At 63.9% G+C, this 55940-nt stretch carries 56 protein-coding genes and 1 tRNA gene (2 of these 57 only partly in view); 27 read left to right on the plus strand and 30 right to left on the minus strand.

Annotated features, from left to right (window positions below; translation table 11 throughout):
• A protein-coding gene (locus tag BMI86_RS09415; RefSeq protein ID WP_078540974.1) for a peroxidase family protein crosses the window boundary here: on the minus strand, positions 1–1652 show its 5' portion. It extends 5191 nt beyond the left edge of the window; only the first 1652 of its 6843 coding nucleotides appear in the window; its start codon is at positions 1650–1652; its stop codon lies off the left edge, out of view.
• A gap of 254 nt (positions 1653–1906) precedes the next feature.
• Between BMI86_RS09415 and BMI86_RS09420 the strand changes: the two genes are divergently transcribed.
• Both BMI86_RS09420 and BMI86_RS09425 read left to right on the plus strand, forming a co-directional pair.
• Positions 1907–3397 carry an ATP-binding protein gene (locus tag BMI86_RS09420; RefSeq protein ID WP_168173823.1) on the plus strand — a complete coding sequence of 497 codons (1491 nt, stop codon included), beginning with the start codon at positions 1907–1909 and terminating at the stop codon, positions 3395–3397.
• A gap of 191 nt (positions 3398–3588) precedes the next feature.
• A complete protein-coding gene (locus BMI86_RS09425; protein ID WP_078520657.1) occupies positions 3589–4251 on the plus strand; it encodes a response regulator transcription factor in 663 nt (220 codons plus the stop codon).
• A gap of 39 nt (positions 4252–4290) precedes the next feature.
• Here the strand turns inward: BMI86_RS09425 and BMI86_RS09430 are convergent, their stop codons facing one another.
• The gene (locus tag BMI86_RS09430) at positions 4291–5064 is read right to left on the minus strand and encodes a 3-hydroxybutyrate dehydrogenase (RefSeq protein ID WP_078540977.1); all 774 of its coding nucleotides are present in this window, start codon (positions 5062–5064) and stop codon (positions 4291–4293) included.
• Between the two features lie 318 nt (positions 5065–5382).
• Here BMI86_RS09430 and BMI86_RS09435 point away from each other — a divergent pair, with 318 nt between their 5' ends.
• The 7 genes from BMI86_RS09435 to BMI86_RS09460 all read left to right on the plus strand — a co-directional run bounded on the left by BMI86_RS09435 (position 5383) and on the right by BMI86_RS09460 (position 12262).
• The gene (locus tag BMI86_RS09435; protein ID WP_078540979.1) at positions 5383–7209 is read left to right on the plus strand and encodes an extracellular solute-binding protein; all 1827 of its coding nucleotides are present in this window, start codon (positions 5383–5385) and stop codon (positions 7207–7209) included.
• The gene (locus BMI86_RS21590; RefSeq protein ID WP_338113616.1) at positions 7206–7325 is read left to right on the plus strand and encodes a lipoprotein; all 120 of its coding nucleotides are present in this window, start codon (positions 7206–7208) and stop codon (positions 7323–7325) included. Before BMI86_RS09435 ends, BMI86_RS21590 begins: the two co-directional genes overlap by 4 nt.
• Before the next feature lie 133 nt (positions 7326–7458).
• Positions 7459–7785, plus strand: a complete 327-nt coding sequence (locus BMI86_RS09440) for a hypothetical protein (protein WP_078540981.1) — start codon at positions 7459–7461, stop codon at positions 7783–7785.
• 209 nt (positions 7786–7994) lie between these two features.
• Positions 7995–9515, plus strand: coding sequence for a class I adenylate-forming enzyme family protein (locus tag BMI86_RS09445; RefSeq protein WP_078540983.1), 1521 nt, complete (start codon positions 7995–7997; stop codon positions 9513–9515).
• A complete protein-coding gene (locus BMI86_RS09450; RefSeq protein WP_078540985.1) occupies positions 9512–10159 on the plus strand; it encodes a DsbA family oxidoreductase in 648 nt (215 codons plus the stop codon). Before BMI86_RS09445 ends, BMI86_RS09450 begins: the two co-directional genes overlap by 4 nt.
• A 139-nt stretch (positions 10160–10298) precedes the next feature.
• Positions 10299–11519 carry a multidrug effflux MFS transporter gene (locus tag BMI86_RS09455; protein WP_232621594.1) on the plus strand — a complete coding sequence of 407 codons (1221 nt, stop codon included), beginning with the start codon at positions 10299–10301 and terminating at the stop codon, positions 11517–11519.
• A 68-nt stretch (positions 11520–11587) separates the two neighbouring features.
• Positions 11588–12262: a class I SAM-dependent methyltransferase gene (locus tag BMI86_RS09460; RefSeq protein ID WP_078540987.1), complete on the plus strand. Its 675-nt coding sequence runs from the start codon at positions 11588–11590 to the stop codon at positions 12260–12262.
• Here the strand turns inward: BMI86_RS09460 and mfd are convergent.
• Both mfd and BMI86_RS09470 read right to left on the minus strand, forming a co-directional pair.
• Complete coding sequence (gene mfd, locus BMI86_RS09465; RefSeq protein ID WP_078540989.1) at positions 12234–15677, minus strand: transcription-repair coupling factor; 3444 nt, start codon at positions 15675–15677, stop codon at positions 12234–12236. The two genes, BMI86_RS09460 and mfd, sit on opposite strands and share 29 nt — an antisense overlap.
• A 49-nt stretch (positions 15678–15726) precedes the next feature.
• The gene (locus tag BMI86_RS09470; RefSeq protein ID WP_078540990.1) at positions 15727–16260 is read right to left on the minus strand and encodes a hypothetical protein; all 534 of its coding nucleotides are present in this window, start codon (positions 16258–16260) and stop codon (positions 15727–15729) included.
• Positions 16261–16416: 156 nt separating this feature from the next.
• On the opposite strand from BMI86_RS09470, the gene hemB reads away from it, so the two are divergent.
• Both hemB and BMI86_RS09480 read left to right on the plus strand, forming a co-directional pair.
• Positions 16417–17418: a porphobilinogen synthase gene (hemB, locus tag BMI86_RS09475; protein ID WP_078540992.1), complete on the plus strand. Its 1002-nt coding sequence runs from the start codon at positions 16417–16419 to the stop codon at positions 17416–17418.
• A gap of 141 nt (positions 17419–17559) precedes the next feature.
• Positions 17560–18117, plus strand: a complete 558-nt coding sequence (locus tag BMI86_RS09480; RefSeq protein WP_078520647.1) for a YSC84-related protein — start codon at positions 17560–17562, stop codon at positions 18115–18117.
• Between the two features lie 99 nt (positions 18118–18216).
• Here BMI86_RS09480 and BMI86_RS09485 read toward each other — a convergent pair whose 3' ends face one another.
• The 4 genes from BMI86_RS09485 to BMI86_RS09500 form a co-directional block, all read right to left on the minus strand.
• On the minus strand, positions 18217–18840 hold the full coding sequence (locus BMI86_RS09485) for a lytic transglycosylase domain-containing protein (RefSeq protein WP_078540994.1): 624 nt from the start codon (positions 18838–18840) through the stop codon (positions 18217–18219).
• Positions 18841–18956: 116 nt separating this feature from the next.
• The gene (locus BMI86_RS09490) at positions 18957–19448 is read right to left on the minus strand and encodes a helix-turn-helix transcriptional regulator (RefSeq protein WP_232621768.1); all 492 of its coding nucleotides are present in this window, start codon (positions 19446–19448) and stop codon (positions 18957–18959) included.
• A gap of 54 nt (positions 19449–19502) precedes the next feature.
• Positions 19503–20102, minus strand: a complete 600-nt coding sequence (locus BMI86_RS09495; RefSeq protein WP_078540998.1) for a cytochrome b/b6 domain-containing protein — start codon at positions 20100–20102, stop codon at positions 19503–19505.
• An 83-nt stretch (positions 20103–20185) separates the two neighbouring features.
• Positions 20186–20449, minus strand: coding sequence for a PepSY domain-containing protein (locus BMI86_RS09500; protein ID WP_168173824.1), 264 nt, complete (start codon positions 20447–20449; stop codon positions 20186–20188).
• 276 nt (positions 20450–20725) lie between these two features.
• On the opposite strand from BMI86_RS09500, the gene ssb reads away from it, so the two are divergent.
• Positions 20726–21241, plus strand: coding sequence for a single-stranded DNA-binding protein (ssb, locus tag BMI86_RS09505; RefSeq protein WP_078520642.1), 516 nt, complete (start codon positions 20726–20728; stop codon positions 21239–21241).
• Between the two features lie 88 nt (positions 21242–21329).
• On the opposite strand, the gene BMI86_RS09510 is transcribed toward ssb, so the two are convergent.
• From BMI86_RS09510 to BMI86_RS09555, 10 genes are all read right to left on the minus strand, one after another.
• Positions 21330–21866: a DsbE family thiol:disulfide interchange protein gene (locus tag BMI86_RS09510; protein WP_143594747.1), complete on the minus strand. Its 537-nt coding sequence runs from the start codon at positions 21864–21866 to the stop codon at positions 21330–21332.
• On the minus strand, positions 21859–22077 hold the full coding sequence (gene ccmD / locus BMI86_RS09515; protein ID WP_078520640.1) for a heme exporter protein CcmD: 219 nt from the start codon (positions 22075–22077) through the stop codon (positions 21859–21861). Before ccmD ends, BMI86_RS09510 begins: the two co-directional genes overlap by 8 nt.
• Positions 22074–22802 (minus strand): heme ABC transporter permease, encoded by a 729-nt coding sequence (locus tag BMI86_RS09520; protein ID WP_078520639.1) that lies wholly within the window; start codon positions 22800–22802, stop codon positions 22074–22076. The genes ccmD and BMI86_RS09520 overlap by 4 nt, the downstream gene beginning before the upstream one ends.
• Before the next feature lie 80 nt (positions 22803–22882).
• Complete coding sequence (gene ccmB, locus BMI86_RS09525; protein WP_078541001.1) at positions 22883–23539, minus strand: heme exporter protein CcmB; 657 nt, start codon at positions 23537–23539, stop codon at positions 22883–22885.
• A gap of 163 nt (positions 23540–23702) precedes the next feature.
• Positions 23703–24335: a heme ABC exporter ATP-binding protein CcmA gene (gene ccmA, locus BMI86_RS09530; protein WP_078541008.1), complete on the minus strand. Its 633-nt coding sequence runs from the start codon at positions 24333–24335 to the stop codon at positions 23703–23705.
• The gene (locus BMI86_RS09535) at positions 24332–24721 is read right to left on the minus strand and encodes an Mth938-like domain-containing protein (RefSeq protein WP_078541009.1); all 390 of its coding nucleotides are present in this window, start codon (positions 24719–24721) and stop codon (positions 24332–24334) included. Before BMI86_RS09535 ends, ccmA begins: the two co-directional genes overlap by 4 nt.
• Positions 24705–25691: a protein translocase subunit SecF gene (secF, locus tag BMI86_RS09540; protein ID WP_078541011.1), complete on the minus strand. Its 987-nt coding sequence runs from the start codon at positions 25689–25691 to the stop codon at positions 24705–24707. The genes BMI86_RS09535 and secF overlap by 17 nt, the downstream gene beginning before the upstream one ends.
• Positions 25692–25704: 13 nt before the next feature.
• Positions 25705–27375: a protein translocase subunit SecD gene (secD, locus tag BMI86_RS09545; protein ID WP_078541013.1), complete on the minus strand. Its 1671-nt coding sequence runs from the start codon at positions 27373–27375 to the stop codon at positions 25705–25707.
• A 21-nt stretch (positions 27376–27396) separates the two neighbouring features.
• Positions 27397–27735, minus strand: a complete 339-nt coding sequence (gene yajC, locus BMI86_RS09550; protein WP_078520633.1) for a preprotein translocase subunit YajC — start codon at positions 27733–27735, stop codon at positions 27397–27399.
• Between the two features lie 256 nt (positions 27736–27991).
• Positions 27992–29155, minus strand: a complete 1164-nt coding sequence (locus BMI86_RS09555) for a M20 aminoacylase family protein (protein ID WP_078541015.1) — start codon at positions 29153–29155, stop codon at positions 27992–27994.
• Between the two features lie 63 nt (positions 29156–29218).
• On the opposite strand from BMI86_RS09555, the gene mazG reads away from it, so the two are divergent.
• Complete coding sequence (gene mazG, locus BMI86_RS09560; protein ID WP_078541016.1) at positions 29219–30061, plus strand: nucleoside triphosphate pyrophosphohydrolase; 843 nt, start codon at positions 29219–29221, stop codon at positions 30059–30061.
• A gap of 108 nt (positions 30062–30169) precedes the next feature.
• Here the strand turns inward: mazG and BMI86_RS09565 are convergent, their stop codons facing one another.
• The 5 genes from BMI86_RS09565 to BMI86_RS09585 all read right to left on the minus strand — a co-directional run bounded on the left by BMI86_RS09565 (position 30170) and on the right by BMI86_RS09585 (position 33898).
• On the minus strand, positions 30170–30985 hold the full coding sequence (locus tag BMI86_RS09565) for a sulfite exporter TauE/SafE family protein (protein ID WP_078541018.1): 816 nt from the start codon (positions 30983–30985) through the stop codon (positions 30170–30172).
• Between the two features lie 25 nt (positions 30986–31010).
• Positions 31011–32009 (minus strand): tRNA dihydrouridine(20/20a) synthase DusA, encoded by a 999-nt coding sequence (gene dusA / locus BMI86_RS09570; RefSeq protein WP_078541381.1) that lies wholly within the window; start codon positions 32007–32009, stop codon positions 31011–31013.
• An 89-nt stretch (positions 32010–32098) separates the two neighbouring features.
• Positions 32099–32175: transfer RNA gene (locus BMI86_RS09575), tRNA-Arg, on the minus strand.
• Positions 32176–32226: 51 nt separating this feature from the next.
• Complete coding sequence (gene aroB / locus BMI86_RS09580) at positions 32227–33333, minus strand: 3-dehydroquinate synthase (protein ID WP_078541020.1); 1107 nt, start codon at positions 33331–33333, stop codon at positions 32227–32229.
• Complete coding sequence (locus tag BMI86_RS09585) at positions 33326–33898, minus strand: shikimate kinase (protein WP_078541022.1); 573 nt, start codon at positions 33896–33898, stop codon at positions 33326–33328. Before BMI86_RS09585 ends, aroB begins: the two co-directional genes overlap by 8 nt.
• Before the next feature lie 234 nt (positions 33899–34132).
• On the opposite strand from BMI86_RS09585, the gene BMI86_RS09590 reads away from it, so the two are divergent.
• The 4 genes from BMI86_RS09590 to BMI86_RS09605 are packed head-to-tail and all read left to right on the plus strand — an operon-like array spanning position 34133 to position 38266.
• Positions 34133–34342, plus strand: a complete 210-nt coding sequence (locus tag BMI86_RS09590) for a hypothetical protein (RefSeq protein ID WP_078541024.1) — start codon at positions 34133–34135, stop codon at positions 34340–34342.
• Positions 34332–35936, plus strand: coding sequence for a hypothetical protein (locus tag BMI86_RS09595; protein ID WP_078541027.1), 1605 nt, complete (start codon positions 34332–34334; stop codon positions 35934–35936). Before BMI86_RS09590 ends, BMI86_RS09595 begins: the two co-directional genes overlap by 11 nt.
• Positions 35933–36910 carry a site-specific tyrosine recombinase XerD gene (locus tag BMI86_RS09600; protein WP_078541029.1) on the plus strand — a complete coding sequence of 326 codons (978 nt, stop codon included), beginning with the start codon at positions 35933–35935 and terminating at the stop codon, positions 36908–36910. The genes BMI86_RS09595 and BMI86_RS09600 overlap by 4 nt, the downstream gene beginning before the upstream one ends.
• A 33-nt stretch (positions 36911–36943) precedes the next feature.
• Positions 36944–38266: an HlyC/CorC family transporter gene (locus BMI86_RS09605; RefSeq protein ID WP_078541031.1), complete on the plus strand. Its 1323-nt coding sequence runs from the start codon at positions 36944–36946 to the stop codon at positions 38264–38266.
• A 140-nt stretch (positions 38267–38406) separates the two neighbouring features.
• Here the strand turns inward: BMI86_RS09605 and BMI86_RS09610 are convergent, their stop codons facing one another.
• Positions 38407–38652 (minus strand): hypothetical protein, encoded by a 246-nt coding sequence (locus BMI86_RS09610; RefSeq protein WP_078541033.1) that lies wholly within the window; start codon positions 38650–38652, stop codon positions 38407–38409.
• A 123-nt stretch (positions 38653–38775) separates the two neighbouring features.
• Between BMI86_RS09610 and guaA the strand changes: the two genes are divergently transcribed.
• Together guaA and BMI86_RS09620 are read left to right on the plus strand one after the other, a co-directional pair.
• Complete coding sequence (gene guaA / locus BMI86_RS09615) at positions 38776–40338, plus strand: glutamine-hydrolyzing GMP synthase (protein ID WP_078541035.1); 1563 nt, start codon at positions 38776–38778, stop codon at positions 40336–40338.
• A 52-nt stretch (positions 40339–40390) separates the two neighbouring features.
• Positions 40391–40666, plus strand: a complete 276-nt coding sequence (locus BMI86_RS09620; protein ID WP_078520621.1) for an antibiotic biosynthesis monooxygenase — start codon at positions 40391–40393, stop codon at positions 40664–40666.
• 4 nt (positions 40667–40670) lie between these two features.
• Here BMI86_RS09620 and BMI86_RS09625 read toward each other — a convergent pair whose 3' ends face one another.
• The 6 genes from BMI86_RS09625 to BMI86_RS09650 all read right to left on the minus strand — a co-directional run bounded on the left by BMI86_RS09625 (position 40671) and on the right by BMI86_RS09650 (position 48606).
• Positions 40671–42227 carry a trimethylamine methyltransferase family protein gene (locus BMI86_RS09625; protein ID WP_078541037.1) on the minus strand — a complete coding sequence of 519 codons (1557 nt, stop codon included), beginning with the start codon at positions 42225–42227 and terminating at the stop codon, positions 40671–40673.
• Between the two features lie 71 nt (positions 42228–42298).
• Positions 42299–43384 carry an ABC transporter ATP-binding protein gene (locus BMI86_RS09630; protein WP_078541039.1) on the minus strand — a complete coding sequence of 362 codons (1086 nt, stop codon included), beginning with the start codon at positions 43382–43384 and terminating at the stop codon, positions 42299–42301.
• 10 nt (positions 43385–43394) lie between these two features.
• On the minus strand, positions 43395–45035 hold the full coding sequence (locus BMI86_RS09635; protein ID WP_078541041.1) for an alpha-glucosidase: 1641 nt from the start codon (positions 45033–45035) through the stop codon (positions 43395–43397).
• Positions 45035–46192: a carbohydrate ABC transporter permease gene (locus BMI86_RS09640; RefSeq protein WP_078541043.1), complete on the minus strand. Its 1158-nt coding sequence runs from the start codon at positions 46190–46192 to the stop codon at positions 45035–45037. The genes BMI86_RS09635 and BMI86_RS09640 overlap by 1 nt, the downstream gene beginning before the upstream one ends.
• Positions 46192–47169 carry a sugar ABC transporter permease gene (locus BMI86_RS09645; RefSeq protein ID WP_078541045.1) on the minus strand — a complete coding sequence of 326 codons (978 nt, stop codon included), beginning with the start codon at positions 47167–47169 and terminating at the stop codon, positions 46192–46194. Before BMI86_RS09645 ends, BMI86_RS09640 begins: the two co-directional genes overlap by 1 nt.
• Positions 47170–47241: 72 nt before the next feature.
• Positions 47242–48606, minus strand: a complete 1365-nt coding sequence (locus BMI86_RS09650) for an ABC transporter substrate-binding protein (protein ID WP_078520615.1) — start codon at positions 48604–48606, stop codon at positions 47242–47244.
• A 257-nt stretch (positions 48607–48863) separates the two neighbouring features.
• On the opposite strand from BMI86_RS09650, the gene BMI86_RS09655 reads away from it, so the two are divergent.
• The 8 genes from BMI86_RS09655 to BMI86_RS09690 form a co-directional block, all read left to right on the plus strand.
• A complete protein-coding gene (locus BMI86_RS09655; RefSeq protein ID WP_078541046.1) occupies positions 48864–49895 on the plus strand; it encodes a substrate-binding domain-containing protein in 1032 nt (343 codons plus the stop codon).
• A 46-nt stretch (positions 49896–49941) separates the two neighbouring features.
• Positions 49942–51270: a GH1 family beta-glucosidase gene (locus BMI86_RS09660; protein WP_078541047.1), complete on the plus strand. Its 1329-nt coding sequence runs from the start codon at positions 49942–49944 to the stop codon at positions 51268–51270.
• A complete protein-coding gene (locus BMI86_RS09665) occupies positions 51267–52223 on the plus strand; it encodes an ROK family protein (protein WP_078541049.1) in 957 nt (318 codons plus the stop codon). Before BMI86_RS09660 ends, BMI86_RS09665 begins: the two co-directional genes overlap by 4 nt.
• Positions 52224–52336: 113 nt before the next feature.
• A complete protein-coding gene (locus BMI86_RS09670) occupies positions 52337–52627 on the plus strand; it encodes an STAS domain-containing protein (protein ID WP_078541051.1) in 291 nt (96 codons plus the stop codon).
• Positions 52618–52983 (plus strand): response regulator, encoded by a 366-nt coding sequence (locus BMI86_RS09675; protein WP_078520611.1) that lies wholly within the window; start codon positions 52618–52620, stop codon positions 52981–52983. The genes BMI86_RS09670 and BMI86_RS09675 overlap by 10 nt, the downstream gene beginning before the upstream one ends.
• 10 nt (positions 52984–52993) lie before the next feature.
• A complete protein-coding gene (locus tag BMI86_RS09680; protein ID WP_078541053.1) occupies positions 52994–55231 on the plus strand; it encodes a chemotaxis protein CheA in 2238 nt (745 codons plus the stop codon).
• A 3-nt stretch (positions 55232–55234) separates the two neighbouring features.
• Positions 55235–55705 carry a chemotaxis protein CheW gene (locus BMI86_RS09685; protein ID WP_078541055.1) on the plus strand — a complete coding sequence of 157 codons (471 nt, stop codon included), beginning with the start codon at positions 55235–55237 and terminating at the stop codon, positions 55703–55705.
• Positions 55702–55940, plus strand: the 5' portion of a protein-coding gene (locus BMI86_RS09690) for a protein-glutamate O-methyltransferase (protein WP_078541057.1). It continues 601 nt past the right edge of the window; 239 of the gene's 840 nt are visible here — the first part of the coding sequence; it begins with the start codon at positions 55702–55704; its stop codon lies beyond the right edge, outside the window. The genes BMI86_RS09685 and BMI86_RS09690 overlap by 4 nt, the downstream gene beginning before the upstream one ends.

A 55940-nucleotide genomic window follows, 5' to 3' on the forward strand; every position in this document is an offset into this window, starting at 1 on the left:
AGAAGGATCGCCTGATTGGTGTTGCGCACCTCGCCGATATCGGCCGCGGCGCATTTGCCCTCCATCGCGTCCTGCAGGGTCCAGCGCACGAAGGGGTCATAGCCCGCAGCCGCCACAGCGGCGAAGGAGGTGTAGGTCATGCCCCCGATCTCGATCCCGGTCGTGGAAGCGATCGCTTCGAGATCGGCGATGCTCTGATCCGAGCGGAACAGGAAATCGCTCTGCGGCGTGAAGTTCATCCGGCCGATCGCATCTGCGTTGATCCACGGGCAATCGAGCACATCCGTGTCGACCAGTTCGATCCCGATCCGAGCCGCATTGACCTTCATGTCGGCCCAGGTCGCCAATTCGTCCTTGCCCGTGACCTCCGTGCCATCGGGTGCGACTGCCGCCCCCGTCGAGACGTCGAGTTCCACCAGATTGCCATTCGCATCCGGACGATGGACGATCCCGTCCTCGGCCCCGGTGATCAGCTTGCCGGTGAGGACGCCATTGGCATCGTATTGGCGCAGCAGCACGTTGACCGCCTCATGCGAGCCGTAGGTCTGGCTCTGGTCGATCATCAGGCCGGTATTGTTGTTGTAGAGCGGCGTGACACCCGGCAGCAGGTTGCCTTGATCGTCGAAATCCGTATCGGGGTTCGACAGTTTCGCGCGGCTCAACATCATCATGTTCGAGACGCCGGGGATGTAGGCCGGGTTCGTCGCGATCATCTCGGGAACGTTCGGCGTGGTCGCCGCATCCACGTAATCCGGGTTCGGCGCATACATCGGATCAATGTAGAGCGGATCGTTCGGGCTCAGCGGGATCATCACCACGCCGCCGGTCTTCTGGATGAAGTCCAGCCCGTGATCGAAGAACTGACCGAAGGCCACGAACCATTCGTTATAGGTGACACCCCCGAGGATGCCGGGGTTCGGCATGAAGGCGGTGGTGATGTCGCCCACGACGGAGTTCGACACGTCCACGGCCGAGCCGCCCAGATTGTTCATCGCGGCCACGGCGGCCGGGTTGTAGTTCGGATCGGTCATGTCGACATTCGAGCTGGTGATCAGCTGCGAGATCAGGCGCGGGGTGGAATCCACCACGACCGAGCTGTTGAGAATGTCGAGCGTCGAGCCATCGGTGCCGAACTGGTATTCCGCCTGCGCATCCGACATCGCCACCATCATCGACATCGCGTCGACAGTGGGCGTGTAATCGGGATCGCCGGGCATGTTCCCTACCCCATCCGCCACGAACATCGAGGGCGACATCGACATCGGGTTGTCGACCAGCACCTGCTTGGAGGTCGCGACATAATCGGGATCGTCGGGAAGACGGCCCTCGCTGTCGGGCAGCACCAGCGTCACCCACATCTTCTGCACGGTCGCATAAGAGGTGCCGTATTCCGGCTCGGTCGGGTGATTGGTGGTGAACATGCGCAGGAACTCGGTATCGGCCTGCCCCCAATCGGGATGCACATTGCCGCCGGTCCAGACGATGGTGCCATCCGCACCGACGGTATAGCCGCCCGCGAGGTTGTTGTTATAGCCCGACACTTCGCGCACCCCGTTCGGGTCGAGCGCGCTCGTCAGTCGCGAATAATCGTTCAGGATATTTGCCTGTTGCAGCAGATAGTCGAGATCGGCTCCGGCCAGTTTGATCGTCATGTCAGCCCCCTAAGACCAAATCGGGCCGCATCGCGGTCCCGTGTCACACCCATCGCCGGTGCTTGGCTCATTAGGAGGCTGTACGAGACGGCACTTACCCCTGTGTCACGTCTCGCGCCGTCACCCCCCACAAGCACGGCGCTTTTTCCTGCCTTCCATCAGGCCAGCAAATCGAGGGGGCGAAAATTGTCTTAGGTCGAACGAGATTCTCCCCTATGGTCGGGGACGCTCCTCGCCAAAGGACGCAAGGGACTATGGGACAAAGGTCTAAGAGCGATGCGACCAAGGTCGGGGGTTTGGGGGCCCCGGACCCGGTGCAGACGGTGCGAAACCCGTTGCGCTGGTTTCTGGGGTTTTCGCTGTCGCTACAGTTTCTCGTGGGGCTTGGGCTGGTGCTGAGCCTCGTGCTCGCCTCCCTCGCGTACTGGATCAACAACCGTGCGACGACGCGGCTGCTCGATGCCTCTGCCGACACCGCCGCCTTCTACATGCAAAACCTCTTGCAGCCGCATGTGCAGGCGCTGGGCCAATCGGAGGCCCTGCTCCCCGAGGATTTCGCAGCCTTGGATGCGCTCGCGGAGGGGTTTCGCAAACAGGGCAATTTCCTCGCCATCAAGATCTGGAGCCGCGAAGGCAAGCTGGTCTTCGCGCCCGAGACCGGGCATGGCCACGTCCTGCCCGACGATGAGATTTTCGAGGCGCTCAAGGGGAAGGTCTTCGGGCGCTTTCCCGATCTGGAGGACGCAGCCCATGATGCCGAACGCGCGCTGGGCGTGCAGCTCTATGAGATCTACGCCCCGCTGCGCGATATCGAGACGGGCGCTATTCTGGCGGTGGGCGAATTCTATCAGAATGCCGATGTGGTCCGCGGCGCGCTGCTGACCTCCGCCAAGACGACGTGGCTCTTTGTCGGGCCGGTGGCGATCATCGTCTTCACCATGCTGTTCCTGATCGTGCGGCGCGGCAGCCTGACGATCGAGCGCCAGACCGTCGAGCTCCGCCGTCAGTTCGCCGAGCGCGAGCGTCTGCTGCTGGGCAATTCGCAATTGCACCGCTCGATTGCCGAGGCAGCCCAGAACGCCGCCAATATCGACGAGCGCGCGAAGCGGCGTATCGGCGCGGACCTGCATGACGGGGCGTGCCAGCTTCTGTCCTATCTGGTGCTGGAGATCGACCGGCTGGAGCATATGATTCGTTCCCCCGGTGCGACCGATGAGCCGAAAGCGGCCGGGATTGTCGCGGAAATCAAGAAAGTCGCGCGCAAGACGATGGAGGAAATCCGTGCCATCTCGGGCGGATTGGTCGCGCCGCAATTCGACGCCGCGCCGACGCTTTCCGCGCTGATCGAAACGCTCGCCACGGACCATGGCCGACGCACCGGGGCGCAGGTCACGCTCGCGCTTGCGCCGGACGCGCCGGAGCTGACCGAGACGACGCGGCGCACCTTGGGGCGGATCGTGCAGGAAGCCCTCGCAAACGCCGCGCGTCACGCGCCCGGATCGAGCCAGAAAATTGAAACCTATCAAGAAGATGGCTCATTCGTCCTGCGTATCTCCGACAGTGGCCCGGCCCCCGGCTACACCATCGAGCAAGAGCGCGAATACCGCGAGGGCGGGCTTGGCTTGCCGGGGATGCAATTCCGGGCGCAATCGCTTGGCGGCACGCTCGAATTCCGACGTCTTGAGCCGCAGGGCGCGGAGGTGGTTTGCCGCATTCCGCTCGCTCCAGACGCCCCCTGCAGGTGACGCGCACGTAATCCTAACGGTCTATAGCCATAGCCAGATGGGACTATTCTGTAAGCGTCTTTCTTTATTGTGTTTATTCAGGACACCTTCATTCTGTTGGTCAGGGGGAAGAAGGATTTCGCGGCATTCCGGACGGCACGGCCGTCGCGCGTTGGGGAACGCGGTCGCGGGATCGTTTAAGGGGTATTTCCATGTCTGATTTCGTGCCGACGACGGCTTGTATTATCGATGATCATCCAATTTTCCGGCAGGGGCTGTGTGCCGTTCTGCAAGACGCGCTCGGGATCGACGTGATCGATCAGGGCAGTTCTGCCATCGACGCGATCGAGCTTGCCCGAACGCGCAGGCCGGACGTCATGATCCTCGATCTCAGCATGCCCGGCGGCGGGCTGAACGCGCTGCGCAAAATCATTGATCATGACCCGTCCATGCAATGCATCCTGCTGACGGCCTGCGACGAGCCCGCAACCGCGATCGAGGCGATGAGCGCGGGCGCGAAGGGTTACATTCTCAAGGGCGTGGGCGTCTCGGAGTTGCAGGCCGCAATCGACGCGATCCTGCATGGCGGCACCTTTGTCTCGCCCAGCTTCGCGGCGGCGCTGCTGCAGGCGGCGCTCTCTGGGCAGGAGAAATCCGAGAGCGAGAACCTCACCCATCGCGAAATGCAGGTGCTGCGGGAGTTGGAACGCGGCAAGACCAACCGCGAAATCGCCACGCGCCTCGCAATCAGCGAGAAGACGGTGAAGTTCTACATGACGAATATCATGCAGAAATACGGGGTGAAGAACCGCCTGGAGGCCGTGATCGCCCATCGACAGGCGCATGAGCGCGCGCTCTCGTCGCGCCCCTATTGATCCGGCGGAGCGCTGCCGCTCCGCCAGAGGTTCTTCCGATTACAGCGCGGTCCAGCCGCCATCGACCGAGATCGTCGTCCCGGTGATCTGCGCCGCCGCATCCGAGCACAGGAACACGGCGGTGCCGCCGATCTGCTCCACCGTCGCGAATTCCTTCGAGGGCTGACGCGCGAGGATGACCTTCTCGATAACCTCTTCCTCGGTCATGTCGTATTCCTTCGCCGTATCGGGGATCTGTGCCTCGACCAGCGGGGTCTTCACATAACCCGGGCAGATCGCGTTGACGGTGATGTCTTCCTTCGCTGTCTCGAGTGCTGTGACCTTGGTCAGGCCCACGACGCCGTGCTTGGCCGAGACATAGGCCGATTTATAGGGCGAGGCGGTCAGACCATGCGCGGAGGCGATGTTGACCACCCGGCCCCAGCCCGCCTTGCGCATCATCGGAAGCGCGACGGCGGTGGTGTGGAAAGCCGAGGTCAGCATGATCGCGATGATCGCGTCCCATTTCTCGACCGGGAAGTCCTCGATCGGCGAGACGTGCTGGATACCTGCGTTGTTCACGAGGATATCGCATTTGCCCGCCTGCTCGATCAGCGCGCGCGCCTCGGCGCCTTTCGACAGGTCGGCCTTGATGTAGCGTGCGGTGACGCCGAATTCCTTTGCGATATCGGCGGCGAGCTGGTGGTCCTCATCGCGATCGGTGAAGGAGTTGATGACGACATCGGCACCGGCCCGCGCCAGTTCGCGCGCGACCCCGAGACCGATCCCGGAATTCGACCCGGTAATGACGGCGGTTTTTCCCTGAAGCGACATGTTCTCTCCTTCGGTGGCGATAAGTTACGGATTCGCCGGGATCATGCCGTGCCGCGCCTGCGAACGCCATGCTGCAAGCGCAATACCGCGTGATATCGCGGTGAGGACCTTGTTTTCTTGGGGAATGACGTAAAAAAAGACGCCCGCGCTAGGGCGGGCGTCAAGTCATGAGGCAGGTTTCATACAGGCAAGAAACCTATCGAGCAGTGCATCCCTTATAAGCAATCCTGCGCCGCTCTCCAAGGGAAAAGTTTGCGCAGTTTCAAACCTCTCGCTAGCTTGGCGACAATAAATGCAGGCAAGGCAGGGATTGTTAACATGACGAGATCGGTGTTTTTCCATTTACTCGGCGGGGCGCTTTTCGGGCTCGCCCCTGTATTTACAGGGATCGCTGCTGCGGAGCCACAACCTGCGATTGCAATGTATGGAGAGCCTGCACTTCCGGCCGGCTTTACCCACCTGCCCTATGCCAATCCCGACGCGCCCAAGGGTGGCGAGATCAGATTTGGCGTGGCCGGCATGTTCGATTCGCTTAACCCGTGGATTTTGAACGGGCGCCCGGCGGAGGGAATCGGCCGCTATGTCGCCGAATCGCTGATGGGCCGGTCGATGGACGAGCCTTTCACGCTTTACGGGCTTCTCGCCGAATCGGTCGAGACCGATCCTGATCGGACTTGGGTGGAATTCACCCTGCGCCCCGAGGCCAAGTTCTCCGACGGCAATCCGGTGACGGTCGCGGATGTCATCTGGTCCTATGAAACGCTCGGGACAGAAGGTCATCCGCGCTACCAGAACGCCTGGTCGAAGGTCGAGAAGATCGAGAAGACCGGCGAGCGCAAGGTCCGCATCACCTTCAAACCCGAGGTGAAGGACCGCGAAATGGCGCTGATCATGGGGATGCGCCCGGTTCTGGAGAAAGCGCAGTGGGAGGGACATAACTTCGCCTCCACCACCAACATGGCGCCGATCGGCTCCGGCCCTTACGTCGTGGGCCGCGTCGATCCCGGCAAATTCATCGAGCTCAAGCGCAACCCCGATTACTGGGGCAAGGATTTGGGCTTCAACAAGGGCCGGAACAATTTCGACACGATCCGCTACGACTATTTCGGCGATGGCGGGGTCGTGTTCGAGGCCTTCAAAGGCGGCGAGACCGACAGCTATACCGAATGGAACGCTGCCGACTGGGGCCGCAATTACAACTTCCCCGCCGTGCAATCGGGCGACGTGATCAAATCCGAGATCCCGAACGGGCGCCCCTCGGGGATCAAAGGGCTGGTGATGAACACCCGCAACCCGGTCTTCGCCGACTGGCGAGTGCGTCAGGCGATGATCGACGCCTTCAATTTCGAATTCATCAACAAGACCATCAATGGCGGCGCGGAGCCGCGGATCTCCTCCTATTTCTCGAATTCCGAACTGGGAATGAAGCACGGCCCCGCTGAGGGTAAGGTCAAAGCCCTGCTGGAGCCTTTCGCCGATCAACTGCCGCCCGGTACGATCGACGGCTACAGCCTGCCCACGTCCGACGGCGGCGTGCGCAATCGCAAGAACATGCGCGCTGCGGCGAAGCTGCTGGAAGACGCGGGCTGGCAGGTCGATAGCGATGGTGTTCTCAAGAAGGATGGCAAACCCTTCACCTTCGAGATCGTGCTGCAGCAGGGCGCGGCCGAGACCCAGAGCATCGTCGATATCTACACCGAGGCGCTCAAGAAGCTGGGCATCTTCCCTAAAGTGACCGTGATCGATGACGCGCAATATACGCAGCGCACCAACGCCTATGATTTCGACATGGCGTGGTACTGGCGCGCGCTGTCGCTGTCGCCCGGCAACGAGCAGAACCTTTATTGGGGCTCGAAAGGCGTGAAAGAGCCCGGCTCGCGCAACTGGATGGGCATGAACTCCCCCGCTGCCGAGGCGATGGTCAAGGCCATGCTCGACGCCAAAAGCCACGAGGATTTCGTCGCCGCGACCCATGCGCTCGACCGAGTGTTGACTGCAGGTCGCTATGTCATCCCGATCTGGTATGCCCCGGTTGACCGCATCGCCCATATCAAGCAGCTTCACTACCCTGAGAAGACCCCGCTATACGGGGCATGGCCGGGTTTCCAACCCGATGTCTGGTGGTATCAAGAGGCAGGACAATGAAAAAACTCATCCTTCTGGCAGCAGTCGCTGCGGCATTGGCAGGCTGCAACACGGTGGCCGGTGTGGGCGACGACATCTCTGGCGGTGCGCGCTCGGTGCAGGGCTGGTTCAGGTAACCTCGCGGATCTGATCACGATATGGAACCGCGCGAGGTATCTTTGCCTTGTGCCTTGCAAAGCCCCCCGGGCGTCCCTTTCTCAGACATAGGGCCGCCCGTGAGACGAGCCGCGAAGAAAAGGATCAAAAGCGATGAAATGGCACCATATCGAGGAAAACTGGGCGGCATTTTACGAGGCGATCGTGGACAAGTGGCCCGAAGCCGACGAGGCCGAACTTGACGAGATCGACGGCGATCAGAAAGCCTTCATCCGGTATATCGCCGAGCTGACCGAACAGGAGCCGGCCGACGCGCGCGACGAAATCCGCGACTGGATGCGGGGCGAATTGCCCTCCGACGTTGTCATGGACCCGACCCATGACGGTCATTCGATTGCGCTGTCGGCGAAATATGTCGGCGAGGGCGAAGACGAGTATGACGACGACGCCCGCTTCGGCGACGACGACGACGAAGAGTGAGCGTCGCGCGCCGTTGATCGGTTGCAGGGGGCTCTGCCCCCGGCGGCTGCGCGGCCCTTCGCTTGCGCTCCGGGCGTTCGGCGGGGCGTCCTTCACCGGAAGGCCGCTCGTCCCGCCTCACCCCCGGGATATTTTCGCCAAGGCGAAGCGAAAGTGATGTCGGCGCGTTCGGGCTTGCTCGGGCGCCCGCTGCGTCCTAGCTAGGCTGCATGGATTCCGTTTACCGCACAGACCCGATCCCCGACCCGCCTAGCGCCTTCAACATGGCCGCACATGTTTTAGCGGCTGGCGCGGCGACCCCCGATAAGCTCGCGATGCAGATCGTGAAGCCCTCGGGCGCGCAGCGTTGGTCCTATGGGCGGTTGATCGCGGCGGTGCGCGGTGCGGGGACGCTTTTGCTCGAAGCGGGGCTGACGCCCGGCGACCGCGTGATGCTGCGGCTGGGCAACGGGCCGGAATTTCCCATCGCTTTCCTTGGGGCCATTGCCGCCGGGCTCGCGCCCGTGCCGACATCGGCGCAGCTGACCGAGGTCGAGATCACCAAGCTCGCGGCCGATCTCGATCCGGCGGCTGTCGTGGCGGGTGACGGGATCGCCCTGCCCGATCATCCGGCGCGCGTGATCCCTGCCGGCGTGCTGCGCAAGGCCGAGGACGCCGCGCCCTGCGAGTTCGCAATGGGCGATCCGAACCGCCTCGCCTATATGATCTTCACCTCCGGCACGGGCGGTTCGGCGCGGGCGGTGATGCATGCGCATCGTGCGATCTGGGCGCGGCAGATGATGTATCGCGGCTGGTATGGCATGGGGTCGGACGACCGTCTGATGCATGCGGGCGCGTTCAACTGGACCTACACGCTCGGGACCGGGCTGATGGATCCGTGGACGCTCGGCGCGACCGCGCTGATCCCGGCGGACGGAGTGGAGCCGCGCAGCCTGCCCCTGCTGCTCAAACGGTTCGACGCGACGATCTTCGCAGCCGCCCCCGGGGTCTATCGGCAAATCCTGAAACATCACGAGACGCTGTCGCTGCCGAAGCTGCGCCATGGGCTGAGCGCGGGCGAGGCGCTGCCCGAACCCACACGCGCGGCCTGGAACGCGGCGACGGGCGCCAAGGTCTATGAGGCGCTCGGCATGTCGGAATGCTCGACCTTCATTTCGGGTAGTCCCGATCATCCCGCGCCGCCCGGCACCTGCGGCTATCCGCAGGCGGGTCGTCATGTCGCCGTGCTGGGCGACGACGGGCAACCGGTGCCGCGTGGCGAGCCGGGTCAGCTTGCGATCCATGAGAGCGATCCGGGGCTTTATCTGGGCTATTGGAATGCGCCCGAAGAGACGGCGGCGCGCCGGGTCGGCCCGTGGTTCGTGACCGGCGACACGGTCTCGATGGGCGAAGACGGTGCGATCACCTATCTCGGGCGGGGCTATGATATGATGAATGCGGGCGGCTTCCGGGTCTCGCCGATCGAGGTCGAAGAGGTCATGCATGACTGCCCCGGCGCGGGCGACGTCGCCGCCATCGAGATCGCGGTGAAGGCCGATGCCAGTGTCATCGCGCTCGCCTATACCGGCGAGGCCGGGGAAGACACGCTGCGCGCTCATGCCGAGGCGCGGCTAGCACGTTACAAGCAGCCCCGCCTTTACGCCCATATCGCCGCCCTGCCCCGCAACCGTAACGGCAAGGTGCTGCGATCCGAAATCCGCACCATGCTGCAACAGGAGGTCACCTCATGATCACGCTCGATATTTTCGCCGATCCCGTTTGCCCGTGGTGCTTCATCGGCAAGGCGCGGCTGGACCGAGCCTTGGCGCAACGCCCGAACCACCCGTTCCAGCGTGCCTGGCAACCGTTCGAGCTGAACCCGACGATGCCGCCCGAAGGGATGGCGCGCGCCGATTACCTGCAGGCGAAATTCGGTCAGGATGGGGCCGCGAAGATGCATGTGCAACTGCTCGAGATCGCCGAGGCCGAGGGCTACGATTTCCACCCCGAGCGCGTGACCCATCAGCCCAATACCCGCAACGCGCATCGCCTGCTCCATTGGGCGGGTCTGGAAGAGCGTCAGGAAGATGTGATGGAGAGGCTGCTGGCCGCGCATTGGCGCGACGGGCGCAATATCGGCGACGCGACCGTGCTGTGCGAGGTGGCTGAGGCCGCGAAGATGGATCCGCGGCTGGTGGAGCGGCTGCTGGCGTCGGATGCCGATATCGACACGATCGTCGCGAAAGAAGCGCATGCGCGCGAACGTGGGATCAACGCGGTGCCCTCGGTTGTTGTCGCCAATGCTCATCTGGTGAGCGGCGCACAGCCGACCGATTTGTGGCTGAAGGTGATCGACGAGCTGTCCGGCGCACCCTCCGACGCAACGCAGCACTGATCCACGTTCCGCGCGCGTAGCCCCCAGGTTCACTCTCGCGTGAGCGCACAGGGGGCTGCGCGCCCGGCCCTCTGGCCATCGGCGCGCATTCCCCTATTTTGCGCACGGAATTCCTCCGACTTTCGGAAAGTCCCCCAGAATGTCCCAGATCTCTGACGCGCCCCGGGCGCGCACGCCTCTTTCGCTGCCCGAACTGACGGTCATGCTCGCCTCGCTGATCGCGACGGTCGCCTTCTCGATCGACGGGATGCTGCCGGCCCTGCCGCAGATCGCGGAGGAACTGAGCCCCGATGCGGTCAACCGCGCTCAGTTGGTGCTGACCTCCTTCGTGCTGGGTATGGGCGTCGGCACGCTGTTTGCCGGGCCGATCTCGGATGCGCTCGGGCGTCGCAAGACCATCGCAGGCGGCATCGCGATCTACATGGTCGGGGCGTTCGTCGCCGCCCACGCACAAAGCTTAGAGGCGCTGCTGGCCGCGCGGGTGCTGCAAGGGATCGGCGCTTCAGGCCCACGGATCACCGTGATGGCGCTGGTGCGCGATCTGTTTGCCGGGCGCGAGATGGCGAAGATCACCTCCTTCATCATGATGATCTTCATCCTCGTCCCCGCGGTGGCGCCGTCGATCGGCCAACTCGTGATCGCGTTTGCGGGCTGGCGTGGCGTGTTCTGGGCCTTCATGGTCTTTGGCTGCGTCGGCGTGAGCTGGCTGATGATCCGGCAACCGGAAACGCTCGCCCCCGAGGATCGCCGCCCGTTGAACGTGTCGAAGCTGCGCGCTGCGGCGCTGGAAGTGATCACCCATTCCGATGTGCGGCTCTATATCGTGACGATGACGCTGGGTTTCGGGCAGATGTTCGCGCTGCTGTCGACCGCGCAACAGCTTTACGCGGCGCATGGCGTGACCGACACCTTCCCGATGTGGTTCGCTATCGGCGCGCTGATGGCGGGCACGGCCACGATCTTCAATGCGCGCTACGTGATGCGGCTGGGAATGCGCAAGATCGTCAAAGGGACCTATATCTCTCAGGTGGCGATCTCGGCGGTGATGCTGGTGCTGGTGCTTAGCGGGCTGACCGACGGCGCGTCGGGCTTCCCGTTCATCTTCGTCTATTCGGTCTCGGTCTTCGCAATGGCGGGCCTGACTTTCGGGAACCTGAACGCGCTGGCGCTGGAGCATATGGGCCATATCGCGGGCATGGCGGCCTCGATCGTGGCCGCGATCTCGACGGTCGGCGCGGTGGTGATCGCAGCCCCCGTGGGTCTGTCCTTCAACGGCACGGCACTGCCGATGGTGGTCGCGACGTTGATCTGTTCGAGCCTCGCCTGGTGGCTGATCCGCAAGACGCAGGAGACCGACTGACGGGGCTTTACGCACGGGAGCAAAGGGCGCATACCCGCGCATCTTTCCCCGGTCCCGAGTCGCTCCCGATGTCCTCGCCCTATGCCCGTCCCGGGTTCTACGATGAGGCGCTCGCCAAGGGCCGCCACCGCGAGATCGTGGGCGGTCGCTGGGACGAGACCGGCCGCGCGCAGATGGCGGCGCTCATGGATCACGGATTGCGACCCGATCACGTGCTTCTCGATATCGGCGCGGGCGCTTTGCGGCTTGGCTGCAAGGCGGTGCCCTATCTGGAGCCGGGCCATTACTGGGGCACGGATGCCTCGCGCCCGCTGATGCTGGCGGGCTATGCGGCGGAGCTGGATGCCCGCGAGCGGCTCGATCCTGTGCAACTGGTGGAGGACGCGGGTTTCACCTTCGCCGGTGTCACCGACACGATCACCCATGCCATCGCCTTCGGCGTCTTTCCGCATCTGGAGAGCGACGCAATTGCACGCTGTCTCAATGGGTTGCAGCGCTTTCCTCATCTGGAATGCGTGCTGCTGACGGTGTTCCTCGCGCCCAAGGATGCCACGAGCCACCGCCAGAAAGACGGCGTCGTCACCCATGCCGCCCGAGCGCCGTATCACCTCTCGGAAACCACGCTTTACGCGATGGCGGACGCGTCGGGCTGGAGCCTCACCAGCGACGACCGGATGCTGCCGCGCGGACAGGTTATGTTCCGCGCGGAGCCCCTCAGGCCTTCGCCTTCTTCGCTTCGATAACCTTCTCGGCCAGATCGCGGGCAATCGCGAAGGCGCCCTTGATCTTGTCCTTGTCGTTCTTCCAGTCGCGGCGAATGACCAGCTTGTTGTCCTTCACCTTCGCCAGATCGCGCTGCGCGGTCAGGAATTCCACGAGACCCTGCGGGTTCGGGAATTTGTCATTGTGGAACTGGACGGTCGCGCCTTTCGGACCGGCATCGAGCTTGGCGATCATCGCGCGCTTGCACATCGCCTTGATCCGGACGACCAGCAGCAGTGTGTTGACCTCTTTCGGCAATTCGCCAAAGCGGTCGATCAGCTCGGCGGCGAACCCTTCCAGCTCGACCTTGGTGGTCAGGCTCGAGAGGCGACGATAGAGGCCGAGGCGGACGTCGAGATCGGGGATGTAGCTGTCGGGGATCATCACTGGCACGCCGAGATTGATCTGCGGCGACCAGTCGCCATCCGCCGTCTCGGTCAGTTCGCCCGATTTCAGCTTCGAGATCGTCTCTTCCAGCATCGACTGATACAGCTCGTAGCCGACCTCGCGGATATGGCCCGACTGTTCCTCGCCCAGAAGGTTGCCCGCGCCGCGCAGATCGAGGTCCTGCGAGGCAAGGTTGAACCCCGCTCCGAGGCTATCGAGCGAGCCCAGCAGACGCAGCCGCTTCTGCGCCTGCGGCGTCAGCGGCATTCGCGGCTTCGTCGTTAGATAGCAATAGGCCCGCGTCTTGGCGCGGCCCACACGCCCCCGGATCTGGTAAAGCTGGCTCAGGCCGAACATATCGGCGCGGTGGATCACCATCGTGTTCGCGGTCGGAATATCGAGGCCGCTTTCGACGATCGTCGTCGCCAGCAGCACGTCGTATTTGCCGTCGTAAAACGCGTTCATCCGGTCATCCAACTCGCCCGCGGCCATCTGGCCATGCGCCACGAGATATTTCACCTCGGGCACGTGGGTTTGCAGAAATTCCTCGATTTCGGGAAGATCGGAAATCCGCGGCACGACATAGAAGCTCTGCCCGCCGCGGTAATGCTCGCGCAGGAGCGCCTCGCGCACGGTGACGGTGTCGAACTCCGAGACATAGGTGCGGATCGCGAGACGGTCGACGGGCGGCGTGCCGATGATCGATAGGTCGCGCACCCCGGTCAGCGAGAGCTGCAGCGTGCGCGGGATCGGCGTCGCGGTCAGCGTGAGGACGTGAATTTCCGAGCGCATCTCTTTCAGGCGCTCTTTGTGCTGCACGCCGAAATGCTGTTCTTCGTCGATGACCAGGAGGCCGAGATTGGCGAATTTCACCGATTTCGCCAGAACCGCATGGGTGCCGATCACGATATCGACCGTGCCATCGCGCAGCCCCTCGCGGGTTTTGGTGGCCTCCTTGGCGGACACAAAACGGCTGAGCGGTTTCACGTTCAGCGCGGTGCCCCGGAAGCGTTCGGCGAAGGTCTTGTAATGCTGGCGCGCAAGCAGCGTCGTCGGCGCAATCACCGCAACCTGCATGCCCGATTGCGCGGCTACGAAGGCCGCGCGCATAGCGACCTCGGTCTTGCCGAAGCCCACATCGCCCACGACGAGACGGTCCATCGGCGTGCCCGATTTCAGATCGTCCACGACATCCTCGATCGCGCTCATCTGATCGTCGGTCTCGGTATAGGGGAAGCGCGCGGCGAAGCTTTCCCACTCGTGATGCGGCGCTTCGAGAATGGGCGCGTTGCGCAGGTGGCGCTCGGCCGCGATCCGCATCAGCTTGTCGGCGATCTGGCGGATGCGCTCTTTCAGCTTGGCCTTCTTGGCCTGCCACGCGCCCCCGCCAAGCTTGTCGAGCAAGCCTTCCTCATGGCCGTAACGGCTGAGCAGTTCGATATTCTCGACCGGCAGATAGAGGCGATCCCCGCCCGCATATTCCAGCAGCACGCATTCATGCGGCGCACCGAGAGCCGTGACCGTCTCCAGCCCCTTGTAGCGGCCGACCCCGTGATCGACATGGACGACCAGATCGCCGGGCGACAGAGTCGTGTGTTCGGTCAGGAAATTCTCGGCCTTACGCTTGCGCCGCGGCTTCGAGACGAGCCGTTCGCCCAGCACGTCCTGCTCGGAGATCACGGTCATCTCGCCGCCGTCACGCGGGGCTTCGAAACCCTCGTCGAGCGGCCAGACGGTGAGGTTCACCCCCGGCCCGATCTCGCGCGCAGAGCCGATCAGCTTGGCGCCGATCAGCCCTTCGTCTTCCATCAACCCGCGCAGACGTTCGCGCGCGCCTTCCGACCACGAGGCGATCACCACGGGCCCATCGGCCAGACGCGCCTGAACATGATCCTTCAAGGCGCTGAACAGGCTGACATTTTCGACCTTGCGTTCAGGCGCGAAGTTGCGCCCCACGCGCCCGCCGGCATTCAGGATGCCGGGACCGGGCGGCGCCGGGATCACCTGCAGGCGCAGCACGCGAAGCGGCTTCAACACCGCCTCCCAACCCTCTGGGTTCAAATACAAAAGCTGCGGCGGCGCGGGTTTGTAAACCGAATCCAGCCGGTCGCGCCGGGTCATCGCCTCGCGCCGCGTGTCGTACTGATCCGCGATGCCTTCCCAGCGGCTTTCCTGCTGCGCGGCGATCTGGTCGTCGAGCATCACCGACGCGTCGGGCAGATAGTCGAAGATGGTCTCGAGCTTTTCATGGAAGAAGCCCAGCCAATGCTCCATCCCGGCCTGTTTGCGCCCTGCCGAGACGGCCTCATAAAGGGGATCTTCCGCGCCGCCCGAGCCGAATTCGATCCGGTAATTCTGCCGGAAGCGCGTGATCGCCGCCTCGTCGAGGATGACCTCGGAGACCGGGGCCAGTTCCACGCCTTTCAGCTTCTCGGTTGTGCGCTGGCTCACCGGATCGAAGCGGCGCGCGTCGTCGAGCACATCGCCGAACAGATCGAGCCGCACCGGCCCGCCTTCGCCCGGCGGGAAGATGTCGATGATGCCGCCGCGGATCGCGTAATCGCCGGGCTCGGAGACGGTCGAGGCCTGCGAGAAGCCCATCCGCACAAGGAATTCGCGCAAAGCGCTCTCGTCGATCCGCTTGCCGACCTGCGCGGTGAAGCTCGCACCCGCCAGAACCTCGCGCGCGGGCACGCGCTGCATGGCCGCCGAAAGCGTCGTCAGCAGAACGAACGGCCCGGGCATCCCCGAGGCCAGCGCGGCCAGCGTCGCCATCCGCGTGGCCGAGATATCGGCATTGGGCGAGACCCGGTCATAGGGCAGACAATCCCAAGCCGGGAAGTCGAGTACAGTCGCCTCGGGCGCGAAGAACGCAAGTGCCCCGCGCATGGCCGCCAGACGGCGATCGTCGCGCGCGACATGGATGACCGATTTGCCCTTCGCGAGCTCTTTGGCCAGCAAGGCGGCGTCGAACCCTTCCGGGGCGCCCGAGAGAAGAAAATGCTCCATAGCCAAGCGAGGTATCGGCCCTGCCGCCGGTGTCAAGTTGCTTCGCGCGTCAAACCAGCATCGAAGCGAGAAGGTTCTGATACATTCCCCAAAGTGCGCTCACTATGATCGCGACCACGCCAATCGCCTGCACGTTCAGCCGGTGACGCGAGAGCGCCTTGATCGCAAGCGTCGGATCATGCGCCAGCGCTGGGTCCGCGTCGAGTTTATGCGCCAGACGCAGGCTCAACCCGAACACCCCCATCATCGGTACCAGCAGCAGCGCGAAAGCTTGCGCCGTCTCCGAGCCATAGATGAAACCGGTGATCAGCAGAAAGCTCAGCATGAACGGGATGGAGATCGACATCGAGAATCCCGCATCGCGCCGGATCCGGTTCAGCCTGCGCGCGTTCAGCGCCGTCATCGCGGCGAGATCTTCGGCCGCCTCTCCACCCTTGCGGCGCGCGCGGATCACCATGTCCCACGGCACGCCCAGCACCCAATGCGAGGCCGAGGACCAGACCGCGGCCAGCGCGATCCAATACCACAAGTTGGAAAAGCTGCGCAGGTCGATCAGCCGCGCGATCGTGTCGAAAACTTCCAAGCCCCTCGCCCTCGTTCTTCCGGGTCGTCGTGTCGCGGCCCCTCTCGTCGATGCATAGACCAGCCTCGGCCCGAGCGGAACCCCGTGCGGATCTGCCGCGCTTGCCTGTTACATCGATCCATGGCACCCATTTGGCCGAGCCAGAGGAGCCTGCCGATGAACCCGATCCTTCCGCCCTTCCCCCACACCCGTCTGCGCCGGATGCGCCGCACTGCAGCGCTGCGTGATCTCGCGCAGGAACACCGGTTGAGTGTGAAGGACATGATCTGGCCGATCTTCATCACCGACGTGCCGGGCGCGGATGTCGAGGTGCCCTCGATGCCGGGCGTCGTGCGTCGTACGCTGGAGGGCGCGGTGCGCGCCGCTGAAGAGGCCGCAAAGCTCGGCATTCCGGCGATCTGCCTCTTTCCCTATACCGATCCGGCGGTGAAGACTGAGGCCTGCGAAGAGGCCTGGAACCCCGAGAACATCACCAACCGCGTGATCCGCGCGATCAAGGCCGAGGTGCCCGAGATCGCGATCATGACCGATATTGCGCTCGATCCCTACAATGCCAACGGCCATGACGGGCTGGTGCGCGACGGGATCATCCTCAACGACGAAACCGTTGAATGTCTTGTAAAAATGGGGATTGCGCAGGCCGAGGCCGGTGCGGATATCCTCGGGCCCTCGGACATGATGGACGGGCGGATCACGGCGCTGCGCTCGGCGCTCGAGGCTGCGGGCCATGCCGATGTGACGATCCTCAGCTATGCTGCGAAATATGCGTCAGGTTTCTACGGGCCGTTCCGCGATGCGGTGGGCGCGACCGGCGCGCTCAAGGGCGACAAGAAGACCTACCAGATGAATCCCGGCAATTCCGACGAGGCGATCCGGCTGGTCGCGCGCGATCTCTCCGAGGGCGCGGATATGGTGATGGTGAAGCCGGGGATGCCCTATCTCGACATATGCCACCGCGTGAAAGAGCAGTTCGGCGTGCCGACCTACGCCTATCAGGTGTCGGGTGAATACGCGATGATCATGGCGGCGGTGAAGAACGGCTGGCTAGACCACGAGAAGGTCATGCTCGAAAGCCTGATGAGCTTCCGCCGCGCGGGCTGCGATGGCGTGCTCACCTATTTCGCGCCGGAGGCTGCGAAACTGCTCGGTAACGGCTAAGCAGGGTCTTGCCACTTCAGCGTGAATGGGCTCAAGAAGAAGTGACAAAGCGGGTTCCCTCGTCTATTAATTGTGCCAAGCGGTCGTAATAAGACCATTCAGCCCGGCGCGAGATCGGGCATATCGAGCGGAGCGACAGACATGACGAAACTTTCCAGACGGACCCTTCTGGCGATGGGCGGTGCGGGGCTTGGCCTTGCAGCCTGCGGCAACGGCGTGGGCAGCGCAGGCAGCGCCAAGCTGGACGCGCGGGTCGATGCGACCCGGAACTACCTCCTGACGAAATATCCCGGCACCCGCGATCTCGAGAACAAGTCGGTCGGCGTGCTCTGGATGCCTTTGATGACCGAAGCGGGTTTCGGCATCGGTGGCGCATTCGGGCGCGGCGCGCTGCGGATCAACAACGTGACCGTGGATTACTACTCGGCAGCGGCGGCGAGCTTCGGTCTGCAGATCGGCGCGCAGCAATATGCCCATGCCCTGTTCTTCATGACGCCCGAGGCGCTTGCCGGCTTCCGCCGCGGCGATGGCTGGCAGCTCGGCGCGGATGCGCGCTATGCGGTGCCGGATCAGGGCGGCGCGATTTCGGCCTCCACCCTGACCTCGACCGCGCCGATCATTGCGCTGGTCTTCGGCCAGGCCGGTCTGATGGCGGGCGCGACGCTCGCGGGCACGAAATACACCCGTATTATACCGTAAGATCAGCCGCTTCGGCGGCTCTCTTCACCCAAGACATAAAGAAAGCCCCGCAGATCGCTGATCTTGCGGGGCTTTTCTCTATTTGTGAGTTGCGAAGGATCAACCGCCGAGGATGATCCGCACATAATTCCGGGTCTCGCGATAAGGCGGAATGCCGTTATGTTTCGCGACGGCCTCCGGCCCCGCATTGTAAGCCGCAAGCGCCAGCCGCCAGCTTCCGAACCGGTTATACATCATCTTCAGATAGCGCGCGCCGCCTTCGAGGTTCTGCGCCGGATCGCGGGGGTTCACGCCCAGTTTGCGCGCGGTAGCGGGCATCAACTGCGCCAGCCCCATCGCGCCCTTGTGCGAGCGCGCCTGCGGGTTCCATCCGCTCTCCTGCTGGACAAGCCGCAGGAACAGATCGGTCGGGATGCCATGGCGCGAGGCCACCGATTTCGCGGTGCTCATATATTGGCCGCGATACTTGCCGTTGTAGCGCGGCACGTTCTCGACACTGGCGGTCTGGGTCAGCTTGCCCTTGGGCGTCAGCCGCGAGGAATGTTCATATTGCTGGGCGGCACGGGTATCGAGAATGTTGGTCTGGTTTCGGAACAGCATCGCGCGGGATTTCGAAGAACTCCCCTGAAGCCGCAGCCCCTCTGCCTGGGCGCTCATTGGGCCCACCATCACCGTTGCCGCGGCAAGCGCCGCCAGCCCGAGAATTCCGATCGTTCTACGCATCGGCCCCCACCACTCACTGTCCACGTATTCTGGGGCAAACTATAGAGAAATCAGCGAAAAGTTAAAGCAAAACGCCAATCGTCTCGGCAACCTCCCGCCGATAAGCTGCCGTTGCGTCAGATTGCGTGCGCCTGTTGCTTTTTCGCATCGGCCTTGATCGGGCCGTGAAACAGCTCCTCCACGAAGATCGAAACGAGCTGAGAGCGGCCCGACACGCCCGCCTTGCGATAGACGGAATTGAGGTGGGATTTCACCGTGGCCTCGCTGGAGCCGCGGAAAGAAGCGGTCTCCGAAACCGAGAAGCCCTTGATGGTGAAGGCGGCGACATCGGCCTCTGCGGGGGTCAGCCCCCATTGGTCGAACTGCGCGCTCATCATCTCGGCCATTGCGCCTTGTGCAGCCCCGATCGTGCGGTCGGCATGCGCCTGACGTCGCAACAGCGCCCAAAGCACGGCGGCCTCGACGACGATCCCCGCGATCAGGCCGAGATTGGCGAAAAGCTCCATGTTGAGATGCAGGGAGAGACGCCCGGCCTCGCGGAAGTCGTCGAACACGTCGGCCACGAAGAGCGATGTGCAGGCGGCTTGGAATATGATGAGGGCGACCAACGCGCCCTCTTTCGTCCAGATTGAGACTCGCTCTCGCGAAACCGCCATCGGCGCTTACCCTCTGTTGCCGCGGAACACCTTCTTACCGGTGATCATCGCGCGCGCAAGGTTCACGCGCAACCGGCGGCTCTCAAAGACCACGGCAGCGATATGGGCGGCGATCGAAACCTCGGCCCAGTTGACGGCGAGTTCATGCACTTCCTCGGGCCATTTCACGCCCCAATAGGCGTCAGTGGTCATCAACCAGCCCGATCCCGCAATGACGAGAAGCGTGATCAAAAGGTTGTAAATCATCAGCGCGCCGAGCGGCGAATGTCCCAGATGCGCGTGCCGCCGCCCCGTGGCCATATCGCGCAGCTGCGTCAGCGCGCCGGTGGGCGATGGCGGGAAATCCTTGAAGCGCGCGTGGCGGGTGCCGAACAGACCCCAGAGGATGCGCGCCGTCACGAGGCCCGCGACCGTGTAGCCGATCCAGTGGTGCAGATCGTGCTTCGGCGAGGTGAAGAACGCATTGGCGGTGAAGAGGCCCGCGATGGACCAGTGGAACACCCGGACGAAGGGGTCCCATACGCTATGCGCACCGACGGGCGGCGGTTCTGCGTGAGACGTCTCCTGCGACGGAAGATCGGTAAAGCTCGCGTCTTCGATGGCCATGATCGGGCCCTCCTGCTGCTTCGGGAAAGACTGGCGTGAGGAGGACGGGCCGGATCGTGCCGGCCCGCCCCTTGAGGATCGGATCAGTTGCTGTCCGAGCGCTTCACCTGCTGAAGCTTGGAGTTGAAGAAGAGCTGAGCGCGCTTGCCGTCCTTCATCGCGTAGACTTCGATATAGCCGTCTTCCATTTCCATCCGGCGCACGTCGTAGCCCTGATTTTTCAGCTCGGCTGCGAGCTTCTGCTCTTTCGCCGGGGCCACGGCGCCTTCGCCACCTTCTGCGAGTGCGGGGAGAGTGGAGGCTGCGGCAATCGTGGCGCTCGCGGCGATCAGCATCAGGTATTTCATGGGGTATCTCCTCATGGGATGTGGGGTTGCTCGACCGGATCGGGTGGGGTTCGTCCCCCGTGTGCCGTCCGGCTCGTCCAGACCTGTGGCAAACCCACGGCGCCATCTATCGGCGCAAGGTTGGAAATCCGGGGCCGAAATCGCTCTCCAACCAAAGATGCACGCGGGATTTCGCCGCTTTCCGTCACGGTTGAGCGAAGCTTCGCCCCTAGGCTCCAGCGGGGCTCTGCTCTATACCCTTTGGGACCAATTCTAGAATCGCGAGGCGGAGGCAATATGGCAGGCAGCGTCAACAAGGTCATTCTGATCGGCAATCTGGGCCGCGACCCGGAGGTGCGGACCTTCTCGAACGGCGGCAAGGTGTGCAACCTGCGCATCGCCACGTCCGAGAACTGGCGCGACCGCAATACCGGCGAGCGCAAGGAGCGCACCGAATGGCATTCGGTCGCGATCTTCTCGGAGCCGCTGGCGAAAGTGGCGGAGCAATATCTGCGCAAGGGTTCGAAGGTCTATATCGAGGGCCAGCTCGAAACCCGCAAATGGCAGGACCAGAACGGTCAGGACCGCTACTCGACCGAGGTCGTGCTGCGCCCCTATCGCTCGGAACTGACCATGCTCGATGGGCCAGGCGGCTCGGGCGGCGGTCAAGGCGGCGGTGGCGGTGGCTATGGCGGCCCGTCCTCGGGTGGCGGCGGCTACGATGATGGCGGCGGCTATGGCGGCCCGTCCTCGGGCGGCTCCGGTGGCGGCGGCGGTGGCCGCTCGGATTTCGACGACGAAATCCCGTTCTGAGTTCCAGACAAGAAAGGCCCCCGGTTCGGGGGCCTTTGCTTTTGTAGCGATCTGGATCGGGGCTAGCGGCGCGCTCGCGCCCTGCCCTTTACTTCTCGGCCGTCTCGCCGTTCAGGAGCGGGCGCAGATCCGAGGCGATCACGCGCTCGGTCAGCGGACCGGCGAAGCGATAGAGCACTTTGCCCGTGCCATCGATCACGAAGGTCTCTGGCACGCCGTAAACGCCCCAGTTCAGCGCCATCTTGCCGTTCGGATCGGCGCCGAGTTCGGCAAACGGGTTGCCCATCTCGCTCAGGAAGCCCTGCGCTTTGACGGGCTTGTCCTTGTAATTGACCCCGTAGATCGGGATACCCTCTTCGGCGAGCGCTTCGAGGTTGGGATGCTCCACCCGGCACGGCGCGCACCACGAGGCCCAGAAGTTCACCAGCTTCACCTTGCCGTCCTTCAGATCGGCATCGGTGAAGGGCTTGAAATCACCCAGCGGTTCAAGTTGCACTGGCGGCGCGGGCTTGCCCGCGAAAGCGGTCGGCAGCTGCGTCGGGTCCTCGCGCGTCATCCCCCAGATGAACACGCCCGCAAGCCCCGCGAAGATCAGCGGCGGCAGCAGCATAAGCGGCTTAACCATGTGCGCCCCCTTTCCGGCGGGCCTCGGCCTCGGCCAGTTGACGTTTCACCTTCGCGCCACGCATCAACGAGACGACGATGATCAGCACCAGCAGCACGACCGTCGAGGCCCAGGCGATGTTGACGGTTTCGGTGTAGGATTTGGTAGACGGGTCCACGAGGACGACGCCGCCCTCGGTGACGGTGCCGCCTTGCTCGGTCGTATCACTCATGCCATGCGCTCACGTTGCTGGATGGCGCCCAGTCGGCGCGCGCGGACCTCGGTGCGGGTGCGGATCAGCACCAGCGCGAGGAAGAAGAAGATGAACCCGGCCATGCACAGAAGCAGCGGGAACCAGTAGACATCGGCGATGTGCTGCTCGGAATCCATCGAGAGCGTCGCGCCCTGATGCAGCCCCTGGTTCCAGAAATTCGCCGCATAGCGCGAGAGCACCGCAAACACCCCGCCGACGAGGCTGAGCACGCCGGTCAGATCGGCGGCGGTATCGGGGTTCTCGACCGCAGCCCAGAGCGCAATATAGCCGAGGTAGAACAGGAACAGGATCAGGAACGAGGTCAGTCGCGGATCCCATTCCCACCACGTGCCCCACATCGGCTGGCCCCAGACCGCACCGGTGATCAGCGCGATCAGCGTCATCACAGCGCCGATGGGCGCCGCGGCTTTCGCGGCCAGCGCCGAGACATGGTGGCGCCGGATCAGCCAGATCAGCGAGGTCACGACCATCATCACCCAGATGTTGATCGCCATCATCGCGGCGGGGACATGGACATAGATCACCTTCACCGAGCCGCCGAAATTCTCGGCCGCCGGGACGAAGAAATAGCCCCAGACCAGCCCGACGATCAGCGTGATCGCGGCAATTCCTACCGTCCAGGGCAGGATCTTGTCCGTGGTCTTCATGAATTTGACGGGGTTGGCGTATTCCCAGATCGACATCTTGTTGTTCTGCTCACCTTCTGGCCAGGTTGGCTCTGTGTATCACGGCTCTTCCTATCACGGCGCGCGCGCGGGTTGCGCTAGCGCAGATTGACGCGGATCGCGGCGGCCGAGGCGAAGGGCACCAGCGCGACCGTCGCCGCCGTGATCCCGGCCAGCATCAGAAGCGGTGTCTCAGTGTCCATCCCCTCGGCGCCACGGCGCACGAGCTCCGCACCGAAGATGAGGGTCGGCACATAGAATGGCAAGACCAGCAGCGACAACAAAAGACCGCCGCGCTTCAGCCCGACCGTCAGCGCGGCCCCGAACGTTCCCAGAACCGACAGCGCCGGCGTGCCCAGAAGAAGCGAGATCACCATCCAGACATGCGCGCCCTGCGGCAGATGCAGCAAGATCCCGAACACGGGCGCAGCGACCACGAGCGGCAATCCGGTCGTGATCCAATGCGCGAGCGCCTTGATCGAGACGACCCCTTCAAGCGGCACGGGCGCGGTGACCAGCAGATCGAGCGAACCATCCTCGTAATCGAGCGCGAAGATCCGGTCGAGCGAGAGCAGGCAGGCCAGAAGCGCGCCGACCCACAGAATACCCGGAGCGATCCGCGCGAGGATTTTCCCCTCGGGGCCGACGCCGAACGGGACCAGCGTCACCACGATCAGGAAGAAAGCCAGCCCGAGGCCGAAGCCGCCGCCCGCACGCACCGCGAGGCGCAGGTCTCGCATGAGAAGCGCGATCATGCCCGACCTCCTTCGCCAGCCAAGGGGGCGCTGCCCCCTTCGCGGCTGCGCCGCTCATCCCCCGGGATATTTCCGCCAATCCGAAACAGCGCGCAGCTCCTTTCGGCTTGGTCCAAATATCCCCGCCGGAGGCTCCCGACCGCGCCGATAGCGCGCCGCGCGATCATAGGAAAGCCTCGTCGAAAGCACCCTGCATCCCGCCCTCTTCCGGCGTCTTGGCCTTGAAGGGCGTCAGGTCGAGCACGGAGGCCTCGTTCAGCCCGAGATCGATATGGGTCGCGATCAGCGCCGCCCCGCCGCTCGCCAGATGGCCGCGCACGGCCTCGGCGAAGAGCGCGACAGAGGCGGTATCGAGCGAGACGGTCGGCTCGTCCAGCACCCAGATCGGGCGACCGGTCACCAGAAGCCGCGCAAGACCAAGGCGGCGCTTCTGCCCGGCAGACAGGCTATGGGCGGGCCGCGTCTCGAGGCTTTGCAGGTTCATGCGTTCCAGCGCCGGTTCGATATCGTTCGTCGCGTAGACCGAGGCCCAGAAGCCGAGGTTCTCGCGCACCGTCAGCGTCGATTTCAGCCCGTCGGAATGGGCGGCATAGGCCATGCTCTCGGGCGGCATCGAGACCGTCCCGGCCAGCGCCGGTTGCAGCCCGGCCAAGGTGCGCAGAAGCGTCGTCTTGCCGACCCCGTTGGGGCCGCGCAGCACGAGCGCATGGCCTGCGTCGAGCGAAAAGCTCAGGTCTTCCAGAACCGGGAGACCACCGCGCGACACCGCGAGCCCTTCGACCGACAGCATGCTCATTCAGGCGTCTCGGGCGTGGCGGGGTTTTCCGGTATAGCGATCAGCGCGCAGCCGACCCGACGGCCCTCCGACAGCAGCACGTTATATGTGCGGGCCGCGGACGGTGTCGCCATGCCCTCGCACATCAGCCCCTCGGCCTCCAGCTCGGCCACGAGGTCCTTCGGCAGATGGGCGATCTCTTCGCCGGTGCCGATGAACAGCACGTCGAGCTTGTCTGCGAGTGCGCGCAGCGGCGCGCGGTCGTCCAGACCGCCCCAGCTGCCCATCTCCTCGCCCGCGACCCAGATCGAGCCTCGCGTGACTTCACCAGCCACGCGGAAGAAACCCGGCCCGTAGCCGTCGATCGGCAGCGAGGCCCCGAAATTGGCTTCAGTCAGTAGCGACATCCGTTTTGTCGAAGAACTTCTCCGAGGGGTCCTTCTTCTCCTTGTTGCGGTCGAGCCCGATGAACAGGACGATGTTCTTTGCGACATAGACCGAGGAATAGGTACCCACGATCACGCCCCAGGTCATCGCGAAGACGAAGTTGCGGATCACGTCACCGCCCAGCACGAGCAGCGAAATCAGAGCGAGCAGCGTCGTGCCCGAGGTCATCACGGTACGCGACAGCGTCTCGTTGACCGAGAGGTTCATCACCTCGCGCAGCGGCATCTTCTTGTATTTCACGAGGTTCTCGCGAAGACGGTCGAAGACGACGACGGTATCGTTGATCGAATAACCGAGGATCGTCAGCAGCGCCGCGATGATCGACAGGTCGAACTTGATCTGGAACAGCGCGAAGATGCCGACCGTGACGGTCACGTCATGGATCAGCGCGGCGACCGCGCCGACCGAGAACTGCCACTCAAAACGCAGCCAGATATAGACCAGGATCGCGGCCACGGCGGCCAGAACGGACCAGATCGCGGTCCAGATCAGCTCGCCCGAGACCTTGGGCCCGATCGACTCGGTCGCCACGATCTTGATGTCCTTGTTCACTGATTTGAGCGATTCCAGCACCTTGGCCTGGGTGTCGGGGCTGATCGCCTCCTGACCGTCCTGCGCCTGAATGCGGATCGTGACGACCTTCTGATCGGCGCGGAAGTTCGGGTCATAGACCTGCGTGATCAGCACGTCGCCCAGATCGAGCGGCGCGATGGCCGAGCGGTAGGCCCCGATATCGACCGGCTCGGTCTGATCGGCCTCGGTGCGGATCGTGGTGCCGCCCCGGAAGTCGATGCCGAGGTTCAGCCCCATTACAAGCACCAGCACGATCGAGGCCAGCACCATGAAGACGGAGAAGCCGAAGGTCGCGACCTGGTGTTTGAAGAAGTCGAAGTTGGTCTTTTCGGGGACCAGTTTCAGACGGAATGCCATGTCTCGATCTCCCTTACAGTACCAGTTCGCGGGGACGACGGCGCGCGAACCAGATGCTCACGAACAGCCGCGTCACCCAGATCGCGGTGAAGACCGAGGTGATGATCCCGATCAGGAAGGTGACGGCGAACCCGCGCACCGGGCCTGCGCCCAGCACGAAGAGGATCACCGCCGTGAGGAAGGTGGTCACGTTCGCGTCCACGATGGCGGACATCGCGCGCTCGTAGCCAAGCTCGATCGCGCGGGCGGCTTTCGCCTTCTGCTGATTGCGCAGCTCCTCGCGGATACGCTCGAATACGAGCACGTTGGCGTCCACCGCCGTGCCCATCGTCAGGACGATCCCTGCGATACCGGGCAGCGTCAGCGTGCCGCCGATCACCGAGAGGATCGCGAAGATCAGCGCGATGTTGATCCCCAGTGCCAGCGAGGCGAAGACGCCGAAGGTGCCGTAGGACGCGATCATGAAGACCACCACGAGCACTGCGCCGACGGCTGCGGCCATCTTGCCGGCCGCGATCGAATCCGCGCCCAGCTCCGGGCCGATGGTCCGTTCTTCGAGGAAGGTCATCGAGGCGGGCAGCGCACCGGCGCGCAGCAGCAGCGCCAGATCGGTCGCCTCTTTCACCGTGAACCGGCCGGTGATGATGCCCGAACCGCCCGCGATATGCGATTGGATCGTGGGAGCCGAGATCACCTTGTTGTCGAGCACGATGGCGAAGGGCTTGCCGATATTGTTCTGCGTGTAGTCGCCGAAGGTGCGGGCCGCGCTCGCGTTGAAGCGGAAGGCCACTGCCGGATAGCCGTTCTGGTCGGTATCGGGGCGCGCATCCGTCAGGTCTTCGCCGGTCACGACCGGAAGGCTGTCGAGGATGTAATAGAGCCCCTTCTGATCGGCAGAAGGGAGGATTTCCTGATCGGAGCCCACCGCCTCGTTCGGGTTCGAGCTGGTGCCGATCACCGAGTTGAAGGTCAGCTTCGCGGTGGTGCCGATCAGCTGCTTGATCTCCTGTGCGGAGCTTGCGCCGGGAACCTGGATCAGGATGCGGTCGGAGCCTTCGCGCACGATCGTGGGTTCACGGGTGCCCGCGGCGTCAATCCGGCGGCGCACGATCTCCAGCGATTGCTGCATAGTGCGGTCGTCGGTCGCGGCCTTCTCGGCATCCGAGAGCTGGATGATCAGCTGGTTGCCCTCGGTGGTGATCGCGAGGGTCTTCTGCCCCACGCCGGTCAGCGACGAGACCGGGTTGTTCAGCGTCTCGGCGATCTTCTGGGCTTCCGCGATCTGGTCGGTATTGCCGATCTGGATACGCAGGACGCCCGGGTCGGCGTTCAGGCGACGGATCGAGCCGAGCGTACCGCGTTCGGCGGCGAGCGCCTTGCGGAACTCGGGCCAGAGCGCATCGACGCGCGCCTTGTAGACCTCATCGACATTGACCTCGGCCAGAAGCTGCGCGCCACCGCGCAGATCGAGGCCGAGATTGACGATGTCGGAGGGCAGCCAATCGGGCCAGCCAGCCTGCGCGGCCTGCTGCTCGGGCGTCAGAGACTCGCCCTTCGCGGCGGCGGCAACGGCATCGTTATGCCCCTCCACCCGGTTGTAAAAGATGTTCGGCGCGGCAAAGACGACCCCGATCACGACGATGATCAGGATCAGCACGCGCTTCCACAGCGAGATGTGCAACATGGGGGACGGGCCTTTTATGGCTTATTCAGAGGTCTTGGCGGGTTCGGTGCGCGACACAACCTGCACAATGGTCGATTTCACCACGCGGACTTTGACGCCCTGTGCGATCTCGACCTCGACCTCGCCGTCTTCCTTGATATGGGTAACTTTGCCGAGAATACCGCCCTGGGTCACGACCTGATCACCGCGGCGCAGCGCCTCGAGCATCGCCTTGTGCTCCTTGGCTTTTTTCTGCTGCGGACGGATCAGCAGGAAATACATGATCACGAAGATCAGGATCAGGGGAAGGAACTGGCCGAACGCGGCGGCGGGGTTACTGGCGCCACCGGCGGCCTGCGCGAAAGCGGGGGTCACGAACATGATCTATGGTCCTTTGTCATGGGCCTTGGGGGCAGCAAGCCCCGGTTGTCGGCGCGCACCCTAGCCGTGGCCCTGAGGCTTGGCAAGGCGAAGCGGCCCCTGTGAACGCGTCCTCACGTCGCGGTGACGCAGCGACGGGAAACGGAGCGCGCGCGCACTATCGCCGGAGGGCTGCGATCGGCAAGGGAAAAGGGGCTCTGCCCCCGCTCCTGCGGAGCGTCCCCGGGATATTTTCCCCAAGAGGAAGGGAAGCGGCTCAGCCCAGGGGCAAGGCGCGCTCGGCCAGACGGGCGAGGTAGGAGGCCCCCACGGGCGCAGCCTCGTCGTTGAAATCGAAGCGCGGATGGTGGAGCCCCGCGCCCTCCCCGGTGCCCATGAAGAGATAGGCGCCGGGCCGGGCCGCCAGCATATAGGCGAAATCCTCTGCACCCATTTCGCGCGGAGCGTCGGTCACGACGCGCTCGGGGCCTGCGATTTCGCTTGCGACTTCGGCGGCGAAGCCTGTCTCGTCGGGGTCGTTCACGGTGGGCGGGTAACCACGTTCGTATTCGATCTCGACGCTGACGCCATGCGCCGCCGCGATGCCTTCGCAAATCTCGCGTAGCCGTTTTTCCGCCAGATCACGGATGTCCGGCTCGAAGCAGCGAATCGTCGCGGTGAGGAAGCCGCTTTCGGGAATGATGTTGAGCGCGGTACCCGCATGGATCTGCGTGACCGAGACGACGAGCGCATCGCCCGCGCCGACATTGCGCGACACGACCGTTTGCAGCGAGGTCACAATCGCCGAGAGCGCCGGGATCGGATCGATGCAGCCCTGCGGGGTCGCCGCATGGCCGCCGCGCCCCGTCACCGTCACCCGCGCCTCGTCGACCGAAGCGAGATAGGGGCCAGGCGTGGTGTAGAAATGCCCGAATGGCAGCCCCGGCGCGTTGTGGATCGCGAAGACACGCGAGATGCCGAAGCGTTCCATCACGCCCGCATCGACCATCACCTCTGCCCCGCCGCCGTCTTCCTCGGCGGGCTGGAAGATCAGCGCCACGGTGCCTGCGAATTTCCGGGTCTCGGCCAGATAGGCCGCAGCCCCCAGAAGCATCGCCGTATGCCCGTCATGGCCGCAGGCATGCATCTTCCCGGACGTCTCGGAGGCGTATTCCGCATGGGTTTCCTCCGTGATCGGCAGCGCGTCCATATCGGCGCGCAGGCCGACGGTGGGGCCTTCGCCCTGCCCTTTGATCAGCGCCACGATCCCGGTTTGGGCGATCCCTTCATGGATCTCATCCACCCCGATTTCGCGCAGCCTTTCTGCGACAAACTCCGAGGTCTGGTGCAGATCGAAACGCAGCTCGGGATGGCGATGCAGCCAGTGCCGCCATTCGGTCATTTGCGGGCCGAGATCGGCGATACGGTTGAGAACGGGCATAGTGGACTTCCCCTTGCGGGCTGGTTAGGCCAGAGGCATTCGCATGGCAGGAGGCAAGCTGCAATGGCCAAACCCGACGACGCACTCATCTTCGACGATACGGGCGATGCGGCCCATCAGTTCACTCGGCTGACCGCGATCATGGAATGCCTGCGTGATCCGGAGAGCGGTTGCCCGTGGGATCTGGAGCAGGATTTCGCCTCCATCGCGCCCTACACGATCGAGGAAGCGCATGAGGTGGCCGATGCGATCGCGCGGCAGGCCTGGTCGGAATTGCCGGGCGAGCTGGGCGATCTGGCGCTGCAGGTCGTCTATCACGCGCAGATGGCCTCCGAGGACGGGCGCTTCGATATCTCCGACGTGCTGCGTGCGATCAACGCAAAGATGGTCGCGCGTCATCCGCATGTCTTCGGCGACGAGAGCCGCGAGAAATCCGCCGCACAGCAGACCGCCGATTGGGAAGCGATCAAAGCGGCCGAGCGCAAGGCTGCCGGTAAATCCGAGCGTGTCGGTGTGCTCGATGGGGTGGCTCTGGGCCTGCCCGCGCTGACCCGTGCGATCAAGCTGCAGAACCGCGCGGCGCGGGTGGGGTTCGACTGGCCCTCGACCGATGAGGTGCTCGACAAGATCGTCGAGGAAGCGCGCGAGCTGGAAGAGGCGCGCGACGAATTGGGGCCGGAAGAACTGGCGGAGGAATATGGCGATCTGCTGTTTGTGATGGTCAATCTGGGGCGGCATCTGGGGCTGGACCCGGAAGCGTCCCTGCGCGCGGCCAATCTGAAATTCACCAATCGGTTCAATCATATCGAGCGCGAACTTGAAGCGCGCGGCAAGGCACCCAAGGACAGCGATCTGGCCGAGATGGATGCGCTTTGGGATCAGGCGAAGGCGCGCGGGATCAAGTGAGGCGGGGGGCGCTGCCCCCCGTGCGCGGCTGCGCGCAAAACTCGTACGTTGAGGGGGCGCTGCCCCCGCGCTAGCGCGCCCCCCGGGATATTTTCGCCAAGAGGAAGTTCAGAGAAACGCTTTGCGCAGCATGTTGAGTGCGACGAGCATCAGGAAGCCCGCGAAGACGCGCTTGAGCTTCTTGGGGTCGAGCTTGTGGGCCAATGCCGCGCCCAGGGGGGCGGTGATCGTCGTCATCGCAATGACGATCAGAAAGGCGGGAATGTTGACCGCACCGATCGAGTAAGGTGGCGCGTCGGCCACCGGCGTCAGCAGGAAGCCGATCGCGGAGGGCAGCGCGATTGTCACGCCGAAGCCTGCCGAGGTCGCGACCGCGCGGTGGATCGGGATACCGTGGAGCGTCTGCATCGGCGTGCCGATCGAGCCGCCGCCGATCCCCAGAAGCACGGAGAGGAACCCCATCAGCGGGCCGAACCAGGCGCGGAAGATCCCGCCCGGCAGCCCATCCGAAATCCGCCAGCTCGATTTGCCGAACATCATGTAGCAGGCGATCAGGAGCACCATCACCGCGAAGATGATCTGCATGGTCGAAGAGCGCAGTTGATGGACGACCAGCACCCCGATGATCGCGCCGATGGCGATGGGCGCGATCCATTGTTTGAGGATGTCCCAGTCCACCGCGCCCTTGCGGTTATGGGCCATGACCGAGCGGATCGAGGTGACGATGATCGTGGCCAGCGAGGTCGCAACGCAGATCTGCATCAGATCGTTTGATCCGTAGCCCAAGCCGCTGAAAAGATAAAAGAAGGCGGGCACGAGGACGATCCCGCCGCCGACCCCCAGAAGCCCCGCCAGAACGCCTGCGAACGCCCCCACTGCCATCAGGATCAAGACGAGCGGCGCGAGCGTGGCGAAATCGGGCATGTCGGGAAATCTCCTTGGGTTCCGCTCAGTTAACCCGTTCACGCACGGCTGACAACGCACTCTCGAAAAGTTCAACCCCGGCGCCGTCGCGGGTCGCGCCTTCCGACAGGATCTGCCGGAAGCGGCGCGCGCCGGGCTTGCCATGGAACAGGCCGAGCATGTGGCGGGTGATCTGGTGCAGCCGGCCGCCGCGTTCGATATGGCGCGCGATATAGGGGATCATCGCCTGCGCCACGTCGAAGGGATCGCGCGCCGCGCCCTGCCCCCAGATGCGCTGATCGGCGGCGCCGAGCACCTCCATCGGCTGGTGATAGGCTGCGCGACCCACCATGACGCCGTCGAGCCCTTGGGCAAGCTCCGCCTCGGCCGCGGCGAGGTCTTTGATGCCGCCATTGATCGACAGGTGCAGCTGCGGATAGGCCGCCTTCATCGCGTGGACGAGCGGGTAATCGAGCGGCGGGATTTCGCGGTTGTCCTTGGGCGAGAGGCCTTGCAGCCAAGCCTTGCGGGCGTGGATCGTGATGCGGGTCACGCCGGCGGCGGCCACTTTCTCGATGAACTCGGGCAGCACTTCCTGCGGGTCCTGATCGTCCACGCCGATGCGACATTTCACCGTTACTTCAATCGGTTGCGCAGCGATCATCGCGGCACAGCACTCGGCCACCAGATCGGGCGACTTCATCAAAACCGCACCGAAAGCCCCGGATTGCACGCGATCCGACGGGCAGCCGCAGTTGAGGTTGATCTCGTCATAACCGAAATCCGCGCCGACCTTCGCCGCCTCGGCCAGTTCTTTCGCGTCCGAGCCGCCCAGCTGCAGCGCCACCGGATGCTCGGCGGCGTCGAACCCCAGCAGCCGATCGCGGTCGCCGTGAATCACTGCAGGCGCGGTCACCATCTCGGTATAGAGCAGCGCATTGCGGCTGATCTGGCGATGGAAATAGCGGCAATGACGGTCGGTCCAGTCCATCATCGGCGCAACCGAGAGCTTCGCTGCGCGGATCAGGGCGTCATCTGTCGTCATCGCATCTCTCATCGGGTCTGTCTCGGGGCCGTCTCGATAGCGTCTGTGCCGCCCCCAAGGCGCTGATATTCCGGAGATTGGGGGGGGAATGGCGCACCCAGAAGGATTCGAACCTTCGGCCTCTGCCTTCGGAGGGCAGCGCTCTATCCAGCTGAGCTATGGGTGCCTGAAGCGGCGTATAAAGAAGGAGCGCGCGGCTCGCAACTGGGAAATCGGCTTACCGCGCGGCGAGCGCGTCGTCGAGCACGCCCGCCAGCACGTCGCGCGGCACATCCGAGGTCACGAAAGCCTCGCCGATGCCGCGCGCGAGGATGAAGCGCAGCTTGCCGTCGAGCACTTTCTTGTCCTGCGCCATCAGGTCGATCAGCGCGTCGCGGCCCGGCAGATCGCCCTCGATATCGGCCAGATCGGTTTTCATTCCCATGTCGCGCAGATGCGCGCGCACGCGGCTCGGGGCTTCTTGCGAACACAGGCCGAGGCGCTGGCTAAGCTCGAACGCCATGGCACAGCCGATCGCCACGCCCTCGCCATGCAGGAGCCGGTCGGAATAGCCCGTTGCGGCCTCCAGCGCGTGGCAGAAGGTGTGGCCGAGATTGAGGAGCGCACGGTCGCCCTCCTCCGTCTCGTCGCGGGCCACGATCTCGGCTTTCATCTCGACCGAGCGTTTCACCGCATGCAGGCGCTTTTCCATATCGCCCGCCGCCATCGCAGGCGCGTTCGCCTCGAGCCAGTCGAAGAACGCCGCGTCGCCCAGAAGCCCGTATTTCACCACTTCGCCATAGCCCGCGAGGAAGTCGCGCGGCTCGAGCGTACCCAGCACGTCGAGATCGGCCAGCACAAGCGCGGGCTGATGGAAGGCGCCGATCAGGTTCTTGCCCTGCGGCGCGTTAATCCCGGTCTTGCCGCCCACGGAGCTGTCGACCTGCGCCAGAAGCGAGGTCGGGATCTGCACGAAACGCACACCCCGGCGCAAAACGGCGGCGGCAAAGCCGACCAGATCGCCGATCACGCCGCCGCCCAAAGCGATGACGATATCCTTGCGCTCGACCTTCTGCTCGAGCAGCCACTCGACAGTGCGGGTGAACTGCGGCCAGCTTTTCGTGCCCTCGCCCGGCGGCAGGGTCATCGAGACCATCTCGATATCGCCAAGGCCGCGGCGCAGGGTCGCGAGATGCAGATCGGCCACCGTCTGATCGGCGACGACCGCCACGCGCGGACGGCGCAGCAAGGGCGCGATCTCGGTGCCTGCGTTTTCCAAGAGCCCGGTGCCAATGCGCACCTCGTAGGAACGCTCGCCCAGCTCGACCGGCACGATCTCACGCATCTTTCACCTCTTCGATCAATCCATCCACTTCGCGCAGATGCGCCACCACCTTGCGCGCCATGCCCTGCACCGAGAGGCCCGGTTCGGCCTCGACCACGATCTGGGCCTTTTGATAATGCGGAAGGCGCGCGGCCAGCAGATCGCTCAGCGTCTGTTTCGGGTCGGCCGTGCGCAGCAGGGGGCGCGTGTTCTTGTGGCGCACCCGGTTCCACAGGATCTCCAGATCCGCCTTCAGCCAAACCGAGACGCCGAGCCGGTTGATCAACTCGCGGTTCTTCTCCGACAGGAAGGCCCCGCCCCCGGTGGAGATCACGCCGGGCGGGCCCATCAAGAGCCGCTCAAGCACTTCCGATTCGCGGGCGCGGAAGAACGGCTCGCCGTCGCGGGCGAAAATCTCGGCCACGGTCATCTGGGCGGCGCGTTCGATTTCATGGTCGCTGTCGAGGAATGCCGAATCGAGCATCTTGGACAGGGCAGTGCCGACCGCCGTCTTGCCCGAGCCCATCATGCCGACGAGCACGATAGAGCGCGTCAGATGCCCCTCGATCCCGGTTTCGCCTTCCACCTAGCGCCCCCTGCCTCGCGTCGCCTGCGGTATTCCTGCCCTGTCAATCCCGGCGGGAAGGACAAGGCTTGCCATCGGCGGAGCCTTGCACAATCGTGACGCAGGACCCCTTGAATGGCGTGAACTTCCCTGAAATGCCATATATGATCAACGCGAAACCGCAACCAAGAACGGCCCGCCCGCCGAGAGACACGTTATGGGACGGGCCGCGACAGACGGCAGAAAAGAGAGATTATGGGGCGCATCTTCAAGCTTATCGTCATCCTTCTGGTGCTTGGCGCGATCGGCGTGATCGGCTTTGCTTACTTGGGCGACATGAGCCCCGACAGTCAGGAACAGCGGATCGAAGTCACGCTGCCCGATGGCTCGGGCATGGCGGGCACGAGTAATTCCGATGCAGATACCGAGACGGGCACGGACAGCGAGACTGCGAGTGGCAACTGATCGCCGCGCGGCGACTCTTGGCCTGATCTGGCTGAGCGGTTTCGCGCTTGGCGGACTGGTGGCGGGACCCGCCGCCGCGCAATCGAATGCCGCGGTGGACGCAACCTCTACCGCCAGTAGCCCGATGTCGGCGATCGACTGGCTGTCGCATTCCCTGAAGACGGCCCCTCGGGACGGCCCGGCGTCTTCGACCGCGCCGGTCAGCGGGGCGGGCGGGATCGAAGATATCGCGGTGCTCTCGCTCGACGCGCCCTCCGCCGATACGTTGGGGCTGCTGACGCCGGATCGCACCGGGTTGCCGCGCGATCTTTGGGGTAAGACCCCCGAACCGGAACTGGCGCAGGCGCTGCGGGCGATGCCGCTCGATCAGTTGCCTGCGCTGCGGGAGCTGAGCCTGACATTGCTGCTGGCCGAGCTGAACCCGCCGCAGATCGAGACGCCGTCGCAGCGCAACCAGCTGTTCCTTGCCCGGATCGACCGGCTTCTGGACATGGGCGCGCTGGAACAGGCCAATGCTCTGCTCGGACAGGCGGGCACGGCGAGCCCCGAGATCTTCCGCCGCAGCTTCGACGTGGCGCTGCTGCTGGGGCAGGAGAACCGCGCCTGCAAGATCATCGAGCGCACGCCCGGTATCGCGCCGTCGTATGCCGCGCGGGTGTTCTGCCTTGCGCGCAACGGGCAGTGGGACACGGCCGAGTTGACCTATGGCACGGGTGCCGCGCTGGGGCAGATCCCGCAGGAGGATCGCTCTCTGCTGGAGCAGTTCCTCGACCCGGCCCTGGCCGAAGAGGCCGGGGATGCGCCGCCCCCCGATCACGTCACGCCGCTCGCGTTCAAGATGATGGAGGCGATCGGTCAGCCGCTGCCCACGGCGACGCTGCCTTTGGCCTTCGCGCAGGCCGATCTGACCGAGAATAACGGCTGGAAATCGCAATTGGAGGCCGCAGAGCGGCTGGCCCGCGCGGGTGTCCTCGATCCGAACCGGCTGCTGGGACTTTATACCGAGCGCAAAGCGGCGGCGTCCGGCGCGCTCTGGGATCGCGTGTCAGCCGTGAGCGCGCTCGATGAGGCGCTTGAGGCGAGCGATGCCGACAAGGTCGCGACCGCCCTGCCCGACGCTTATGACGTGATGGCCTCGGAAGATCTCGCGCCGGTTCTTGGCGCACTGTTTGGCGACCAGCTCGCGGGCATGGACCTGTCGGGCCGTGCGGGCCGCCTCGCCTACGAGCTGAGCCTGCTGACCCCGAATTACGAAGAAAACGCCCGCAAAGGCACGCAGAGTTCTGCGCAGGCCGCGCTGCTCAAAGGGCTGGCCGCGGGCGATACCAGCGCAACCCCTGCAAATGGCGCGCGCGATCAGGCGCTGAAAGCGGTCTTCGATGCGCCGCCGGGTGCCGCGCCCGACCGCTACAAGGGATTGCTGCCCGATCAGCTGGGCCTCGCACTGATCGAGGCAATCGGGGATGTGGGCGACGGCGCAAAAGGCGACTATCCGCGCCTGCAGGACGGTCTGAGCCTTCTGCGTCTGGCCGGGCTGGAAACCGTCGCGCGGCGCGCCGCGATCGAGCTGATCGTGCTGGGAGATCGCGGATGACCGGACCCGGTTCAGACGCGCCGCCCGATCCGCAATGGCTGCCGAGTTTTCTCGACGCGCAATCCGCCGAAGCCGGTGCCGCGCGCAACACGATCCTGAGTTACGGGCGTGATCTCAATGACCTCGCAGGCTTTCTTCAGGCGAAGGGGCTGAGCTATGCGACGCTCACCCGCGCCGATATAGAAACCTATCTGATCCGCTGCGAGGCGGAGGGCTTGGCTAAATCGACCCGCGCGCGCAGGCTCTCGGCGATCCGGCAACTCTACCGCTTCGCCTATGAGGAAGGCTGGCGCGCCGACAATCCGGCGATCCGCATCGCGGGCCCCGGACGCGCGCAACGCCTGCCGAAGACGCTGAGCCTCGAGGAGGTCGAGTCGCTGCTGGAGGCCGCGCGCGATCAGGGCCGCTCGCAGAAGGATCAGATCCGCAATCGCTGCCTGATGGAGCTGCTTTACGCGACGGGGATGCGGGTCTCCGAACTGGTCTCGCTGCCGGTGTCCTCCGCACGCGGCGATCCGCGGATGCTGCTCGTGCGCGGCAAGGGCGACAAGGAGCGGATGGTGCCGCTGTCGCCGCCGGCGCGCGAGGCGCTGGCCACTTGGCTGACCGCACGGGACGAGGCCGAGGAACAGGCCCGCATCGAGCATCGCGCGCCGCCCTCGCGCTTCCTCTTTCCCTCGGGCGGCAAGGAAGGCCATCTGACGCGTCAGGGCTTTCACAAACTGCTGAAGGACATCGCAGTGAAAGCCGGAGTCAGCCCCGCCAAGGTCACGCCCCACGTCTTGCGCCACGCTTTCGCCACGCATCTTCTGCAAGGTGGCGCGGACCTGCGCGCGATCCAGATGCTGCTGGGGCACGCGGACCTGTCGACCACGGAAATCTACACCCATGTCCTCGACGAACGGCTCAAGGAGCTGGTGCTGACGCATCACCCGCTGGCGAAACCGCGCGGCAAAAGTGACGGCACCGCTTGAATGCGCCCTGCCCGCGCCCCATAACCTGACACCATGGAAAACACTCTCGATTTTGCTTTCTGGCTCACCGCCGGTTCGATCATCCTGCTGCTGGCGCTCTCGGCCTTTTTCTCGGGCTCGGAAACCGCGCTGACGGCGGCCAGCCGTGCGAAGCTGCGCGCGCAGGCCGATAAGGGCGAAAGCGGCGCGAAAACCGCGCTGGAAGTCACCGAGGATAGCGAACGCCTAATCGGCGCGATCCTTCTGGGCAATAACGTCGTCAACATCCTCTCGGCCTCGCTCGCGACCGCGCTTCTGACGCGGGTCTTCGGGCAATCGGGCGTGGCGCTGGCGACGCTGGTGATGACGCTTCTGGTGCTGATCTTCGCCGAGGTGTTGCCAAAGACCTATGCGATCACCCTGCCCGAGAAAGTCGCCTCGAAGGTCGCGGGGCCGATCCGTGTCGTGACGCTCATTCTCGCGCCGATCGTCGCTATCGTGCGGATGATCGTGCGCGGCATCCTCTATGCCTTCGGGATGCGGACCGACAAGGACACCCATATGTTCTCGATCCACGAGGAGATCGCCGGCGCGCTGGCGCTGGGGCAATCCGAGGGCACCGTCGACAAGGAAGACCGTGACCGGCTGCTGGGCGCGCTCGATCTGGGCAATCGCACGGTCGAAGAGATCATGCTCCACCGGAGCCAGATCGAGATGATCGATATCGAGGAAGACCCCGACACGATCCTGACGGCGGTGCTGTCCTCGCCCCATACCCGGCTGCCGCTCTATCGTGGCGAGCGCGAGAACGTGGTGGGCGTGATCCACTCGAAAGACCTGCTGCGTGCAGTGGAAAAGGTCGTGCGTGGCGGCGACGGGACGCTGGAAAGCGTGGCCGATCTCGACATCGCCAAGGTGATGATGAAGCCCTATTTCGTCCCCGAGACGACGCCGCTCGACGAGCAGATGCAGGAGTTCCTCAAGCGTCGCACCCATTTCGCGCTGGTGGTGGACGAATATGGCGATCTGCGGGGGCTGCTGACGCTGGAAGACATCCTCGAAGAGATCGTGGGCGAGATCACCGACGAGTTCGACCCCAAGGCCGAGAAGCGTCTGAAGCCCACCGAGAGCGGCGATTACATCGTCGACGGCGCGATGACGATCCGCGACCTGAACCGCGAGACCGACTGGACGCTGCCCGACGAAGAAGCCAACACCGTGGCCGGTCTGGTGATCCACGAGGCGCAGACCATCCCGACCGAGGGGCAGGTCTTTTCCTTCCACGGCTTCCGCTTCGAGGTCGCAGGCCGCAAGGACAATCGGATCACGCGGCTCAAGATCCGCCCGCTGATCCCGGGCGGCTATCCGGAGAGCTGAGCGGCGATGTCGTAGGGGGCGCTGCCCCCGCGGCTGCGTGGTCCTCCGCTCGCGCTTCGGGCGTTCGGCGGGGCGTCCTTCCACTGGAAGGCCGCGCGTCCCGCCTCACCCCCCGGGATATTTTTGCCAAGAGGAAGGTATCAGTCGCAGGCGCAACCGGGCCCGCGATGACAGGTCTTCGAGCGGCTGATGCAGCTATCGCCGCAGGCTTTGCCCTTGGAACAGTGTTTGCAGCACGCGGCGAAGAGCGCGGGTTTCGGATCGGCGAGCGAGAACAGGGTCGCCTTGGCTTGATCTGCCTGGATCCGTTGCGGCGGCTCGTCGGATTGGGCGGATTGCGCGAAGAAAAGCGACGCGACCACGGCGGCGGCAAAGATCCGTTTCAAATGGGCTCTCCGTGAAAATTTTTGCGTTAACTAAGGTTAATTTCGCGCGACGATGCCTTTGAGGCAAGCTTCGTCTTACCTGCCCTCTTGCCAAGCGCGAAAACGCGCCCTAATGCCAACGGCATGACAGACCATCAGCGCCTCCTCATCATCGACTTCGGCTCTCAAGTCACGCAGCTGATTGCGCGGCGGCTTCGCGAGCTTAACGTCTATTGCGAAATCCATCCCTATCAGAACGTCACCGACGCCTTCCTGAAAGAGTTCGCCCCGAAAGCGATCATCTTCTCGGGCGGGCCGGATTCGGTCACGCGCGAGGGCTCTCCCCGGCCGCCGAAATCGGCCTATGAGCTGGGCGTGCCGATCCTCGGCATCTGCTACGGCCAGCAGGTGATGATGCAGGATCTGGGCGGTCTGGTAGAGGCCAAGCACGGCTCGGCCGAATTCGGGCGCGCCTATGTGACGCCCACCGAGACGCGGATCGACCTGCTGACCGGCTGGTTCATGGATGGCGCGGGCCGCGAGCAGGTCTGGATGAGCCATGGCGACCATGTCAGCCGCATCGCGCCGGGCTTCGAGGTCTATGGCACCTCGCCGGGCGCGCCGTATGCTATCACCGCCGATCTGAGCCGTCGCTTCTACGCGGTGCAGTTCCACCCGGAGGTGCATCACACGCCCAACGGCAAGACGCTTTATGAGAACTTCGTGCGCGACGCGGGCTTCACCGGCGACTGGACGATGGATGCCTATCGCGACGAGGCGATCCGCCAGATCCGCGAGCAGGTGGGCGACAGCCATGTCATCTGTGGTCTGTCCGGCGGCGTCGACAGCTCGGTCACCGCGATCCTGCTGCACGAAGCGATCGGCGATCAACTGACCTGTGTCTTTGTCGACCATGGCTTGCTGCGGATGAACGAGGCCGAAGAAGTGGTCACGATGTTCCGTGACCATTACAATATCAAGCTGATCCATGCCGATGAGAGCGAGCTGTTCCTCGGCGAGCTGGAAGGCGTCACCGACCCTGAGGTCAAGCGCAAGACGATCGGGCGCCTCTTCATCGACGTGTTCCAGAAATATGCGGGCGAGATCGAGGATGCGAGCTTCCTCGCGCAGGGCACGCTCTATCCCGATGTCATTGAATCGGTGAGCTTTTCGGGCGGCCCCTCGGTCACGATCAAGTCGCACCACAATGTGGGCGGTCTGCCCGAGAAGATGGGCCTCAAGCTCGTCGAGCCGCTGCGCGAGCTGTTCAAGGACGAGGTCCGCGCGCTGGGTCACGAGCTGGGTCTGCCGGCGTCGTTCATTGGCCGCCACCCCTTCCCCGGCCCCGGCCTCGCGATCCGCTGCCCCGGCGAGATCACCCGCGACAAGCTGGAGATCCTGCGCAAGGCCGACGCGGTCTATATCGACCAGATCCGCAAGCACGGGCTTTATGACGAGATCTGGCAGGCCTTCGTCGCGATCCTGCCGGTGCGCACAGTTGGCGTGATGGGCGACGGGCGGACCTATGATTACGCCTGCGCCTTGCGCGCGGTGACCTCGGTCGACGGCATGACGGCGGATTACTACCCGTTCAGCCACGAGTTCCTCGGCGAGACCGCGACGCGGATCATCAACGAGGTGAAGGGCGTCAACCGGGTGACCTACGACATCACCTCGAAGCCCCCCGGCACGATCGAATGGGAATGAGTTTCAGGCCCGCGTCCGAAAGGCGCGGGCCTTTTCTTTTGGGGAGACAAAGATGGCCGTCAAACTGACCGGGCGCCTGATCTGCGCCGATGCCGCCGAGGTGGGAATTGTCCGCGTTCACCTGCCCGAGCATATCGCGCTGACCCATGCCGAGCCGGGATGCGAGATGTTCGAAGTCAGGCAAGGAGCCGATCCGCTGGTCTTCACCGTCACGGAACGCTTCACCGACCGGGCCGCGTTCGAGGCGCATCAGGCGCGGACGAAGGCCTCGGAATGGGGCCGCGCGACCCAGGGGATCGCGCGGGACTATCAAATCGAGGAAGACTGAGCGGTTACAGGAAGGCGTCGGGCACTTCGGCCTTCTTGCGCGCGACGTAAGCCGCCAGCGCCTCGGCGACGCTCGGGTCCATCGCGGGCTGCTGATACTCGCTGAGCATCTTCTCCACCCGCTTCGTCGCCAGCGCCATCGTGTCGGGCGCGCCCTGCTCTTCCCAGGTCTCGAAGGGACGGTAATCGAGCAGTTTCGTGCGCCAGAACGCATCCTTGAAGTTCGCCTGCGTATGGGCGCAACCGAGGTAGTGACCGCCCGGCCCCACCTCGCGGATAGCATCCATCGCCTGACCGTTCTCCGAGATATCGATACCCTTAGCGAGGCTGTGCAGGATGCCCAGCTGGTCGGCATCCATCACGAATTTCTCGTAGGAAGACACCAGACCGCCCTCAAGCCAGCCGCAGCCATGCAGCATGAAGTTCACACCCGCATAGAGCCCGTTATTGAGCGTGTTCGCGGTCTCGTAAGCGGCCTGCGCATCGGGCAGCTTCGACCCGGTGAACCCGCCCGCAGAACGATACGGTAGGTTCAGACGCCGCGCGAGCTGACCTGCGCCCAGCGTGATCAGCGAGGCTTCGGGCGTGCCGAAGGTGGGCGCGCCCGAGTTCATGTCGATCGAGGTGACAAACGCCCCGAAGATCACCGGCGCACCGGGACGGATCAGCTGGGAATAAGCCACGCCTGCCAGCACTTCGGCCAGCACCTGCGTCAGCGTGCCCGCGACCGAGACCGGCGCCATCGCGCCACCGACGATGAAGGGCGAGATGATGCAAGCCTGATTGGCCTTCGCATAGACCTCGAGCGCCCCCATCATGGTGGAGTCGAAAGTCAGCGGCGAGTTGATGTTGATGAGCGAGGTCATCACCGTGTTCCGGTCGACGAACTCGTCCCCGAAGAGGATCTTCGACATCTCGACGCTGTCGGCGGCGCGCGAGGGCTCGGTGACCGAGCCCATATAGGGCTTGTCCGACAGTGTCATATGCGCGTGGAGCATGTCGAAATGGCGCTTGTTCACCGCCACATCGGTCGGTTCGCAGACGGTGCCGCCCGAATGGTGGACCCATTTCGACATGTAGCCGAGTTTCACGAAGTTACGGAAATCCTCGATCGTCGCGTAGCGGCGGCCACCCTGAGCGTCGCGCACGAAGGGAGGGCCGTAGACCGGGGCGATGACGAGGTTGCGCCCGCCGATCTCGACATTGCGCTCGGGGTTGCGGGCGTGCTGGGTGAATTGCGACGGCGCGGTCGCGCAAAGCTTGCGGGCAAGGCCGCGCGGGATCCGCACGCGCTCGCCTTCGATCGAGGCACCGGCCTCGCGCCAGCGTTCCAGCGCTTCGGGGTTCTCGACGAAATTGACGCCAATCTCTTCGAGCACGGTTTCCGCGTTATGCTCGATGATCTCGAGGGCTTCCTCGTTCAGGATTTCCATGTCGGGGATGTTGCGCGTGATGAAGCGCGAGAACTCCACCTTCACGGCCGTGCGTTCGGCACGACGGGCTGCCCCGCCACCACCGCGCGCGCGACGCCCCACACGTTCACCCAGTTCCGAATCGGCCATGATTGCCTCCGCCCGTTTATCTCGCCTCAAACTAACGGGCAGAGGGATGCGCGATGGCCTGTTTGCGTCCGTCAGCGGTAGAGAAGCGACTGACCGTCCGCGAAGAGATGCACTTTGGACGGATCGGCGCCGAGAGAAATCTCGGTATAGCGGCGGTCGTGATGGATGCCGGGCAGTTTGGCGATGATCGGGTCGTGACCGCCTTCGGCCTCGAAATAGAGAAGCGTCACCTCGCCCAGAGCTTCGACGATATCGACGCGACCGGTGTAGATCGCCGCGTCCTCGGTGGGCACGAAATCCTCCGGGCGCACCCCGATTTTCACGCGGCGCGACAGGTCCTCGGGACGCGTCGGGATGGTGGAGCGTGCGATGCCGCCGCCATCGAGTTTCACCGTCGTCATCTCGCCCGTCTCGGTGACCTCGCCCGAGAGCAGGTTCATCGCGGGAGACCCGATGAACTGCGCGACGAACTCGTTGCGCGGCTGCTCATAGAGTTCGAGAGGCGTGCCGACCTGCGCGATCCCCTTGTTCGCCAGCACCACGATCCGGGTCGCGAGCGTCATCGCCTCGACCTGATCGTGGGTGACGTAGATCATCGTGCGATCGGGCATAGCCTCTTTGAGCTGGGCGATCTCGATCCGGGTCGCGACGCGCAAGGCCGCATCGAGGTTCGAGAGCGGTTCGTCGAAGAGATAGACCTTCGGGTCGCGCACGATGGCGCGCCCGATGGCGACCCGCTGCCGCTGACCACCCGAGAGCGCCTTGGGCAGACGGTCGAGATAGTCGGTCAGTTGCAGCATATCCGCCGCCTTCTCGACGGCGGCATCGATCTCTTCCTTCGACTGTTTCGCGATCTTCAGGGCGAAGGCCATGTTGTCGCGCACTGTCATATGCGGATAGAGCGCGTAGGACTGGAAGACCATCGCGATGCCTCGGTTCGAGGGCGGCACATCGTTCATCCGCACCCCGTCGATCTCGAGCGTGCCGCCCGTGATTTTCTCGAGCCCCGCGATCATCCGCAAAAGCGTCGATTTCCCGCAGCCCGAGGGGCCCACGAAGACGATCAACTCACCTGCTTTGATGTCGAGGTTGATGTTCTCGAGAACCGACACCTCGCCATAGCTTTTCGCGACGTTTTCCAGTTTGAGTTCGGCCATAGTCTCCCCCTCAGGCCTCGTGTTCGTCGAGGCGCAGAATGCTCGGCTGCCATGGGCCGAGATGCAAAGTGTGATCGGGCATCGGACGGATCGAGCCCAGCTCGCCCCCGACCGTCACCCAGTTGCCCGGCGGAACGGTGGCGTTCACCGGATGATCGGACAGGTTGAAATAGCACAGGATCGTCTCCTCCTCGTTCCTGCGCGTGAAGACCAGCAGGTCGCCGGAGCAATACATATCCTCCATCGCGCCGGTCCGAAGCACGTCGTGATTGCGACGGAAGCCGATCGCGCGACGGTAATGGTGCAGCAGCGAGGCCGGATCGTGCTCGGCCACATCGGTGGCGATGTTCTGGTGCGTGGTGGGCACCGGCAGCCACGGGCGCGCCTGCGAGAAGCCCGCATAGGCGGCGTCGCGTTCCCAGACCATCGGCGTACGGCAACCGTCACGGCCTTTGAATTCCGGCCAGAATTCCTTGCCGTAAGGGTCTTGCAGGTCTTCGTAGGACAGCTCCGCCTCGGGCAGACCCAGTTCCTCGCCCTGATAGAGACAGAGCGAGCCGCGCAGGCACATCATCAGCGAGGTATAGAGCCGCGCCGAGGCCGGCGTCAGCTGCCAGCGCGAGATATGGCGCTCCACATCGTGGTTCGAATAGGCCCAGCAAACCCAGCCGTCCTTCGCGACCGCATCGACCTTGTCGAACACGGATTTGAAGAAGCTCGCCTTGAGCGGTTCATGCCCGGAGAGCAGCTCGAACGCGTAGGACATCTGCATCTTGTCCGCGCCGGAGGTGTATTCGCCCAGAATCTCCAGCCCGCGCTGGCTGTCGCCCACTTCGCCCACGGCCGCCGCGTTGTAATTGTTCATCAGCGTCCGGAGCTTGCGCAGGAAGCGCAGGTTCTCGGGGTTGTTCTTGTCGTAGATGTGGCGCTGGTGATTGTAGGGGTTCACCTTGGGCGCGGTCTGGTCGTTACGCTCTTCCGGCGGCAGCGGCGGGTTATCGCGCAGCTCGTCGTCATGCATGTAGAAGTTGATCGTATCGAGGCGGAAGCCGTCGACGCCGCGCTCCAGCCAGAACTGCGCGACGTTGAGCAATTCCTGCGTCACTTCCGGGTTGTGGAAGTTCAGATCGGGCTGCTCCACGAGGAAGTTGTGCATGTAATACTGCTCGCGCCGGCTGTCCCAATGCCAGCCCGGACCGCCGAAGATCGACAGCCAGTTATTGGGCGGCGTGCCGTCGGGCTTGGGATCGGCCCAGACATACCAGTCGGCTTTCGGGTTGTCCCGGCTCGACCGGCTTTCCTGGAACCACGGGTGCTGATCGGACGTGTGGCTCAGCACCAGATCGATCATCACCTTCAGACCCAGCGCATGGGCCGTCGCGATCACCTGATCGAAATCGGCGAGGCTGCCGAACATCGGATCGACATCGGTGTAATCGCTGACGTCATAGCCGAAATCCTTCATCGGCGACGTGAAGAAGGGCGAAATCCAGACCGCATCCGCCCCGAGGCTCGCGACATGCGGCAGGCGCCTCACGATCCCCAGAAGGTCGCCGATGCCATCGCCATTGCTGTCCTGAAAGCTGCGCGGATAGATCTGGTAGATCACGGCCCCGCGCCACCAGTCTTCTTTCTTTGTAAGGGTTTTCATCAACCACCTTTAACCGAACCCGCCAGCAGACCGCGGACGAGATATTTCTGCATAGCGAAGAACACCAGAAGCGGTACGGCGATGGAGATGAAGGCGGCGGACGCCAGAATGCCCCAGTCGCCGCCGCGCGACCCCAGAAGGTCGTCGGCGATCTTCACAGTCATCACCTTCGAGGCGTCGTTCGCCGGAAGGAAGACCTTCGCGACAAGTAGGTCATTCCAGACCCAGAGGAATTGGAAGATTGCAAAAGAAGCAAGCGCCGGGAATGACAAAGGCAGCACGATTTTCATGAAGATCTGGAAATCGGTCGCCCCGTCGACCTTCGCGCTCTCGATGATATCGCGCGGAAGACCGACCATGTAGTTGCGCAACAGGTAGATCGCGAGCGGCAAGCCGAACCCGGTATGGGCCAGCCATATCCCGAGGAAGCTCTGCCCGATGCCGATCTCCTGATGGAGCCGCAGAAGCGGCACCAGCGCGAGTTGCAGCGGCACGACCAGAAGGCCCACGACCGCCGCGATCAAGAGGCCCCGGCCCGGGAACTCCATCCAGGCCAGAGCATAGGCCGCGAAGGCCGCCACGAGGATCGGGATGATCGTCGCCGGGATCGTCACCGTCAGCGTGTTCATGAAGGCCTGCCCCATGCCGTCGGAGAAGAGCACGTTGCGATAATTGGCCAGGGTGAATGCGGGCGGCATCTCGGCCACGAAATAGACCCGCGGGCCCGAACCGTCGAAGCTCGTCTTCGACGTGGCCTTGTAGGTGCCGTCTTTGGCGACGCTCAGCGTGCCGCCATCGCCGGTATCGACCGTCTCGCCCGCCTTGTAGGCGCCCGGCTTGATGCCCGAAGTGCCGAAGGCGGTGATCGTCGTGCCCGCTTTCAGGTCATTCGCGTTCTGCCCGTTATTGAGCAGATCGCCCTCGAGCACGTAGAGCCCGCCCACCTGTTTCTCGCCGTCGGCGGGGATGCGGTCGCGGAAGGCTTTCTCCACCGAGAACGCCGCGTCCCACCAGCCCGACTGGCTGATCTGGTCGGTCGTGCGGAAGGAGCTGACCAGCAGCCCCACCGTCGGCACCAGCCACAGCACCACCATGAAGACGACCGAGAGTTGCACCGCCCATGTCAGGCGCGATTTCTGTCCTGCGATAGCGGCCATCAGCGCGTCTCCCTACGGGCTTGAATGATGTTCCAGATCATCACCGGCAGCACGATGATCATGATGACGAAAGCCACAGCCGTCGCGCGCCCGTCATCGCGGAACATGTATTGCATCATGTAGCTCGGCAGGATCTGCGTGCCGAAATTCCCGCCGGTCGTTGCGTAGACGATATCGAAGACCTTCAGGACGAGGATCGTGATCGTGGTCCAGACCACGACGATCGTCGGCATGATCTGCGGCACCTTGATCTTGAAGAACAGCTGGAACGGGTTCGCGCCATCCAGCACCGCGGCCTCGATCGTCTCCTCGGGGATGCCGCGCAGCGCGGCCGAGAGGATCACCATCGCAAAGCCGGTCTGGATCCAGATCAGGATCACCATCAGGAAGAAGTTGTTCCAGAACGGCACCTGCAACGGATCGAGCGGCTGCATATGGAAGGCCACGCGGATCGCGTTGATCATCCCGATATCGGGGTTCACGGCGTAGACGAACTTCCAGATCAGCGAAGCGCCCACGAAGGAGATCGCCATCGGCATGAAGATCAAAGATTTCGCGATGTTACCCCATTTGATGCGGTCGGTGAGCTGCGCTGCAAGCAGACCGAGGAAGGTCGCGAGCGCGGGCACCACCAGCACCCAGAGGAAGTTGTTGAACACGGCTTGACGGAAGCTCGGATCCATCGCGAGCCGTTCGTAATTGCCAAGGCCCACGAAAGTGCCGCCGTCGCGGTTGAACAGCGAGCGCCAGAACGAGCCGACCACCGGATAGGCGAGATACAGACCAAGCGCGAAAATCGCCGGGAACAGGAACAGCCAGGGGCTGACCATGTTCGCGCGGTTGATGTTGCGCCCCGGGTCTTTGCCGCTCGGCGGGAAGATGACTTTGTCGAGGACGATATTCGCGGCGTAGAAATAGGCGACACAGCCGCCCACCCCAAGCGCGATCGTAATCAGACCCTGCAAGATCGGTGACATCTGGCCCCTCCCCGAACCGGCGTGAAAAGATGCTAACGCCCCCGGACCGTGATCCGGGGGCGCAGGCGTTACTTACTTCTGGATGCTGTCCCAGCGCTTCTGAACCGCGTCTGCGGCCTCTTGCGCGGTCTCGTCGCCGGTGGTGTAGGCGACCATCGCCTTCCAGAACGCGTCGGTGCCGATCTCGCCCGGCATCTGGTCCGACCCGTCGAAGCGGAAGGTCGTGGCGTCCAGCAGGATCGAGTTCATGTGACGCTGCACGTCATTGGCGAAGGCCGCCGGATTGACGTTCTTGTTCGGCGTCAGGAAGCCCGATTGCGCCATCCAGATTTCCGAGGCGATCGGCGTCTCGAGGAACTTCACGAAGGCTTCGGCGGCCTTGGAGTCCTTGGTGATGCCGAACATCGTGCCCGCGCCGAGAACCGGCTTGCCCAGATCCTTGCTGGCATAGGACGGGAAGTAGAAGAAGTTCACGTCCTGCCCCACCTTGGTCCCGTCGGGGAAGAAGGTCGGGATGAAGCTCGCCTGCTTGTGCATGTAGCATTTCGGCGGGAAGTCGAAGAGACCTTTCGGGCTGTCGCGGAAGTCGGTGGTGGCCACCGCCTGCTCGCCGCCTTCGGCGAAGCCGGGGGTCTTAGCGAACCAGCCGTAATCCTTGATCGCCTCGACGACCTTGGGATCGTTGAACTTCAGCTTGTTGGTGACCCAGTCGTCATAGGTTTCGGGCGACTGCGTGCGCAGCATGAAATCCTCGACCCAGTCGGTCGCGGGCCAGCCGGTCGCAGCCCCGGAGCCCAGACCGATGCACCACGGGGTGCCGCCATCAGCCTTGATCTGCTCGGTCAGCGCCTTGAGGTCCTCCATCGTCTCGGGAACCTTGTAGCCCGCTTCCTTGAAGTTCTCCGGCACGTACCAGACAAGCGATTTCAGGTCCGCCTTGAACGGGAAGGTGAAGGTATGGTTCTCGCCGTCCTTGCCCTTGTAGGTCGACAGATCCTCCCAGGACTTCCCGGCGGCGTAATTGTTCTTGATCCAGTCACCCGTGCCATCGGGCATCGCCGTCAGGTAGCCCTGCTTGGCCATGTCGGAGGCGAGGCCCGGCTGCGGGAAGACCGCGATGTTCGGCGGCGTGCCAGCCTTCGCGGCGATCACGATATCCTGCTCGAAGCTTTCCGAACCGGAGTAGTTCACCTTGGCGCCGGTCGCGGCCGAGAAATAGGCCAGAACGCTCTCGAAAAGCGCCTTGTCGTTGCCCGTCCACGGGCCGGTGATCGTGAGCGTCTCGCCGCTCAGATCGGTGTCGTTTTTGAATTGATCGTAGCTCGCCCAGTCAAACTTGTCGGCATCGCTGCCCGGCGCGAATTTGAGATCCTGCGCGTGAGCGAGCCCCGCCGACAGCGCGAGCGCCGCGATCCCAAGCATCAGATGTTTGGTCATGAAATCCTCCCGGTGTGTCGCGCTTTTTTGGCCCAAGGCGACTCGCCCGCCCAAAGCGCTTTGGACAGCTCCGACCGTTTCAGAGCCTCGCGAAGAAGTCAATTGTGCCTGCTCACGCTAAAATCAATTCCGCTTTATATCCTCATGACTTACCCAGAAGTTTATGCCGCATCGCAGCATATGCCGCGCCGCACGCGCATCATTGACGTCGATAGACGCGCACCCTACGCTCGCGATAATCCAAAGCGGTTTGGCTCATGAATCTCAAGACATTGGCACTCGAACTGGGGCTGTCGCCCACCACTGTGAGTCGCGCGCTCAACGGCTACCCGGAAGTCTCCGAGGCCACGCGGCGTCGGGTGCGCGAAGCGGCAGAGGCCGCCAATTATCGTCCCAACACGCAGGCCAAGCGATTGGCGACGGGGCGTGCGATGGCCATCGGCCACATCATCCCGATCTCGGATCGGCACGAGATCGTGAATCCGGTTTTCGCGGATTTCATCGCGGGTGCCGGTGAAGTCTATGCGCGTGCGGGCTACGATATGGTCATGACCATCGTGCCCGACGATTCCGAGGCCCGCGCCTATGCCGAGCTGCGCTCGAAAGGGAATGTGGACGGCGTGCTGATTCACGCGCCCAAGGTCGAGGATCACCGCATCGCCATGCTCGACACGCTTGGGATGCCATACGTTCTGCACGGGCGCGTCAGCGGATCGGATTCCGCCTTCAGCTGGGTCGATGTGAACAACAAGCGCGCTTTCGAGCGGGCGACGAATTTCCTGCTCGATCTGGGGCATCGCCGGATCGCGCTGATCAACGGCATCGGAGAGATGGATTTCGCCCGCAGGCGCCGGCGCGGCTATGAGGCGGCGCTCAGGGCGCGCGATCTGCCGATCGACCCGGCGCTGATCGTCGAGGGCGAGATGACCGAGGCACAGGGCCATGATGCGGCGCGTGAGATGCTGCAATGGCCCGACCCGCCCACCGCCTTCCTGACCGCCTCGCTGCTCTCCGCGATGGGTGCGCGGCGCGGGATCGAAGAGGCCGGGTTGGTGATGGGGCGCGACGTCTCGATCGTGACCCATGACGATGAGCTGGGTTACTTGAGAAACGGTACGGCGGAAGAGCCGATCTTTACCGCGACGCGCTCCTCGGTGCGCGAGGCGGGACGGCGCTGCGCGGCGCTTCTGATCGAACAGATCGAGAGCGGCGACCGCAGCCCGCGCCATGAATTGATGGAGGCGGTTCTAGTCGTCGGCCAGTCCACCGGTCCGGTCCCCACGCAATGAGGCGCGCCGCGCCCGAGTTGAAACCAATTTTATATACAGGATGAAGATGCTCCCGAAACGCGCTGATTTTCCTGCCGATTTCCAGTTCGGCGTTGCCACCTCCTCCTATCAGATCGAGGGCCATTCCTTCGGCGGTGCGGGCCCGACCCATTGGGACACTTTCGCCGCCACGCCGGGCAATGTCGTGCGCGCCGAGAACGGTGCGGTCGCCTGCGACCACTATCACCGCTGGGAAGAAGACCTCGACCTGATCGCGAATGCGGGGTTCGACATTTACCGCTTCTCGACGTCGTGGGCGCGGGTCATGCCGGAAGGCCGCGGCCAGGTGAACCGCGAGGGTCTCGATTTCTACGACCGGCTGGTCGACGGAATGCTGGAGCGTGGCCTCAAACCGGCGCTCACCCTCTATCACTGGGAACTGCCCGCCGCGCTCGCCGACAAGGGCGGTTGGCGCAATCGCGACATCGCCTCGTGGTTCGCCGATTTCACGCAAGTCATCGCGGATCGGCTCGGCGACCGTATCTGGTCCGCCGCCCCCATCAACGAGCCGTGGTGCGTCGGCTGGCTCAGCCATTTCCTCGGCCATCACGCGCCGGGCTTGCGCGATATCCGCGCCACGGCCCATGCGATGCATCACGTGCTGCTCGCCCACGGCAAGTCGATCCGGGTGATGCGCGGGCATGGGATGAAGAACCTCGGCGCGGTGTGCAATCTCGAATACCCGATCCCCGCCGACGAGACGCCCGAGGCCGCGGCGGCGGCCAATCTCTATGACGCCTATTACAACCGCTTCTTCGTGGAGGGCATCTTCAAGGGCCGCTATCCGGAGGAGGTGATGGAGGCCTTCGCCCCCCATATGCCGCACAATTGGGAAGACGATTTCGCCCTGATCGGCGAGAAGCTCGACTGGCTCGGGCTCAATTACTACACCTGCAAGCGCATCGCGCCCACCGAGGGGCCTTGGCCTGCGCATCATGAGGTCGATGGCGCGCTGCCCAAGACCGCGATGGGCTGGGAGATCTATCCCGAGGGGCTCTATCAGTTCCTGACACGGCTCGCGCGCGACTACACCGGCGATCTGCCGCTCTACGTGACCGAGAATGGCATGGCCGCGCCCGATGTGGTCGAGGATGGCAAGGTCGAAGACCCGCATCGCATCGCCTATTACCGCGATCACCTCGCCGCCGTTCAGCGCGCGATTGCCGAGGGTGTTCCGGTGAAGGGCTATATCGGCTGGTCGCTGATGGACAATTACGAATGGGCTCTGGGATACGAGAAGCGCTTCGGGCTCGTCCATGTGGACTTCGACAGCTTGCAGCGCACCCCGAAAGCGTCCTATCTGGCATGGAAAGACGCATTGGGGACCCGCGGATGAGCGAACAGATCACCCTGCTAGCCGATATCGGCGGCACCAATACACGCGTGGCGATGGCCCGTGACGGCAAGCTGATCCATTCCACGATCCGCCGCTTCTCGAACAAGGGGCGCGGGGCGCTCGAGGACATTCTCGAGGAGTATATCCGCGACGAGGATTGCGGCGAGATCGCGGGGGCCTGCGTGGCCGCCGCTGGTCCGGTGCGCGACGACGTGGCCGAAATGACCAATCTCGCCTGGGTGATCCGCGCCGATAACATCGCGCGGCTGACCGGGACGGATCATGTCTTCGTGCTCAACGATCTGCAGGCGCAGGGCCATGCGCTGGGAAGCCTCGCCGAAGATGCCGTGCACCCGATCCTGGCGGGCCTGCCTGCGAAAGAGGGCTCTGCGCGGCTGGTGGTCGGGATCGGCACCGGGTTCAACGCAGCGCCCGTGCATGAGGGGCCCGGCGGGCGCGTCGTGCCGCCCTCCGAGGCAGGCCACACCACCTTGCCGATCGAGACCGAAGAGGATTTCGCGCTCAAGACCTATCTCGACGCGAAGCACGATTTCGCCAGTGTCGAGCATGTCGTGTCGGGGCGCGGTCTGGAACGGCTCTACGCCTATCTCAGGGGCGAGGATGACGCGACCACCTCGGGTCAGGAAATCCTCGAAGCGATCACCCGCGGCGAAGAGACGGCCGTCGCGGCAGGCGAGCTTTTCGTGCAGATGCTGGGCCGGGTCGTGGGCGATCTGGCGCTGACCCACCTGCCCTTCGGCGGCATCTACCTGATCGGCGGGGCTGCGCGCGGCGTGGTCCCGTGGCTCGACGAGTTCGGGTTCGCCGAGGCGATGCAGGCCAAGGGGCGCTTCTCGGAATTCCTGCGCGCCTTCCCGGTCAGCGTGGTCGAAGACGACTACGCAGCACTTCAGGGCTGCGCCTCCTATCTTTCTTCGCGCATGGTGCGATAGGCGCGTTTCCGTCAAGGCTATTTTAACGGCTTGGGCTTAGACCTCTTTCACCGATGTGTTTGAAAGAGGTTGCCGATGCGTACGCTCTGCCTTCGTGACTTTGTGGTGGCGCCATGACCGCGCTTGCCCTGCCCGACCGGATCGACCTTGCGACCGTGCGCCCCTTGCAAGCGTCGCTGCAATGCGTGGCGACGGAAGATGTCGCCCTCGATGCCTCCAGCGTGACCCATTTCGGCGCGCTGGGGCTGCAACTGCTGCTTTCTGCGGCGAAGACTGCCCGTATCGCAGGTCACCGCCTCGAGATCGCGTCGAGCTCGGAGGCGTTCGACAGCGCCCTGACCCGGTTCGGCCTTTCGCATGAGGATCTCCAGCACCTGCCGGATGCGGAGGCCCCATGTCACTGAAAGTTCTCGCGGTCGATGACAGTCGCACCATTCGCGACATGCTCAAGCTCACCCTCGAACACGCCGGGATGGAGCTTTACCTCGCCGAAGACGGTGTGCACGGGCTGGAGGTGCTCGACGGGCTGGAGCCTGACGCGATCATCTCCGACATCAACATGCCGCGCCTCGACGGGTTCGGCTTCATCGAGGCCGTGCGCGGGCAGGACCGCCACCGCGCGACCCCGATCCTCGTCCTCACCACCGAATCCGCGGCCGAGCTGAAAGCCCGCGCCCGCGCCGCCGGGGCGACCGGCTGGATCGTGAAGCCCTTCGACCCGACCAAACTGGTCAAGGCGCTCAACATGGTTGCCGGATAAGGAGTGCGACATGTCCGACCCGATGGCAGAAATCAAAGCATCGTTCTTCATCGAATGTGAAGAGCTGCTCGAAAGCCTGCAAGATGCGCTCTCCGATCTCGACGAGGGCGCTGACGATGGGGAGACGATCAATGTCGTCTTCCGGGCGGTCCATTCGATCAAGGGCGGCGCAGGCGCGTTCGGGCTCGATGCGCTTGTCGCTTTTGCGCATCGGTTCGAAACCGTTTTGGACGAGCTACGCGCCGGGAGGCTCGACCTGACGCCTGAGGCGGTCAAACTCTTTTTTCAGGCGGCCGATCTGCTTGCAGACGAAATCCACGCCGCGCGCGAAGGGGCTTCCGAACCCGAGGACGCCGAGGAATGCCTTCAGGCACTTGAGGCGCTTTTGGGGGATCGCGGAGCTGCACATACGGCTGATGCGGAAGACGAGACCGAGGCCGCGGACTTCCAGCCGATGGGCCTCGCGCTCGACCTCGACTTCGATTTCACCCCAGAGGACGCCTCCCCGACCGGCTTCACCCTGCAGTTCCGCCCCGACGGCGCGCTCTATGCCTCGGGCAACGAACCGCTGCAGCTGCTCCGTGCGCTCGCCGAAATCGCGGAGGTCTCGATCACGACCGACGCAGAGGCGGTCCCGCCACTCGATACGCTCGACCCGGAGGAGAACCATCTCTGCTGGACAGTCCAGATCACGGGAGATGTGACAGAAGACGAAATCCGGGAAGTGTTCGAATTCGTCGAAGACGTCTGCTATATCGACATTTCGTCGATCCCCGGGTCATCTGAAACGCCCTTCCCGGACCTGCCAAAATTAGAAAGTGAGCCGTCCGGCGAATCTGACGAAGATAAGAAATTTGAACCCGACGCGGGAGTGAATGGCCCCGGCTCAGTCGATCCCGTGCCGCCTCCAATCGATGAAAAAGCGGAGATCGCAACCGAAGCTCCCGCGCTCACGCCTGACCCGGGCCCGGCCGAGCAACAAACAGAGGCCACGAAGCCCTCCGCCGCTCAGCCTGCGGCAGCCAACACCGCTCCCGCGGCAGAGCCCGGCGCCACCGTGCGCGTCGATATCGAGCGCATCGACCGCTTGGTGAACCTCGTCGGCGAATTGGTGATCAACCAAGCCATGCTTGCTCAATCCGTCGCCGAAGCCGGCCTGCCGCCCAATTCCGCCGTGAATACCGGGCTCGAAGCTTTCATGATGCTGACTCGCGACATTCAGGACAGCGTGATGATGATCCGTGCTCAGCCGGTCAAGCCGCTGTTCCAGCGGATGGCCCGGATCGTGCGCGAAGCCTCTTCGGCCATCGGCAAGGACGTCCGTCTCAAAACCGAAGGCGAAACGACCGAGGTCGACAAAACAGTCATAGAGCGCCTCGCCGATCCGCTCACCCATATGATCCGAAACGCCGTCGATCATGGCCTCGAATCCCCCGACACACGCGAAGCCGCTGGCAAACCGCGCGAAGGCATCGTCACCCTCTCCGCTCACCACCGATCCGGCCGCGTCGTGATCGAAGTCAGCGATGACGGTGGTGGCATCGACCGCAAGAAGGTCTTCGAAAAAGCCATCGAAAAGGGGCTTGTCACCCCGGATGCCCAGCTTTCCGACGGTGATATCGACAACCTTCTCTTCCTGCCCGGTTTCTCCACTGCGGACCAGGTTTCCGCGCTCTCTGGCCGCGGCGTCGGCATGGATGTCGTGAAAAGCTCGATCCAATCGCTAGGGGGTCGGATTTCGATCACTTCTGAACCCGGCAAGGGCAGCTGCTTCTCGATTTCCCTGCCACTGACTCTTGCCGTGCTCGACGGAATGGTCGTCAATGTCGCAGGCGAAACCCTCGTGGTCCCGCTCTCCTCGATCCTCGAAACCGCGACGCTCACGAGCGAAGACATCCGCGCACTCGGTCCATCGACGAATGTCATCCATCTGCGGGGCGCCTTCGTCCCTCTTTTCGACCTCGGTGCCGAACTCGGATATCGCGGACCGAAGCGCTCCTACAGCGGCGACGTCGTTCTGCTCACCGCTCAGGAAGATGGCGCCCGCTCTGCCCTCGTGGTCGATTCAATCCTCGAGCAGCGCCAGGTCGTCATCAAGGGTCTGCAGCAGTCCTACGGCCACATCCCGGGCGTCGCTGCCGCCACGATTCTTGGCGACGGTCAAATCGCGCTCATTCTCGACCCCGCCGATCTCGTCCAATCCGCATCGGGCAACACCCGCGCCATTGATCTCTCACTCGCAGGATAAGCCATGACCGAAGACAACATGCCGAAAACCGAAGCCGCAGAGGTTGAGCTTCTCTCTTTCCGACTCGGCGATGAAGAATACAGCGTCGACATCATGTCCGTGCGCGAAATTCGAGGTTGGACCCGGGCGACGCCGCTCCCGCATGCCCCCGCATTTGTACGCGGCGTGATCAATCTGCGCGGCACCGTTCTGCCTGTCGTCGACCTTTCCATCCGTCTCGGTATGGAACCGGTCGCCGGTGACGCACGCAACGTGATCATTGTCGTCCAGGTCGGCAGCCAAACCGCAGGGCTTCTCGTCGATGCGGTCTCGGACATCCTCGCCCTGCCCCGCTCTGAAATGCAATCTCCGCCCGACCTTAATGCCGACATTTCGCAACGATACATCTCAGCGCTCACAATCGTAGAAGGCCGGATGATCAGGATTCTCGATCTTACGTCCGTGTTGCCGCAAGAGGCGATCGAAGCTGCATGAACGTGCCCCTGTCCACATTGGGGCAGGTCGCACCGACCGAGTCCGAATTCAGAGCTATCGCTCAGCTCCTGCACGAGACGACGGGCATTGTGCTTGCGCCCGGCAAATCTTCGATGGTGCAAAGCCGTCTTGCAAAGAGACTTCGGACCTTGGGGCTCGCGCAATACAAAGACTATATCGCTCTCGTGACCTCCGAATCTGGTCGCGAAGAGCGTCGACAAATGGTGTCCGCACT

Origin of the sequence: Thioclava sp. DLFJ5-1, from assembly GCF_002020115.1 — a bacterium.
GTDB lineage: Bacteria > Pseudomonadota > Alphaproteobacteria > Rhodobacterales > Rhodobacteraceae > Thioclava > Thioclava sediminum.

Bases quoted from the DNA above. Each gene is read 5' to 3' on its own strand.
- hemB (WP_078540992.1), top strand. From the start codon at position 16,417: ATGAACCCGATCCTTCCGCCCTTCCCCCACACCCGTCTGCGCCGGATG.
- ccmA (WP_078541008.1), bottom strand. From the start codon at position 24,335: ATGAGCATGCTGTCGGTCGAAGGGCTCGCGGTGTCGCGCGGTGGTCTC.
- ssb (WP_078520642.1), top strand. From the start codon at position 20,726: ATGGCAGGCAGCGTCAACAAGGTCATTCTGATCGGCAATCTGGGCCGC.
- BMI86_RS09655 (WP_078541046.1), top strand. From the start codon at position 48,864: ATGAATCTCAAGACATTGGCACTCGAACTGGGGCTGTCGCCCACCACT.
- BMI86_RS09665 (WP_078541049.1), top strand. From the start codon at position 51,267: ATGAGCGAACAGATCACCCTGCTAGCCGATATCGGCGGCACCAATACA.
- mazG (WP_078541016.1), top strand. From the start codon at position 29,219: ATGGCCAAACCCGACGACGCACTCATCTTCGACGATACGGGCGATGCG.
- BMI86_RS09590 (WP_078541024.1), top strand. From the start codon at position 34,133: ATGGGGCGCATCTTCAAGCTTATCGTCATCCTTCTGGTGCTTGGCGCG.
- BMI86_RS09660 (WP_078541047.1), top strand. From the start codon at position 49,942: ATGCTCCCGAAACGCGCTGATTTTCCTGCCGATTTCCAGTTCGGCGTT.
- BMI86_RS09430 (WP_078540977.1), bottom strand. From the start codon at position 5,064: ATGTCGCTTCAGGGAAAAACCGCCGTCATTACCGGGTCGAATTCCGGG.
- dusA (WP_078541381.1), bottom strand. From the start codon at position 32,009: ATGACGACAGATGACGCCCTGATCCGCGCAGCGAAGCTCTCGGTTGCG.
- BMI86_RS09565 (WP_078541018.1), bottom strand. From the start codon at position 30,985: ATGCCCGATTTCGCCACGCTCGCGCCGCTCGTCTTGATCCTGATGGCA.
- BMI86_RS09650 (WP_078520615.1), bottom strand. From the start codon at position 48,606: ATGACCAAACATCTGATGCTTGGGATCGCGGCGCTCGCGCTGTCGGCG.
- BMI86_RS09670 (WP_078541051.1), top strand. From the start codon at position 52,337: ATGACCGCGCTTGCCCTGCCCGACCGGATCGACCTTGCGACCGTGCGC.
- BMI86_RS09450 (WP_078540985.1), top strand. From the start codon at position 9,512: ATGATCACGCTCGATATTTTCGCCGATCCCGTTTGCCCGTGGTGCTTC.
- BMI86_RS09435 (WP_078540979.1), top strand. From the start codon at position 5,383: ATGACGAGATCGGTGTTTTTCCATTTACTCGGCGGGGCGCTTTTCGGG.
- BMI86_RS09605 (WP_078541031.1), top strand. From the start codon at position 36,944: ATGGAAAACACTCTCGATTTTGCTTTCTGGCTCACCGCCGGTTCGATC.
- BMI86_RS09675 (WP_078520611.1), top strand. From the start codon at position 52,618: ATGTCACTGAAAGTTCTCGCGGTCGATGACAGTCGCACCATTCGCGAC.
- BMI86_RS09520 (WP_078520639.1), bottom strand. From the start codon at position 22,802: ATGTCGATCTGGGAATACGCCAACCCCGTCAAATTCATGAAGACCACG.
- BMI86_RS09635 (WP_078541041.1), bottom strand. From the start codon at position 45,035: ATGAAAACCCTTACAAAGAAAGAAGACTGGTGGCGCGGGGCCGTGATC.
- BMI86_RS09485 (WP_078540994.1), bottom strand. From the start codon at position 18,840: ATGCGTAGAACGATCGGAATTCTCGGGCTGGCGGCGCTTGCCGCGGCA.
- BMI86_RS09555 (WP_078541015.1), bottom strand. From the start codon at position 29,155: ATGCCCGTTCTCAACCGTATCGCCGATCTCGGCCCGCAAATGACCGAA.
- BMI86_RS09425 (WP_078520657.1), top strand. From the start codon at position 3,589: ATGTCTGATTTCGTGCCGACGACGGCTTGTATTATCGATGATCATCCA.
- BMI86_RS09600 (WP_078541029.1), top strand. From the start codon at position 35,933: ATGACCGGACCCGGTTCAGACGCGCCGCCCGATCCGCAATGGCTGCCG.
- BMI86_RS09445 (WP_078540983.1), top strand. From the start codon at position 7,995: ATGGATTCCGTTTACCGCACAGACCCGATCCCCGACCCGCCTAGCGCC.
- BMI86_RS09510 (WP_143594747.1), bottom strand. From the start codon at position 21,866: ATGGTTAAGCCGCTTATGCTGCTGCCGCCGCTGATCTTCGCGGGGCTT.
- BMI86_RS09495 (WP_078540998.1), bottom strand. From the start codon at position 20,102: ATGGCCATCGAAGACGCGAGCTTTACCGATCTTCCGTCGCAGGAGACG.
- BMI86_RS09645 (WP_078541045.1), bottom strand. From the start codon at position 47,169: ATGTCACCGATCTTGCAGGGTCTGATTACGATCGCGCTTGGGGTGGGC.
- aroB (WP_078541020.1), bottom strand. From the start codon at position 33,333: ATGCGTGAGATCGTGCCGGTCGAGCTGGGCGAGCGTTCCTACGAGGTG.
- BMI86_RS09640 (WP_078541043.1), bottom strand. From the start codon at position 46,192: ATGGCCGCTATCGCAGGACAGAAATCGCGCCTGACATGGGCGGTGCAA.
- BMI86_RS09420 (WP_168173823.1), top strand. From the start codon at position 1,907: ATGGGACAAAGGTCTAAGAGCGATGCGACCAAGGTCGGGGGTTTGGGG.
- ccmD (WP_078520640.1), bottom strand. From the start codon at position 22,077: ATGAGTGATACGACCGAGCAAGGCGGCACCGTCACCGAGGGCGGCGTC.
- mfd (WP_078540989.1), bottom strand. From the start codon at position 15,677: ATGGAGCATTTTCTTCTCTCGGGCGCCCCGGAAGGGTTCGACGCCGCC.
- guaA (WP_078541035.1), top strand. From the start codon at position 38,776: ATGACAGACCATCAGCGCCTCCTCATCATCGACTTCGGCTCTCAAGTC.
- secD (WP_078541013.1), bottom strand. From the start codon at position 27,375: ATGTTGCACATCTCGCTGTGGAAGCGCGTGCTGATCCTGATCATCGTC.
- BMI86_RS09480 (WP_078520647.1), top strand. From the start codon at position 17,560: ATGACGAAACTTTCCAGACGGACCCTTCTGGCGATGGGCGGTGCGGGG.
- BMI86_RS09685 (WP_078541055.1), top strand. From the start codon at position 55,235: ATGACCGAAGACAACATGCCGAAAACCGAAGCCGCAGAGGTTGAGCTT.
- BMI86_RS09500 (WP_168173824.1), bottom strand. From the start codon at position 20,449: ATGAAATACCTGATGCTGATCGCCGCGAGCGCCACGATTGCCGCAGCC.
- BMI86_RS09680 (WP_078541053.1), top strand. From the start codon at position 52,994: ATGTCCGACCCGATGGCAGAAATCAAAGCATCGTTCTTCATCGAATGT.
- BMI86_RS09620 (WP_078520621.1), top strand. From the start codon at position 40,391: ATGGCCGTCAAACTGACCGGGCGCCTGATCTGCGCCGATGCCGCCGAG.
- ccmB (WP_078541001.1), bottom strand. From the start codon at position 23,539: ATGATCGCGCTTCTCATGCGAGACCTGCGCCTCGCGGTGCGTGCGGGC.
- yajC (WP_078520633.1), bottom strand. From the start codon at position 27,735: ATGTTCGTGACCCCCGCTTTCGCGCAGGCCGCCGGTGGCGCCAGTAAC.
- BMI86_RS09440 (WP_078540981.1), top strand. From the start codon at position 7,459: ATGAAATGGCACCATATCGAGGAAAACTGGGCGGCATTTTACGAGGCG.
- secF (WP_078541011.1), bottom strand. From the start codon at position 25,691: ATGGCATTCCGTCTGAAACTGGTCCCCGAAAAGACCAACTTCGACTTC.
- BMI86_RS09630 (WP_078541039.1), bottom strand. From the start codon at position 43,384: ATGGCCGAACTCAAACTGGAAAACGTCGCGAAAAGCTATGGCGAGGTG.
- BMI86_RS09535 (WP_078541009.1), bottom strand. From the start codon at position 24,721: ATGTCGCTACTGACTGAAGCCAATTTCGGGGCCTCGCTGCCGATCGAC.
- BMI86_RS09460 (WP_078540987.1), top strand. From the start codon at position 11,588: ATGTCCTCGCCCTATGCCCGTCCCGGGTTCTACGATGAGGCGCTCGCC.
- BMI86_RS09625 (WP_078541037.1), bottom strand. From the start codon at position 42,227: ATGGCCGATTCGGAACTGGGTGAACGTGTGGGGCGTCGCGCGCGCGGT.
- BMI86_RS21590 (WP_338113616.1), top strand. From the start codon at position 7,206: ATGAAAAAACTCATCCTTCTGGCAGCAGTCGCTGCGGCATTGGCAGGC.
- BMI86_RS09455 (WP_232621594.1), top strand. From the start codon at position 10,299: ATGTCCCAGATCTCTGACGCGCCCCGGGCGCGCACGCCTCTTTCGCTG.